Source organism: Streptomyces sp. NPDC058650, from assembly GCF_042717315.1.
In the GTDB taxonomy this organism is placed as follows: Bacteria; Actinomycetota; Actinomycetes; order Streptomycetales; family Streptomycetaceae; genus Streptomyces.
Map to the genome: position 1 here is coordinate 1 of NZ_JBHXRL010000018.1, position 55,499 is coordinate 55,499.

General features: G+C 72.6%; 54 protein-coding genes and 1 tRNA gene (1 of these 55 running past the window's edge). 37 read left to right on the top strand and 18 right to left on the bottom strand.

Going from position 1 to position 55,499, the window contains the following annotated elements; genetic code table 11:
- Positions 1-257 precede the first annotated feature (257 nt).
- Positions 258-331: transfer RNA gene (locus ACFWWU_RS27095), tRNA-Ala, on the top strand.
- A gap of 63 nt (positions 332-394) precedes the next feature.
- Here ACFWWU_RS27095 and ACFWWU_RS27100 read toward each other — a convergent pair.
- Positions 395-874 (bottom strand): GNAT family N-acetyltransferase, encoded by a 480-nt coding sequence (locus tag ACFWWU_RS27100; RefSeq protein ID WP_384148660.1) that lies wholly within the window; start codon positions 872-874, stop codon positions 395-397.
- Between the two features lie 50 nt (positions 875-924).
- Here ACFWWU_RS27100 and ACFWWU_RS27105 point away from each other — a divergent pair, with 50 nt between their 5' ends.
- Positions 925-1,728, top strand: a complete 804-nt coding sequence (locus ACFWWU_RS27105; protein WP_384148661.1) for an exodeoxyribonuclease III — start codon at positions 925-927, stop codon at positions 1,726-1,728.
- A gap of 25 nt (positions 1,729-1,753) precedes the next feature.
- Here ACFWWU_RS27105 and ACFWWU_RS27110 read toward each other — a convergent pair whose 3' ends face one another.
- Complete coding sequence (locus ACFWWU_RS27110) at positions 1,754-2,377, bottom strand: MerR family transcriptional regulator (RefSeq protein ID WP_384148952.1); 624 nt, start codon at positions 2,375-2,377, stop codon at positions 1,754-1,756.
- Between the two features lie 224 nt (positions 2,378-2,601).
- On the opposite strand from ACFWWU_RS27110, the gene ACFWWU_RS27115 reads away from it, so the two are divergent.
- From ACFWWU_RS27115 to ACFWWU_RS27130, 4 genes are all read left to right on the top strand, one after another.
- On the top strand, positions 2,602-4,146 hold the full coding sequence (locus ACFWWU_RS27115) for a flavin-containing monooxygenase (RefSeq protein WP_384148662.1): 1,545 nt from the start codon (positions 2,602-2,604) through the stop codon (positions 4,144-4,146).
- On the top strand, positions 4,143-5,060 hold the full coding sequence (locus ACFWWU_RS27120) for an alpha/beta fold hydrolase (protein WP_384148664.1): 918 nt from the start codon (positions 4,143-4,145) through the stop codon (positions 5,058-5,060). Before ACFWWU_RS27115 ends, ACFWWU_RS27120 begins: the two co-directional genes overlap by 4 nt.
- Positions 5,057-5,947 (top strand): SDR family oxidoreductase, encoded by an 891-nt coding sequence (locus ACFWWU_RS27125; RefSeq protein ID WP_384148666.1) that lies wholly within the window; start codon positions 5,057-5,059, stop codon positions 5,945-5,947. Before ACFWWU_RS27120 ends, ACFWWU_RS27125 begins: the two co-directional genes overlap by 4 nt.
- Before the next feature lie 121 nt (positions 5,948-6,068).
- The gene (locus ACFWWU_RS27130) at positions 6,069-6,254 is read left to right on the top strand and encodes a hypothetical protein (protein ID WP_384148668.1); all 186 of its coding nucleotides are present in this window, start codon (positions 6,069-6,071) and stop codon (positions 6,252-6,254) included.
- 65 nt (positions 6,255-6,319) lie between these two features.
- Here the strand turns inward: ACFWWU_RS27130 and ACFWWU_RS27135 are convergent, their stop codons facing one another.
- Positions 6,320-7,111, bottom strand: coding sequence for an IclR family transcriptional regulator (locus ACFWWU_RS27135; protein ID WP_384148670.1), 792 nt, complete (start codon positions 7,109-7,111; stop codon positions 6,320-6,322).
- Positions 7,112-7,237: 126 nt separating this feature from the next.
- Here ACFWWU_RS27135 and ACFWWU_RS27140 point away from each other — a divergent pair, with 126 nt between their 5' ends.
- The gene (locus ACFWWU_RS27140; protein ID WP_384148672.1) at positions 7,238-7,750 is read left to right on the top strand and encodes a GNAT family N-acetyltransferase; all 513 of its coding nucleotides are present in this window, start codon (positions 7,238-7,240) and stop codon (positions 7,748-7,750) included.
- Positions 7,751-7,789: 39 nt separating this feature from the next.
- Here the strand turns inward: ACFWWU_RS27140 and ACFWWU_RS27145 are convergent, their stop codons facing one another.
- The gene (locus tag ACFWWU_RS27145; RefSeq protein ID WP_384148674.1) at positions 7,790-11,242 is read right to left on the bottom strand and encodes a S41 family peptidase; all 3,453 of its coding nucleotides are present in this window, start codon (positions 11,240-11,242) and stop codon (positions 7,790-7,792) included.
- A 207-nt stretch (positions 11,243-11,449) separates the two neighbouring features.
- Here ACFWWU_RS27145 and ACFWWU_RS27150 point away from each other — a divergent pair, with 207 nt between their 5' ends.
- Positions 11,450-12,022 carry a TetR/AcrR family transcriptional regulator gene (locus ACFWWU_RS27150; protein ID WP_384148676.1) on the top strand — a complete coding sequence of 191 codons (573 nt, stop codon included), beginning with the start codon at positions 11,450-11,452 and terminating at the stop codon, positions 12,020-12,022.
- A gap of 95 nt (positions 12,023-12,117) precedes the next feature.
- Complete coding sequence (locus ACFWWU_RS27155) at positions 12,118-14,277, top strand: MMPL family transporter (protein WP_384148678.1); 2,160 nt, start codon at positions 12,118-12,120, stop codon at positions 14,275-14,277.
- A gap of 24 nt (positions 14,278-14,301) precedes the next feature.
- On the opposite strand, the gene ACFWWU_RS27160 is transcribed toward ACFWWU_RS27155, so the two are convergent.
- On the bottom strand, positions 14,302-14,661 hold the full coding sequence (locus tag ACFWWU_RS27160; RefSeq protein ID WP_384148680.1) for an SsgA family sporulation/cell division regulator: 360 nt from the start codon (positions 14,659-14,661) through the stop codon (positions 14,302-14,304).
- 142 nt (positions 14,662-14,803) lie between these two features.
- Between ACFWWU_RS27160 and ACFWWU_RS27165 the strand changes: the two genes are divergently transcribed.
- The 6 genes from ACFWWU_RS27165 (at position 14,804) to ACFWWU_RS27190 (ending at position 20,349) form a co-directional block, all read left to right on the top strand.
- Positions 14,804-15,841: an energy-coupling factor ABC transporter permease gene (locus tag ACFWWU_RS27165; protein WP_384148681.1), complete on the top strand. Its 1,038-nt coding sequence runs from the start codon at positions 14,804-14,806 to the stop codon at positions 15,839-15,841.
- Position 15,842: 1 nt separating this feature from the next.
- Positions 15,843-16,631 carry a cobalt ECF transporter T component CbiQ gene (gene cbiQ, locus ACFWWU_RS27170; RefSeq protein ID WP_384148683.1) on the top strand — a complete coding sequence of 263 codons (789 nt, stop codon included), beginning with the start codon at positions 15,843-15,845 and terminating at the stop codon, positions 16,629-16,631.
- Positions 16,619-17,374, top strand: coding sequence for an energy-coupling factor ABC transporter ATP-binding protein (locus ACFWWU_RS27175; protein WP_384148685.1), 756 nt, complete (start codon positions 16,619-16,621; stop codon positions 17,372-17,374). Before cbiQ ends, ACFWWU_RS27175 begins: the two co-directional genes overlap by 13 nt.
- 48 nt (positions 17,375-17,422) lie before the next feature.
- Positions 17,423-18,649, top strand: a complete 1,227-nt coding sequence (locus ACFWWU_RS27180; protein ID WP_384148687.1) for a serine hydrolase domain-containing protein — start codon at positions 17,423-17,425, stop codon at positions 18,647-18,649.
- Between the two features lie 81 nt (positions 18,650-18,730).
- Positions 18,731-19,789: a helix-turn-helix domain-containing protein gene (locus ACFWWU_RS27185; protein WP_384148689.1), complete on the top strand. Its 1,059-nt coding sequence runs from the start codon at positions 18,731-18,733 to the stop codon at positions 19,787-19,789.
- Between the two features lie 74 nt (positions 19,790-19,863).
- On the top strand, positions 19,864-20,349 hold the full coding sequence (locus ACFWWU_RS27190) for a YbaK/EbsC family protein (RefSeq protein WP_384148692.1): 486 nt from the start codon (positions 19,864-19,866) through the stop codon (positions 20,347-20,349).
- 22 nt (positions 20,350-20,371) lie between these two features.
- Here the strand turns inward: ACFWWU_RS27190 and ACFWWU_RS27195 are convergent, their stop codons facing one another.
- Together ACFWWU_RS27195 and ACFWWU_RS27200 are read right to left on the bottom strand one after the other, a co-directional pair.
- Positions 20,372-20,989: a LysE family translocator gene (locus ACFWWU_RS27195; RefSeq protein WP_384148694.1), complete on the bottom strand. Its 618-nt coding sequence runs from the start codon at positions 20,987-20,989 to the stop codon at positions 20,372-20,374.
- A 91-nt stretch (positions 20,990-21,080) separates the two neighbouring features.
- Positions 21,081-21,821 (bottom strand): 2OG-Fe dioxygenase family protein, encoded by a 741-nt coding sequence (locus tag ACFWWU_RS27200; RefSeq protein WP_384148696.1) that lies wholly within the window; start codon positions 21,819-21,821, stop codon positions 21,081-21,083.
- A 179-nt stretch (positions 21,822-22,000) separates the two neighbouring features.
- On the opposite strand from ACFWWU_RS27200, the gene ACFWWU_RS27205 reads away from it, so the two are divergent.
- The 6 genes from ACFWWU_RS27205 (at position 22,001) to ACFWWU_RS27230 (ending at position 25,282) form a co-directional block, all read left to right on the top strand.
- Positions 22,001-22,819, top strand: a complete 819-nt coding sequence (locus ACFWWU_RS27205) for an SDR family NAD(P)-dependent oxidoreductase (RefSeq protein WP_384148698.1) — start codon at positions 22,001-22,003, stop codon at positions 22,817-22,819.
- 119 nt (positions 22,820-22,938) lie between these two features.
- Positions 22,939-23,313 (top strand): hypothetical protein, encoded by a 375-nt coding sequence (locus ACFWWU_RS27210; RefSeq protein WP_384148700.1) that lies wholly within the window; start codon positions 22,939-22,941, stop codon positions 23,311-23,313.
- A 76-nt stretch (positions 23,314-23,389) separates the two neighbouring features.
- Complete coding sequence (locus ACFWWU_RS27215; RefSeq protein ID WP_384148702.1) at positions 23,390-24,004, top strand: RNA polymerase sigma factor; 615 nt, start codon at positions 23,390-23,392, stop codon at positions 24,002-24,004.
- Positions 24,001-24,381, top strand: a complete 381-nt coding sequence (locus ACFWWU_RS27220) for a hypothetical protein (RefSeq protein WP_384148704.1) — start codon at positions 24,001-24,003, stop codon at positions 24,379-24,381. Before ACFWWU_RS27215 ends, ACFWWU_RS27220 begins: the two co-directional genes overlap by 4 nt.
- Before the next feature lie 297 nt (positions 24,382-24,678).
- Complete coding sequence (locus ACFWWU_RS27225; protein ID WP_384148706.1) at positions 24,679-25,023, top strand: ATP-binding protein; 345 nt, start codon at positions 24,679-24,681, stop codon at positions 25,021-25,023.
- On the top strand, positions 25,013-25,282 hold the full coding sequence (locus tag ACFWWU_RS27230) for a hypothetical protein (protein ID WP_384148708.1): 270 nt from the start codon (positions 25,013-25,015) through the stop codon (positions 25,280-25,282). Before ACFWWU_RS27225 ends, ACFWWU_RS27230 begins: the two co-directional genes overlap by 11 nt.
- A gap of 12 nt (positions 25,283-25,294) precedes the next feature.
- On the opposite strand, the gene ACFWWU_RS27235 is transcribed toward ACFWWU_RS27230, so the two are convergent.
- From ACFWWU_RS27235 to ACFWWU_RS27255, 5 genes are all read right to left on the bottom strand, one after another.
- A complete protein-coding gene (locus ACFWWU_RS27235; protein ID WP_384148710.1) occupies positions 25,295-26,146 on the bottom strand; it encodes an EamA family transporter in 852 nt (283 codons plus the stop codon).
- Complete coding sequence (locus tag ACFWWU_RS27240) at positions 26,143-26,637, bottom strand: YbaK/EbsC family protein (RefSeq protein ID WP_384148712.1); 495 nt, start codon at positions 26,635-26,637, stop codon at positions 26,143-26,145. The genes ACFWWU_RS27235 and ACFWWU_RS27240 overlap by 4 nt, the downstream gene beginning before the upstream one ends.
- 73 nt (positions 26,638-26,710) lie before the next feature.
- On the bottom strand, positions 26,711-28,351 hold the full coding sequence (locus ACFWWU_RS27245) for a penicillin-binding transpeptidase domain-containing protein (protein ID WP_384148714.1): 1,641 nt from the start codon (positions 28,349-28,351) through the stop codon (positions 26,711-26,713).
- Positions 28,352-28,467: 116 nt separating this feature from the next.
- A complete protein-coding gene (locus ACFWWU_RS27250; protein WP_384148716.1) occupies positions 28,468-28,779 on the bottom strand; it encodes a hypothetical protein in 312 nt (103 codons plus the stop codon).
- Between the two features lie 207 nt (positions 28,780-28,986).
- On the bottom strand, positions 28,987-30,735 hold the full coding sequence (locus ACFWWU_RS27255) for a dolichyl-phosphate-mannose--protein mannosyltransferase (RefSeq protein WP_384148718.1): 1,749 nt from the start codon (positions 30,733-30,735) through the stop codon (positions 28,987-28,989).
- A 52-nt stretch (positions 30,736-30,787) separates the two neighbouring features.
- On the opposite strand from ACFWWU_RS27255, the gene rsmI reads away from it, so the two are divergent.
- The 6 genes from rsmI to ACFWWU_RS27285 all read left to right on the top strand — a co-directional run bounded on the left by rsmI (position 30,788) and on the right by ACFWWU_RS27285 (position 36,485).
- Complete coding sequence (rsmI, locus tag ACFWWU_RS27260; protein WP_384148720.1) at positions 30,788-31,648, top strand: 16S rRNA (cytidine(1402)-2'-O)-methyltransferase; 861 nt, start codon at positions 30,788-30,790, stop codon at positions 31,646-31,648.
- Between the two features lie 175 nt (positions 31,649-31,823).
- Complete coding sequence (locus tag ACFWWU_RS27265; protein WP_384148722.1) at positions 31,824-32,369, top strand: hypothetical protein; 546 nt, start codon at positions 31,824-31,826, stop codon at positions 32,367-32,369.
- Positions 32,370-32,422: 53 nt separating this feature from the next.
- Positions 32,423-33,292, top strand: coding sequence for a TatD family hydrolase (locus ACFWWU_RS27270; RefSeq protein WP_384148724.1), 870 nt, complete (start codon positions 32,423-32,425; stop codon positions 33,290-33,292).
- A 72-nt stretch (positions 33,293-33,364) separates the two neighbouring features.
- Complete coding sequence (locus tag ACFWWU_RS27275; protein ID WP_384148726.1) at positions 33,365-34,666, top strand: ubiquitin-like domain-containing protein; 1,302 nt, start codon at positions 33,365-33,367, stop codon at positions 34,664-34,666.
- Between the two features lie 50 nt (positions 34,667-34,716).
- A complete protein-coding gene (gene rsmA / locus ACFWWU_RS27280) occupies positions 34,717-35,589 on the top strand; it encodes a 16S rRNA (adenine(1518)-N(6)/adenine(1519)-N(6))-dimethyltransferase RsmA (RefSeq protein ID WP_384148728.1) in 873 nt (290 codons plus the stop codon).
- Positions 35,586-36,485, top strand: coding sequence for a 4-(cytidine 5'-diphospho)-2-C-methyl-D-erythritol kinase (locus tag ACFWWU_RS27285; RefSeq protein WP_384148730.1), 900 nt, complete (start codon positions 35,586-35,588; stop codon positions 36,483-36,485). The genes rsmA and ACFWWU_RS27285 overlap by 4 nt, the downstream gene beginning before the upstream one ends.
- Before the next feature lie 8 nt (positions 36,486-36,493).
- Here ACFWWU_RS27285 and ACFWWU_RS27290 read toward each other — a convergent pair whose 3' ends face one another.
- Positions 36,494-37,468, bottom strand: a complete 975-nt coding sequence (locus ACFWWU_RS27290) for a hypothetical protein (protein ID WP_384148732.1) — start codon at positions 37,466-37,468, stop codon at positions 36,494-36,496.
- 201 nt (positions 37,469-37,669) lie between these two features.
- Here ACFWWU_RS27290 and ACFWWU_RS27295 point away from each other — a divergent pair, with 201 nt between their 5' ends.
- A complete protein-coding gene (locus ACFWWU_RS27295; RefSeq protein WP_384148734.1) occupies positions 37,670-38,965 on the top strand; it encodes an acyltransferase in 1,296 nt (431 codons plus the stop codon).
- Between the two features lie 8 nt (positions 38,966-38,973).
- Here the strand turns inward: ACFWWU_RS27295 and ACFWWU_RS27300 are convergent, their stop codons facing one another.
- Together ACFWWU_RS27300 and ACFWWU_RS27305 are read right to left on the bottom strand one after the other, a co-directional pair.
- Complete coding sequence (locus tag ACFWWU_RS27300) at positions 38,974-39,366, bottom strand: hypothetical protein (protein ID WP_384148736.1); 393 nt, start codon at positions 39,364-39,366, stop codon at positions 38,974-38,976.
- Positions 39,363-39,650 carry a hypothetical protein gene (locus ACFWWU_RS27305; RefSeq protein ID WP_384148738.1) on the bottom strand — a complete coding sequence of 96 codons (288 nt, stop codon included), beginning with the start codon at positions 39,648-39,650 and terminating at the stop codon, positions 39,363-39,365. The genes ACFWWU_RS27300 and ACFWWU_RS27305 overlap by 4 nt, the downstream gene beginning before the upstream one ends.
- Before the next feature lie 93 nt (positions 39,651-39,743).
- On the opposite strand from ACFWWU_RS27305, the gene ACFWWU_RS27310 reads away from it, so the two are divergent.
- The 8 genes from ACFWWU_RS27310 to ACFWWU_RS27345 all read left to right on the top strand — a co-directional run bounded on the left by ACFWWU_RS27310 (position 39,744) and on the right by ACFWWU_RS27345 (position 50,819).
- On the top strand, positions 39,744-41,549 hold the full coding sequence (locus ACFWWU_RS27310) for an ABC-F family ATP-binding cassette domain-containing protein (protein ID WP_384148740.1): 1,806 nt from the start codon (positions 39,744-39,746) through the stop codon (positions 41,547-41,549).
- 136 nt (positions 41,550-41,685) lie between these two features.
- A complete protein-coding gene (locus tag ACFWWU_RS27315) occupies positions 41,686-43,659 on the top strand; it encodes a hypothetical protein (protein WP_384148742.1) in 1,974 nt (657 codons plus the stop codon).
- A gap of 13 nt (positions 43,660-43,672) precedes the next feature.
- Positions 43,673-45,532 carry a PQQ-binding-like beta-propeller repeat protein gene (locus ACFWWU_RS27320; RefSeq protein ID WP_384148744.1) on the top strand — a complete coding sequence of 620 codons (1,860 nt, stop codon included), beginning with the start codon at positions 43,673-43,675 and terminating at the stop codon, positions 45,530-45,532.
- A 234-nt stretch (positions 45,533-45,766) separates the two neighbouring features.
- Positions 45,767-46,453: a response regulator transcription factor gene (locus ACFWWU_RS27325; protein ID WP_384148954.1), complete on the top strand. Its 687-nt coding sequence runs from the start codon at positions 45,767-45,769 to the stop codon at positions 46,451-46,453.
- 120 nt (positions 46,454-46,573) lie between these two features.
- Complete coding sequence (galT, locus tag ACFWWU_RS27330; protein ID WP_384148746.1) at positions 46,574-47,620, top strand: galactose-1-phosphate uridylyltransferase; 1,047 nt, start codon at positions 46,574-46,576, stop codon at positions 47,618-47,620.
- Entirely contained in the window at positions 47,617-48,615 is a 999-nt protein-coding gene (gene galE / locus ACFWWU_RS27335) for a UDP-glucose 4-epimerase GalE (RefSeq protein ID WP_384148748.1), read from the top strand. The genes galT and galE overlap by 4 nt, the downstream gene beginning before the upstream one ends.
- Positions 48,612-49,751: a galactokinase gene (gene galK, locus ACFWWU_RS27340; RefSeq protein WP_384148750.1), complete on the top strand. Its 1,140-nt coding sequence runs from the start codon at positions 48,612-48,614 to the stop codon at positions 49,749-49,751. Before galE ends, galK begins: the two co-directional genes overlap by 4 nt.
- 258 nt (positions 49,752-50,009) lie before the next feature.
- Positions 50,010-50,819 (top strand): LuxR C-terminal-related transcriptional regulator, encoded by an 810-nt coding sequence (locus ACFWWU_RS27345; RefSeq protein ID WP_384148752.1) that lies wholly within the window; start codon positions 50,010-50,012, stop codon positions 50,817-50,819.
- Here ACFWWU_RS27345 and ACFWWU_RS27350 read toward each other — a convergent pair.
- Entirely contained in the window at positions 50,778-51,275 is a 498-nt protein-coding gene (locus ACFWWU_RS27350) for a MarR family winged helix-turn-helix transcriptional regulator (RefSeq protein ID WP_024754861.1), read from the bottom strand. The two genes, ACFWWU_RS27345 and ACFWWU_RS27350, sit on opposite strands and share 42 nt — an antisense overlap.
- 162 nt (positions 51,276-51,437) lie before the next feature.
- Here ACFWWU_RS27350 and ACFWWU_RS27355 point away from each other — a divergent pair, with 162 nt between their 5' ends.
- Positions 51,438-52,271, top strand: coding sequence for a trans-aconitate 2-methyltransferase (locus ACFWWU_RS27355; protein WP_384148754.1), 834 nt, complete (start codon positions 51,438-51,440; stop codon positions 52,269-52,271).
- Positions 52,272-52,359: 88 nt separating this feature from the next.
- Here ACFWWU_RS27355 and ACFWWU_RS27360 read toward each other — a convergent pair whose 3' ends face one another.
- A complete protein-coding gene (locus tag ACFWWU_RS27360) occupies positions 52,360-54,072 on the bottom strand; it encodes an FG-GAP-like repeat-containing protein (RefSeq protein ID WP_384148756.1) in 1,713 nt (570 codons plus the stop codon).
- A gap of 69 nt (positions 54,073-54,141) precedes the next feature.
- Positions 54,142-55,499, bottom strand: partial view of an FG-GAP repeat domain-containing protein gene (locus ACFWWU_RS27365; RefSeq protein WP_384148758.1) — the 3' portion only. Its footprint extends 328 nt past the window's final position; only the last 1,358 of its 1,686 coding nucleotides appear in the window; its start codon lies beyond the right edge, outside the window; its stop codon occupies positions 54,142-54,144.

Genomic DNA, 55,499 nt, shown 5'->3' on the forward strand with positions numbered 1-55,499 from the left:
GGGGGCGGCGCCCGTCTCCCCTTGGCGCTGCACCCCCCCCCTGCCCGCGCCCGCGCCGCCGCGCCCCGCGGCGCCCCGGCCCGCCCCCCCCGCCCCCCCCCCCCCCACCCCCCTCTTCGACCAGTACGCGGAGGACGACCGCCCCCGGGCGGCCAACGAATGACCCCCGCCGGCGGCCCGCGACGGCCCCCGGTGACCTGCGGCGGAACGGATTTTTGCGTGAGCCGGTAGGGATGCTAATGTTTCACACGTCGCAAGGGCCTGTGGCGCAGTCTGGTAGCGCACCTCGTTCGCATCGAGGGGGTCTGGGGTTCAAATCCCCACAGGTCCACAGACACCGGGAATCCCGTCCGATCGAAAGATCGGGCGGGATTTCTGCTTTTCGCGTGCCGGCTCAGGCCAGCGGCTTCGCGAAGCAGCGGCTGGTGGAGTAGGTGCGGTAGTGGCCGAACTTGGTGCAGGGTTCGTAGCCGCTGGACGTGTAGAGGGCTATGACCTCCGGCTGGGCCGTGCCCGTTTCCAGGACCATGCGGGTGCGGCCGGCCGTGCGGGCGTCGGCTTCGAGGGCGGCGAGGATGTGGCGGGCCAGGCCCAGGCCGCGGGCTTCGGGGACCACGTACATGCGCTTCAGCTCGGCGTCGCCGTCCGCGTAGCCCTCGTCGTTCGTGTCCTGGGCGCGCCAGCCGCCGGTGGCGACGGGGCGGCCCTCGGCGTCGTAGGCGAGGAGGTAGAGGCCGCGCGGGGGTGCGAACATCGCCGGGTCCAGCGGTGTGGCGTCGCCCTCGCTGTCGTAGCGGGCGGCGTATTCCAGCTGTACCGCGTCGTTGAGTTTGACGGCGTCGGGGTGGTCGAAGGGGGTGGGGTGAATGTTCATGCGGTGGATCGTACATGTATGCGGAAGCTGAGTGTCGGTATTCTCCCGGGATGCTCACTGTCACCACCGTCAATGTCAACGGTCTCCGCGCCGCCGCCAAGAAGGGCTTCGTCGAGTGGCTGGCCGGCACCTCCGCCGACGCCGTCTGCCTGCAGGAAGTCCGCGCCGAGGAGGCCCAGCTGCCCGCCGAGGTCCGGGCGCCCGAGGGCTGGTTCACGGCCCACGCGCCCGCCGCCGCCAAGGGCCGCGCCGGCGTCTCCCTCTACACGCGCCGCGAGCCCGACGCGGTGCGCGTCGGCTTCGGGTCGAGTGAGTTCGACGACAGCGGGCGGTACATCGAGGCCGACCTGCCCGGTGTGACCGTCGCCAGCCTCTACCTGCCCTCCGGCGAGGTCGGCACCGAGCGCCAGGACGAGAAGCTGCGGTTCATGGGCGAGTTCCTGCCGTACCTGAAGGAGCTCAGGGGCCGGGCCGCCGCCGATGGGCGCGAGGTCGTCGTCTGCGGCGACTGGAACATCGCCCACCGCGAGGCCGACCTCAAGAACTGGAAGGCCAACAAGAAGAACGCCGGCTTCCTGCCGGAGGAGCGGGAGTGGCTCGGGCGGGTCCTCGACGAGGGCGACGGCGCGTACGTCGATGTCGTGCGGGCCCTCCACCCCGAGCAGGAAGGGCCCTACTCCTGGTGGTCCTACCGCGGCCGCGCCTTCGACAACGACAGCGGCTGGCGCATCGACTACCAGGTCGCCACCCCCGGCCTCGCCGCCAAGGCCGTCAAGGCCTACGTCGAGCGCGCCGCCACGCATGCCGAGCGGTGGAGCGATCACGCCCCCGTGACCGCCGTCTACGAGCTGTAGCCCCCGCTGCCGTTCGTCGGCGGACTCAGGTGTTCTCGGGGCGCAGGCGTCGGTCGAGTGCCATCGACAGCTCCGCCTCGACGACGCTCTTCGCGAGCGGGCGCAGCCTCCCCAGGTCGTCCTCGGCCGCGTGGGCGCGGAGCAGGTCGGTGAAGAGCTCCGCGAGGGCGTCGGCGTGTTCGCGGACGCGGGCGCCCGCCTTGAGGACCTCGGCGAGCGGGACGCCCTCCCGGACGAGCGCGGCGGAGACGTCGAGCAGGCGGCGGCTGATGTGGATGATCTCCTCGCCGTCGGTGACGAGGTAGCCGAGGTCGAGGGCGGCCGCGAGGTTCTCGGGGGTGACCTCGCCGGCGAAGTGGTCGGCGAGCTCCTCGGGGGTGAGGCGGACCGGCTCCTCCTCGGTGGGGGAGCCGAGGGCGAGGACCTCGCGGACGTTCCGGCCGCTCTCGAAGGCGGTGGTGAGGTCGGCGATGCCGTTGAGGGTGTGGCCGCGCTCCAGGAGGGCGGCTATGGTGCGCAGCCGGGCGAGGTGGTGCTCGTCGTACCAGGCGATCCGGCCCTCGCGGCGGGGCGGCGGGATCAGTCCGCGCTCGCGGTAGAAGCGCAGGGTGCGCACGGTGATGCCGGCGGCCGTCGCGAGCTCCTCCATGCGGTACTCGCGTACGCCGTCGGGCACGGCTTCGTGCACGGCTTCGTGTGTGCCCGTGTCGGGTCCCGGTCCTTCGCCTGATCCTTCTGCCACGCACGCCAGCCTATGTTGTACCGCCGGTAACTTTCCCTCGCCGTACCCCTACCGCTCGGTATGGAGCTGCTCTACAGTCCCGACTGTGCCAGTGATTGCTGGCGTGATCTGCCGGGCGTTCGGGAGGCGGCATGGCGAAGCACGAGCACGTACGGGTGGCGGTGATCGGATCGGGATTCGGTGGCCTGGGGGCCGCCGTCCGGATGCGCCGCGAGGGAATCACCGACTTCGTCGTCCTGGAGCGGGCCGACTCCGTGGGCGGCACATGGCGCGACAACAGCTACCCCGGCTGTGCCTGCGACGTGCCCTCGCACCTCTACTCCTTCTCCTTCGCGCCCAACCCCGACTGGCCGCGGACCTTCTCCGGACAGCGCCACATCCGCGCGTACCTGGAGCATGTCACGGACACCTTCGGGATCCGCCCCCACCTGCGGCTGAACCACGAGGTGCGGCGGATGGCCTGGGACCCGGAGGCGCTCCGCTGGGAGATCGAGACGAGCCAGGGGTCCTTCAGCGCCGAGGTCGTCGTCTCCGCGACGGGGCCGCTCTCCGACCCCAAGATCCCCGACATCCCGGGGCTCGCCGACTTCCCCGGCAAGGTCTTCCACTCCGCCCGCTGGGACCACGACTACGACCTCACCGGCAAGCGCGTCGCCATGATCGGCACCGGCGCCTCCGCCATCCAGATCGTGCCCGCGATCCAGCCCCTGGTCGGGAAGCTGACGCTCTTCCAGCGCACGCCCCCGTGGGTCATGCGCCGCATGGACCGCGCCATCAGCGGCCCCGAGCGCTGGCTCCACCGCGCCGTGCCCGCCACCGGCACCCTGCGCCGCGGCCTGCTCTGGGGCATCCGCGAACTCCAGGTCGGCGCCTTCACCAAGCACCCGGGCGAACTCGGGCTCATCGAGAAGCTCGCCAAGGCCAACATCGCCAAGGCGATCAAGGACCCGGCGCTGCGGGCCAAGCTGACGCCCTCGTACCGGATCGGTTGCAAGCGCATCCTGCTCTCCAGCACCTACTACCCGGCGGTCGCCCAGCCGAACGTCGACGTCGTCGCCTCCGGGCTGCGTGAGGTCCGCGGCTCGACCGTCGTCGCCGCCGACGGCACCGAGACCGAGGTCGACGCCATCGTCTTCGGCACCGGTTTCCACGTCACCGACATGCCGATCGCCGAGCGGGTCGTCGGCGCCGGGGGGCAGACGCTCGCCGAGGCCTGGAAGGACGGCATGGAGGCGCTGCGCGGCGCCACCGCCGCGGGCTTCCCCAACTTCATGACGGTCATCGGCCCCAACACCGGCCTCGGGAACTCCTCGATGATCCTGATGATCGAGTCCCAGCTGAACTACCTGGCCGACTACCTGCGTCAGCTCGACATGCTCGGGGGGCGCGCCGCGCTCGCCGTCCGCCCCTCCGCCGTCGGCGCCTGGAACCGCAAGGTGCAGACCCGGATGGAGCGGACCGTCTGGAAGGCCGGCGGCTGCGAGAGCTGGTACCTCGACGCCAACGGCCGCAACACCACCCTGTGGCCGGGGACGACGGGCGAGTTCCGCAAGGAGACCCGGCAGGTCGACCTCTCCGAGTACGAGGTGCTGCGCGCGCCCAAGACGTCCACGACGGCCCCGACTGCCCCGGCGGCGAAGACCCGCCCCTCCCGCACGAAGGAGGCCGCCCAGTGAGCCGCCACCTGACCTCGCTGCCCGCGTCCCGGGAGCTGACCGCCGTCTCCGCCGACGGCTCCCGGATCCACGTCGAGGTGTACGGCCCCGAGGGCGCCCCCGTCGTCGTCCTCGCCCACGGCTGGACCTGCTCGATCGGCTTCTGGGCCGAGCAGATACGGGCCCTCGCCGCCGACCACCGGGTCGTCGCCTACGACCAGCGCGGCCACGGCCGCTCCCCGGTCCCCGCCGGGCCCTCCGGATACTCGGTCCGGGCGCTCGCCGACGACCTCGAAGCCGTCCTCGCGGCCACCCTCGCCCCCGGCGAGAAGGCCGTCGTCGCCGGGCACTCCATGGGCGGCATGACCGTGATGGCGGCGGCCTCCCGCCCCGGCTTCCGGGAGCACGCGGGGGCCGTACTGCTCTGCTCCACCGGGCCCTCGCGGCTGATCGCCGAGGCCACCGTCGTACCGCTGCGTCCGAGCGGCCGGCGCACCCGGCTGACCCGGAGCGTCATCGGCGCGAAGGCCCCCCTCGGGCCGGTCACGCCCGTCTCGAAGAAGATCCTCAAGTACGCGACGATGGGACCGGGTTCCGCTCCGGAGCGGGTCGACGCCTGCGCCCGGATCGTGCACGCCTGTCCGCGCGGGGTCCGTGTCGGATGGTCCCGCGTCCTCTCCGAACTCGACGTCGAAGAGGGCGTACGGGAGCTGGACCTGCCGGTGGCCGTCCTCGTCGGCACCGCCGACCGGCTCACCCCGCCCGTCCACTCCCGGGCCATGGCGGAGGCGCTCCCGCAGTGCGTGGGGCTCCTCGAAGTCACCGGCGCCGGCCACATGACGCCGGTGGAGGCCCCCGAGGCCGTCACCGCCCGGATCCGCGAACTGACGGACGCGTACCTGGGCACGTCCCTCGAAGTGAAGGAGAAGGCATGAGCCGGGTCAGCCTGGAAGGACAGGTCGCGGTCGTCACCGGAGGAGCCCGCGGCGTCGGCGAACTCCTCGCCCGCAAGCTCTCCGCGCGCGGCGCGAAGATCGCGCTCGTCGGCCTGGAGCCCGAGCAGCTCAAGGAGGTCGCCGGGCGGCTGCACACCGAGGCCGATTGGTGGCACGCCGACGTCACCGACCACAAGGCCATGGCGAAGGTCGCGGCCGAGGTCAAGGAGCGGTTCGGGAAGGTCGACATCGTCGTCGCCAATGCCGGGGTCGCGGCCGGCGGCCCGTTCGCCGAGTCCGACCCCGACGCCTGGCGGCGGGTCATCGAGGTCAACCTGATCGGCGGAGCCGTGACCGGCCGGGCGTTCCTGCCCGTCCTCATGGAGTCCCGGGGGTACTTCCTCCAGATCGCCTCGCTCGCGGCGATCACCCCGGCCCCGATGATGACGGCGTACTGCGCCTCGAAGTCGGGCGTCGAGGCCTTCGCGCACAGCCTGCGCGCCGAGGTCGCGTACAAGGGCGTGAAGGTCGGCGTCGGCTATCTGTCCTGGACCGACACCGACATGGTCCGGGGCGCCGACCAGGACGACGTGATGCGCGAGCTCCGTTCCCGGCTGCCATGGCCCGCGAACCGCACGTACCCCCTCGGCCCGGCCGTCGACCGGATCGTCGCCGGCATCGAGCGGCGTTCCTCCCACGTGTACGCGCAGTGGTGGCTGCGCGGGATGCAGTCGGTCCGGGGCTATCTGCCCGGGGTGATCGCGGCGGTCGGACAGCGCGAGATGCGGCGCTTCGAGCCGCGCCTCGGCTCCGTCTCCAAGGGGCTCGTGGGCGCGGGCGGCGCGGCCGACGAGCAGGCGCGCGCGGGGGACGCGGCCCGTCGGTGACGGTGAGTGAGGGGGAGTGGCTGATCGAAATGCGCGGGATGTGGGCCCGTGCAAGGCTGGTCGAGCCCGATGGGGCACGACGCCCCGTCCCCACCTCACACCCTTCTAGGAGTGAATCTTCATGGGCATGAAGGACCAGTTCAGCGACAAGGCGGACGAGCTCAAGGAGCGGGCCAAGCAGGCCGCGGGCAAGGCGAAGGACGAGGCGTCCGAGCGTGCTTCCCAGGGCCGTGACCGTCCCGAAGGCGAGACGCGCAAGGCCCAGCAGGAGGCCCAGGACCGTTTCGACCAGGACTACGACGCCTGAATCCGGCCGGCCCACGGCCGGCTGAGGGGAGGCGCACCCGGGACGCCGGGTGCGCCTTCGCGTGTTCAAGGCTCCGGCGGGCGGGGAGCACGGGGCGTGATCGAGAAGGTCCGGTCGAGGAGGACGACGCTCTCCGCGCGGTCCTGGAGGCGGCGCGTGAGCGGCTGGAGGTCGGCGGCCCGGGCGGTCGGGAGCGATATCGCGAGGGCCGCCGCGGAGGAACCGACCGAGATGGGGACGGCGGCGCAGACGGTGCCGAGGACGTACTCCTCGTATTCGAGGAGGGGCAGCCCGCGCCGCTGGGAGGCGAGGCGACGCTCGATGGCGGTGCGGCCCGCCACGGTGTGCCGGGTCAGCGGTGTCGCGGGGTGCCGGTCGAGGTGGTCGGCGCGCTCTTCGTCGCCGAGCTGGGCGAGGAGCGACTGACCGGCGGCGTGCGCGTGGCCGGTGAGGCCGAACTCGGCCCATTCGGTGACGGGTGGGCAGCCGGGGTTCCGGGAGACGGCCGTGACCCGTATCTCGCCCTCGCGGTAGATGACGAAGTAGACGGCGGCTTCGAGTTCCAGACTGAGGGCGTCCGTCCACTCCTGGGTGGGGAGCCCCTTGGGCGGGGAAGTCTGTGGGACGGCGAGGCCGGCCGGGTCCGCGAGGGCGTATCCGTGGCGGTCCTTGCTCACCAGTCCCTCGTGGCAGAGGGTGCGCAGCAGGTGGTACGCGGTGGGAAGTGGCAGGTCCGTGTCGCGCGCGAGCTGCTTGGCGCTCGCGCTGCCGCCCCGGTGATTCAGCGCGCGCAGCAGATGGACGGCGCGCTGTACCGACTGGATGAGGGTCTGGCCGGTCGGTGGTCGATCGGGCATGCGTGTTCCTGTTCTGCATTTCTGCATCCTGGACGGGTGCTCCGTCCAGCGGGATCCCGCCGTGACCGGCCCCTGGCCGCAGGATATTAGGGCGCCCTTTGCCGGGCGAGCGCATACCGTGCCCCCATGCCTGAACTGCAGCGACTGCGCCCCGACCACGCGCCCGCCCTGCTCGCGTTCGAGCGGGACAACAGGGCCTACTTCGCCGCCTCCGTGCCGGACCGGGGCGACGCGTTCTTCGAGGAGTTCGAGGACCGGCACCGGGCGCTCCTGGCGGAGCAGGAGACCGGTGCGATCCACTTCCACGTCCTGGTGGGGGAGGGCGGGGAGATACTCGGCCGGTTCAACCTCGTGGACGCCGTCGACGGGGCCGCCGAGCTCGGCTACCGGGTCGCCGAGAAGGCGACCGGGCGGGGCGTGGCGACGGCCGGGGTGCGCGAGGTGTGCCGGCTGGCGCGGGAGGAGTACGGGCTGACGCGGCTGACCGCCGCCACGACCCTCGACAACGCGGGGTCGAGGGCCGTGCTCGGGCGGGTCGGGTTCGGCGCCGTCGGGAGCGTGACGCTGGACGGAGAGCCCGGCACCTCCTACGAGCTGGACCTCGGCGGTGCGTACGGGGCGGACGCCTGCGTGTCCTGAGCCGGGCTTCGGCGGCGCGTACGCGTGGTTCCCCGACCTCTACGGGGCGGACCTCGGCGGCAGTTTCGGGCGGGAGCGGTCGGGGACCGCCTCGTAGCCCGGGGGGCTGGCCGGCGGGGTCTCCGAGAGGAGCGAGAGGGCGACGTGCACGGCGTCGTCGAGCTGCGCGTGCCGGCCCTCGGCCCAGTCGAGGGGGGTGCGCAGGACCGCGAGGTCGGGTTCGACGCCGTGGTTCTCCAGGGACCAGCCGTACTCGGGGAACCAGGCCGCGTTCATCGGGACCGTGATCTGGGTGCCGTCGCCGAGCCGGTGGCGGCCGGTCATGCCGACGACCCCGCCCCAGGTGCGCTGGCCGACGACGGGCCCGAGGCCGAGGAGCTTGAAGGCGGCGGTGATCATGTCGCCGTCGGAGGAGGTGGCCTCGTCGGCGAGGGCGACGACGGGGCCGCGCGGGGCGTTGGAGGCGTACGAGACGGCCTGGGCGTTCCGGGTCAGGTCCCAGCCGAGGATCTTGCGGGTGAGCTTCTCTATGACGAGCTCGCTGATGTTGCCGCCAGCGTTGCCGCGTACGTCGACGATGAGCGCGGGCCGGGAGACCTCCATGCGCAGGTCGCGGTTGAACTGGGCCCAGCCGGAGCCGCCCATGTCGGGGATGTGGAGGTAGCCGCAGCGGCCGCCGCTGAGCTCCCGGACCACGGCCCGGCGTTTGGCGACCCAGTCCTGGTAGCGCAGCGGTCGTTCGTCGACGAGCGGGACGACGGCGACGCGGCGGGAGCGGCCCTCGCCCTCGGCGGAGGTGAAGGTGAGCTCGACGGTGGTGCCGCCGGTGCCGGAGAACAGGGGGTACGGGCCCGTGACCGGGTCGACGGGCCGGCCGTCGACGTGGGTGAGGACGGCGCCCTCGCGGATGCCGGTGCCGGCGAGCGGGGAGCGGGCCTTGGAGTCGGAGGACTCGCCGGGCAGGATCCGCTTCACCGTCCAGCCGGACTCCCGGCGCACGAGGTTGGCGCCGAGGAGACCCATGGCGCGCTGGTAGTGCGGCGGGCCCTCGTTGCGGCGGGCGGGGGTGACGTACGCGTGCGAGGTGCCCAGTTCGCCGACGACCTCGCGGAGCAGGTCGGCGAACTCGTCGGGGGACGCGACCCGTTCGACGAGCGGCCGGTACTGGTCGAGGACCGCCGACCAGTCGACGCCGCCCATGCCGGGCTCCCAGAAGTAGGCGCGGACGATCCGGCCGGCCTCGTCGAAGGCCTGGCGCCATTCGGCGCCGGGGTCGACCTCGTGGAGGATGCGCCGCAGGTCCAGGTAGACGGTGGAGTCGCCGTCGCCGGACTCGGTGGCGGGCACGGCCCGCAGTTCGCCCTCGTCGGCGATGACGAGCCGGGTGCCGTCGCCGCTCACCGCGAACCAGTCGAGGTCCTTGGCGAGTTCGGTCTTGCGGGCCTTGGTGATGGCGAAGTGTTCGAGGGAGGGGCGGCCGGAGGTGTCGGCCGGGTTGGCGAAGGTCTCGCCGAGCGCGCCCGAGATGGGCCAGCGCAGCCAGACCAGCCCGCCGCCGCTGACGGGGTGCAGCGCGGAGTACTTGGAGGCGGTGACCGGGATGGGGGTGACCCGGTCGGGGAGCCCCTCGATCTCGACCGTGACGGTGCCGTCGCCGGTGTCCGTGTCGTCGTCGGCGGGGTCGAGGCCGCCGGCCGCCGGGCGCCCGTCGGGGAGCAGCGCGAAGGGGGAGGGCGTGGCGGAGGAGAGCGGTACGAGGTAGGGGCGGCAGCCGAGCGGGAAGGAGAGGTCGCCGGTGTGGACGTCGTACACCGGGTCGAAGCCGCGCCAGGAGAGGAAGGCGAGGTAGCGGCCGTCCCGCGTGAAGACCGGGTTCTCGTCCTCGAAGCGGCCGTTGGTGACGTCGACGACGGTCCGGGCGCCGGGGCCGGAGATGCGGGCCATCTTGATGGAGCGGAGGGAGCGGCCGATCCCCGGGTGGGACCAGGTGAGCCAGGCGCCGTCGGGGGAGAACGCGAGGTCGCGGACGGGCCCGTTGAGGGACCGGATGAGCTCGGTGACTTTCCCTCCCCCAGAGCCTCCGGCCTGGGAGGTGTCCCCGGAGCCTCCGGCCTGGGAGGTGTCCCCGGAGCCTCCGGCCGGGGAGGTACCTCCGGAGCCTCCGGCCGGGGAGGTGTCCCCGGAGTCCTCGGTCTGGGAGGCATCCCCCGAGTCCTCGGTCGCGTCGAGGAGGAGGAGCCGCCCGTCGTGGGTGGCGATGGCGAGCCGTTCGCCTTCCGGGTCGGCGATCAGCTCCTCGACCCGGCCGAGGCCGCCCGAGGCGAGCCGGCGCGGCGGCCGGGCGCCGCTGGCGCGCGGCAGGTAGGCGACCTCGACGGCGTCCTCGCCCTCGGCGTCGGTGACGTACGCGACCTGTCCGCCGCTGCCGAGCATCTCGGGCAGCCGGACGCGGACGCCCGGCGAGTCGACGATCGTGCGGGCCGGGCCGTCGCGGTGCGTGAGCCAGTACAGGCTGCCGCGTACGGTGACGGCGCTGGCCCGGCCGGTCTCGTCGACGGAGACCGCGTCGACGTGGTGGGCGGCGGGCACCTGGTAGGGGCGTCGGCCGACGCGCTGCCCGCCGAGCCGGACCTCCAGCTTCCGGGGGCGGGAGTCGGGGGTGAGCGCGTCGACGATCCACAGCTCGCCCGCGCACTGGTACACGACCCGCCGCCCGTCGCTCGACGCGTGCCGGGCGTAGAAGGCGTCGTGGTCGGTGTGGCGGCGCAGGTCGGTGCCGTCGGGCAGGCAGGAGTAGAGGTTGCCGATGCCCTCGTGGTCGGAGAGGAAGGCGATCCGGCCGTCGACGGCCATGGCGCAGTCCAGGTGGCCGCCGATGTCGGGCAGCAGCCGTTCGCCGTGCAGCCAGAGCCGTCCGGTGGCGCCGCCGAGGTACCGCTTCCAGGCGGCCGGCTCGTGCGGCGGCTTCCCGGTGAGGAGGAGGGTCCGGTGGTTGTTGGCGGGTTGCTCGCCGTGGCGGGTGGTGGCTGAGGCCGTGGTGACAGTGATGTCGGAGACCGGGCCCCAGGGGAGGCGGCGACCGGGGGAGCCGTCGGTGGGGACGGAGTATGCCCAGGAGTAGTACGAGAAGGGCTGCCCGTGCGAGGAGACGGCGAGGATGTCGGAGCGGCCGTCCCGGTCGGGGGGCGTCCAGCCGCAGACCCGGGTGTCGGTGGAGCCCCAGTAGGTGAGGCGCCGGGCGGAGCCGCCGTCGATGGGGACGAGATGGATCTCCGGGTCGAGGCTGCGCCAGTTCGTGTACGCGATGTGGCGGCCGTCCGGCGAGAAGCGCGGGTGGCCGACCCTGGTCCGGTCGACGGTCAGCCGCCAGGCCCGGCCGGGGCGGTGGCCCTCGGGGACGAGGGGGGCGATCCAGAGATCGTCCTCGGCCGCGAAGCACAGCAGGTCGTCGTGGAGGTGCGGAAACCGGAGATACGCGACGTCGTCACTCACCTGTACATGCTTTCCGCGCGGAGGGGGTGCGGCAACTCGTACGTGTGTATCGGTTCGTGCGGGCGGGCGCTGTGGGCGCGTGTGGGTGCGGTGCGGGTGCGGTGTGGGCCAGCACACGTACGAAACGGTTTCGTTTCGCTGGGGGCCTGGGTATCTTCGTACTGTACGAAACCGTTTCGTTCGCGTTGTCGATCGGAGGGGCCGTTCATGGCTCGCAGCAGGCTCACTCCCGAGCGGGAGTCCGAGCTGTACACAGCCGTGCTCGATCTCCTTCGCGAGGTCGGCTACGACGCCCTCACCATGGACGCCGTCGCCGCCCGCACCCACTCCAGCAAGGCCACCCTCTACCGCCAGTGGGGGAGCAAGCCCGAACTGGTCGCCCGGGCGCTGCGCGCCAACAAGCCCGCCGATCTCGCCGAGATCGACACCGGCTCGCTGCGCGGCGACTTCCACGTGCTCCTGGAGCGGACCGACGACTGCCAGATGGAGAAGGACTCCGCGCTGATGCGGGGTCTGGCCCATGCCGTCCACACCAACCCCGAACTGCACCGGGCGCTGCGCGAGCTGCTCATCGAACCCGAGATGAACGGCCTCGACGAACTGCTGCGCCGAGCGGTCCGCAGGGGAGAGGTCGCCGCCGACAACCCGGCGCTGAAGCTCCTTCCCCACATGCTGATCGGTGCGTTCGTCGCCCGGCCGCTGATCGAGGATCAGCCGGTCGACCGCGCCTTCCTCAGTGCCTACGTCGACGCCGTCGTGCTCCCCTCACTCGGCGTCTGACCCCGATCTCACCCGCACCAACCGACCGCGCACCGCTCACGCCGTCGGGCCGGCTCCCCATGTCCTGTCCCGCCCCACAATGGGAGTACGCCCCCGTGGCCACGTTCCTCTACAAGCTGGGCCGTTCCGCCTTCCGGCGCCGACGGCTCGTCGCCCTCCTCTGGGTGGCGCTCCTGGCGGTCGCCGGTATCGGCGCCGCCACCGCGCCCGCCCCCACCTCCGGTTCCTTCTCGATCCCGGGCACCGAGGCCCAGCGCGCCTTCGACCTGCTCGAAGAGCGCTTCCCCGGTGCCGGTGCCGACGGGGCCACCGCCCGTGTCGTCTTCAAGGCCCCCGAGGGCCGGAAGGTGACCGACGCGGCCCACAAGGCCGTCGTCGAGGAGACCGTCGCCGCGCTGAAGTCCGGCTCGGACCAGATCGTCTCGGTCGCCGACCCGTACACCGCGCACGCCGTCTCGCAGGACGGCTCCACGGCCTACGTCTCCGTCGCCTACAAGGTCAACGCGATGGAACTGACCGACGAGACCCGCGAGGCGCTCACCCAGGCGGGTCACAACGCGCAGGGCAAGGGGCTGACCGTCGAGGTCGGCGGTGACGCCCTCCAGACCATGCCCGCGACCGGCGCCGGCGAGATCGTCGGCGTGATCATCGCCGGCATCGTGCTCGTCATCACCTTCGGCTCGCTCGTCGCTGCGGGGCTCCCGCTGCTCACCGCGATCATCGGCGTCGGCATCGGCGTCTCCTCGATCGCGGCCCTCGCGAACGTCCTCGACCTGGGCTCCACCACCTCCACCCTCGCGATGATGATCGGCCTCGCGGTCGGCATCGACTACGCCCTCTTCATCGTCTCCCGCTACCGCGCGGAGCTCACCGACGGGCGCGAGAAGGAGGAGGCCGCGGGCCGCGCGGTCGGCACGGCGGGCTCGGCGGTCGTCTTCGCCGGACTCACCGTCGTCATCGCCCTGGTCGGCCTGGCCGTCGTCAACATCCCGATGCTGACGAAGATGGGCTTCGCCGCCGCCGGCACGGTCGTCATCGCCGTACTGATCGCCCTCACCCTCATCCCGGCGCTGCTGGGCTTCGCGGGGGACAAGGTCGTCGGCCGCAAGCAGCGCAAGGGCACGGCGAAGGCGAGTGACAAGCCGAACGGCGGTACCCGCTGGGCCCGGTTCGTCATCCGCCGCCCCGTGATGGTGCTGCTCATCGGCGTCCTCGGTCTCGGCGCGATCGCCCTGCCCGCCGCCTCCCTGGAGATGGGCCTGCCCGACGACGGCGTCAAGCCGACCTCCACCACCGAGCGCCGGGCGTACGACACGCTGTCGGACGGCTTCGGCCCCGGCTTCAACGGCCCGCTGCTCGTCGTCGTCGACGGCGACAAGGCCACCGCGGACAAGACGGTCTCCACGATCAAGGGCCTCGAAGGCTGGGCGGCGGTGACCCCGGCGACCCCGAACAAGGCCGGCGACGCCGCGATGATCACGGTGGTCCCGAAGGACCGCCCGTCCTCCGTCGCCACCGAGGACCTGGTCCACGACATCCGGGACGCCACCGGCGACGAGGTCCTGGTCACCGGCGCCACCGCGATGAACATCGACTTCTCGCAGAAGATGAACGACGCGCTCGTGCCCTACCTGGCACTCGTCGTCGGCCTCGCCTTCCTGCTCCTGACGGTGGTCTTCCGGTCGATCCTGGTCCCGCTCAAGGCGGCCCTCGGCTTCCTGCTCTCGGTCGTCGCGGCCCTCGGCGCGGTCGTCGCGGTCTTCCAGTGGGGCTGGCTCGGCAGCCTCTTCGGGGTCGAGCAGACCGGCCCGATCATGTCGATGATGCCGATCTTCATGGTGGGTGTCGTCTTCGGTCTCGCGATGGACTACGAGGTGTTCCTCGTGACCCGGATGCGCGAGGCGTACGTGCACGGGGAGCGGCCCGGCGAGGCGATCGTGACCGGCTTCCGGCACAGCGCCCGGGTGGTCGTCGCCGCGGCGGTCATCATGATCGCGGTCTTCTCCGGCTTCATCGGCATGACGGACCAGATGATCAAGATGATCGGCTTCGGTCTCGCCGTCGCGGTCCTCTTCGACGCCTTCGTGGTCCGGATGGCGATCGTCCCGGCCGTGCTCGCGCTCCTCGGCCACAAGGCCTGGTGGCTGCCGAAGTGGCTGGACCGGATCCTGCCGAACGTGGACGTGGAGGGCGAGAGCCTCGCCGCGTCGACGGGTGAGGGCGCGCCGGCGAAGCCGGACCTCGTCAAGGCCTGATCCCCGGCTCCACTCGATACGCCGTCAGTGTGTCGTCATCGACGTACTGGCGGCGTACGTGTGCCGGAGGAAGCGGAGCAGGGCGGCGGTGTCGAACTGGACGACCTCGACCCCGTCGTCCTTGTGGAACTCGACGACCGTCTGGACCCGGCCGCAGGGCCACACCTCGATGTCGCCGCGGCGGGTCGGGGTGCGCAGGCCCGTTTCGAGGAGCGCGCGCGGGAAGGACCACTCGACGTCGCCGGGGAAGACGAAGCGGACGGTCGCGGGGGAGTAGTCGGCGTCGTAGCGAAGGGTCACGGGGACAGGCCGGGAGAGCGGGGCGTCGCTGATGATCCGCCCCTTGGCGTGGTCGTCGACTGCGTGATCCTCTACGGCGGTCATCGCGCGCTCCTCACGTTTTGTCCTGCTTTTAGTCAATGTGTCACTTCTTCCCGCCTTCAGCTCGGTCATGCGCCGTCCGCCCTGTGATCTGTGACCCATGCGCTCTTGCAAGTAGTTCGCAAGAAGGCTCATCATTCGGGACGTGCATGTACCTGACGGATTCATCAACGCCCCCGTATCGGCCGTGGCCGGTGTCGTCGCCGCCGGCGCCGTCGCTGTCAGCCTGCGGGGGGCCCGCCGCGAACTGGACGAGCGGACGGCTCCCTTGGCCGGGCTCGTCGCGGCCTTCATCTTCGCCGTGCAGATGCTGAACTTCCCGGTCGCCGCCGGGACCAGCGGACACCTGCTCGGCGGCGCGCTCGCCGCGATACTCGTCGGCCCGTGGACCGGCGTCCTGTGCATCGCCGTCGTCCTGCTGATGCAGGGCATCCTCTTCGCCGACGGAGGCCTCACCGCCCTCGGCGTGAACATCACCGTCATGGGCGTCGTCACGGTCGTCGTCTCGTACGCGCTCTTCCGCGGCCTCGTCCTCGTGCTGCCGCGCACCCGCCGCTCGGTGACCGTGGCCTCGTTCGCCGCCGCGCTCGTCTCCGTACCGGCCTCGGCCGCCGCCTTCACCCTGATCTACGCGATCGGCGGCACCACCGACGTGCCGATCGGCAAGGTCCTCACCGCCATGGTCGGCGTGCACGTCCTCATCGGCATCGGCGAGGCCGTCATCACCATGCTGACCGTCGGCGCGGTCGTCGCCGTCCGCCCCGACCTGGTCTACGGCGCCCGCGGCCTGACCGCCCCGCTCAAGCTCCGCGTCGACGGCGAGCTGGTCGACGCGGCTACACCCGCTCCGGTGGCCGCCGGATCCCCGGCCGGATCCCCGAGGAAGCTCTGGATCGGCGGTGTCGTCACCGCGCTCGTCCTCGCCGGCTTCGTCTCCTTCTACGCCTCCGCCAGCCCCGACGGTCTGGAGAAGGTCGCCGCCGACAAGGGCTTCGACGCCAAGGTCGAGGAGCACGCCGCCGCCGACTCGCCGCTCGCCGACTACGGCGTCAAGGACGTCGACAACGCCCGCCTCTCCGGCGGCCTGGCCGGCACGATCGGCGTGGGCGTGACCCTCGCCGTCGGCACGGGCGCCTTCTGGGTGGTGCGCCGTCGCCGTACGGCAGTACCGGAAGCCGTCTGACATGGGAGCCGGTGGGACCTCCCGTACCGGAGGCCACGGGGGAGCCCACAAGCTCTACCGGCACGCGCACTCGCCGGTCCACGCGCTGCCCCCGCACACCAAGCTCGCCGCCGTCCTCGGCTTCGTGGTGGTCGTCGTCTCGACGCCCCGCGAAGCCGTCTGGGCCTTCGCCCTCTACGCGCTGCTCCTCGCGGTCGTGGCGGCGACGGCCCGCGTCCCGGCCGGATTCCTGCTGAAGCGGCTGCTCATCGAGGTGCCGTTCGTCGCGTTCGCGCTGCTCATGCCGTTCGTCGTGCCCGGCGAGCAGACGACCGTCCTCGGGGTGTCGCTGAGCGTCCCCGGCCTGTGGGGTGCCTGGAACGTGCTCGCCAAGGGCACCCTCGGCGTCGCCGCCTCGGTGATCCTCGCCTCCACGACCGAGCTGCGCGCCCTGCTCCTCGGCCTCCAGCGGCTCAAGTTGCCCCCGCTGCTCGTCCAGATCGCCTCGTTCATGATCCGGTACGGCGACGTCATCACCGACGAGATGCGCCGCATGTCCGTCGCCCGCCGCTCGCGCGGCTTCGAGGCGAGCGGCGTCCGCCACTGGGGCGTCCTCGCGAAGTCCGCCGGCGCGCTCTTCATCCGCTCGTACGAGCGCGGGGAACGGGTCCACCTGGCCATGGTGAGCCGCGGCTACACGGGCACCATGCCGGTCATCGACGAGGTGACCGCCACCCGCGCCCAGTGGACGTACGCCGCCGCCCTGCCGCTCACCGCACTGCTGATCTGCCTCCTCGGATGGACGCTATGACGACTCCCCCCTCGCTCGAGGTCCGTGGCCTCGCGTACGCCTACCCCGACGGCCACCAGGCCCTCTTCGGTGTGGACCTGACCGTCGGGCGCGGCGAGCGGGTCGCTCTCCTCGGCCCCAACGGCGCCGGCAAGACCACCCTCGTCCTCCATCTCAACGGCATCCTCACCGGCGGCGCGGGCACGGTCACCGTCGCCGGGCTCCCGGTCGGCAGGAAGCACCTCGCCGAGATCAGGCGGAAGGTCGGGATCGTCTTCCAGGACCCCGACGACCAGCTGTTCATGCCGACCGTCCGCGAGGACGTGGCCTTCGGCCCGGCCGCGGCGGGCCTCCGGGGCGCGGAACTCGATGCCGTGGTCGCGCGCGCCCTGGAGCGCGTCGGCATGGCGGAGTACGCGGACCGGCCGCCGCACCACCTCTCCTTCGGGCAGCGCCGCCGGGTCGCCGTGGCCACCGTCCTCGTCATGGAGCCGGAGATCCTCGTCCTCGACGAGCCGTCGTCCAACCTGGACCCGGCCTCGCGCCGCGAGCTCGCCGACATCCTCCGCTCCCTCGACGTCACCGTCCTCATGGTCACCCACGACCTGCCGTACGCCCTGGAGCTCTGCCCGCGCGCGGTCATCCTCAGCGGGGGCGTCATCGCCGCCGACGGGCGGACCGGCGACGTCCTCGCCGACGAGGAGCTCATGGCCCGGCACCGCCTGGAGCTGCCTTTCGGCTTCGTGCCGAGCTCCGTGGCCTGACCCCGTCTCCTGACCCCGGAATCCGTCCTTCGCGGCCCGCGTTGCACCATGGGAGCCGGTCGTACAAAAGGGAGAGTGGGTCGGGTGGACGTCCAGGGCACGGTGGCGGCGGGCTGGGAGCCGGTCAGGGACGCGTTCCTGCGCAACTTCGAGCAGCGCGGCGAGCGCGGGGCGGCCGTCGCCGTCCACCGCGACGGCGAGCGGGTCGTCGACCTGTGGGCGGGCAGGAAGGACGCCGACGGCGGGGCGGAAGCCGGGACGGACCCGTGGACGGCCGACACCGCCCAGGTCGTCCGCTCCGCCACGAAGGGCGTCGCCGCCGCCGTCCCGCTGCTCCTGCACCAGCGCGGGCTGCTCGACCTGGACGCCCCCGTCGCCACGTACTGGCCGGAGTTCAAGGCCGCCGGCAAGGACCGCGTGACCGTACGGCAGCTCCTCGCGCACCGGGCCGGGGTCCCCGTCCTGGACCGGCCGCTCACCCTCGCCGAGGCGATCGACCTGCCGACGGCGACCCGCGCGATAGCCGCCCAGGCCCCCGTCTGGGAGCCCGGCACCGCCCACGGCTACCACGCCCACACCTTCAGCTGGCTGCTCTCCGGCCTCGTCCACCGCGTCACCGGCCGCACCATCGGCCGCTGGGTCGCCGAGGAGATCACCGGCCCGCTCGGCCTCGACCTGTGGATCGGGCTCCCGGCGGCGGAGGCCCACCGGGTCGGCCGCCTCGGCCGCGTCGAGGAGATCGACCCGCCCGGCGGCGGCGCCCTCAAGCTCCGCCCCAAGCGCTCCGTCAGCGAGGCCTACAAGGACCCGGACTCCCTCACCCGGCGCGCCTTCGGTGTCATCGAGCCCAAGCCCGACGAGAACGACCCCGACTACCGGGCCGCCGAACTGCCCGGCTCGGCGGGTGTCGCCACCGCCCGCGCGCTCGCCCGCTTCTACGCCGCGACCCTCGGCCCCGTCGACGGAGCCGAGCGACTCTTCGCCCCGGCGACGCTCACCCTGGCCCGTACGGAGGAGTCGGCGGGACCGGACAAGGTGCTGCTCGTCGGCACCCGCTTCGGGCTCGGCCACATGCTGCACGGACCGGCCTCCCCGCTCCTCGGCCCGTCGTCCTTCGGCCACCCCGGCCGCGGCGGCTCCCTCGGCTTCGCCGACCCCGAGTCCGGGATCGCCTTCGGGTACGTCACCAACGGCATGCGGAAGACGGTCACGGCCGATCCCCGCGCGCAGGCCCTGGTCCGGGCGGTTCGGTCGGTCGTGGACCTGACATTCTGAGCCGTCGCCCGGCGGGTGCGGGGGCGCGTGGCCAGTACCGTGTGCGGGCCCACTGACCGGTGGGCAGGCACGGGGGTGCAGGTGAGCGAGATTCCGTCGCGACCGTCCGACTGCGCGACGAACGGCGTCACGAACAGTGTCACGAACAGCGTGACGGTGCGGATCGCGAGCAGTCGGCTCTGGGAGATCTACGGCAGCATCGCGCTGCTCTCGGCGCACCGGGGCCTGGTCCCCTGGCCGTACGCGAACTGGGCCAAGACCACCCGCCGTTCGCTGAGCCGCTCCGACGTGACCATCCCGGGCTGGCTCGTCCACCTCTTCCGGACCGGCGGTGGGGCCCTTCCGCCGTTCCTCCTCGCCGTCCCGCCCCCGGACGGACCGGACCTGAGCGAGGAGCTCGCGCACCTCGCGACGGTCTGCCCGTCCCGGGTCCGCGCGGAGCTCGAACAGCGCTACCCGCAGGGCGTGCCCGCCGAGGTGCGCCCCCTGTACGCGGACCCGGCGGCCCGCGTCGCCGAACTCCGCGCCTTCTTCCCGCGGTACTGGTGGGCCGCGCTCGCCCCGTACGCGTCGACCCTGCGGGCGGCGACGGAGGAGGACATCCTGCGCCGCGCCCGCACGCTGGCCACCCAGGGCCCGGAGGCCCTCCTGGACGCGGTGGGCGGGATCGCGGTGCCCGGCGGGGTCGCGGTGCCCGGCGTGATGGCGGTGTCGGGCGTCTCCCGACTCGTCCTCGTCCCCCTGCTGTTCGGCCGCGGCACGCCCTTCTGCGCCTCGGCCCCGGACGGCTCCGAGGCCGCCCTCTCCTACCCGGTCGAAGGGGCCGCCGACCTCGTCGGGGAGGCGCCGACCGAGTGGCGTGCCGACGCGCCCGTGCACGGCGACCGGCTGGAGATCCTGATCGGCCGCAGCCGGGCCGGCGTCGTCCGGGCCCTCGTGGCGCCCACGACGACATCGGACCTGGCGGCGGCGCTCGGCCTCGCCCCGAGCACGGTCTCCCAGCACCTCACGGCGCTGGTCGCCGCGGGCGTGGTGCGGCGGCGCAGGGCGGGCGTGCGCGTGCTCTACGAGCTGGACCGCCCCGGTGTCGTGTTGCTCAGGCACGTGGACCACGCGCGCGGGCTGCCGACGACCCGCTGACCGGCCAGTAGGGTCGACTCGCCGTACAACTCGCCGTACCCGTACATCGGTTGTCACAGGAAAGAAGAGAACGCATGTCCCAGGAAACGTACGAGAAGCTGGTCGCCCTGCTCGACGAGCGCGGTGCCGCCTACCGGGTGATCGAGCACGCGCCCGAGGGTGCCACCGAGGCGGTCAGCGCCCTGCGGGGACACGCACTCGCCCAGGCGGCCAAGTGCATCATCGCGATGGTCAAGATCGGCAAGAAGGAGAAGCGGTTCGCGCTGGTCGTCGTCCCCGGTGACAAGCGGATCGACCTCGCGGCGGTGAAGGCGCTGTACGGCGGCACCTACGTCTCCTTCGCGTCCCCGGAGATCGCCGAGGAGCTCGCGGGCTCGGAGAGCGGCACCATCCTGCCGTTCTCCTTCGACGAGCGCCTCGAACTCCTCGTCGACCCGGACCTGCTGACGCACGAGGAGTTCTACTTCAACGCGGCGCGCCTCGACCGCTCGATCGCGCTCTCCGCCGCGGACTACCGGTCGATCGCGGAGCCGCGCGTCGAGCGGGTGTCGAGCGACTGACAGAAGTCAGGCCATGGAGGGGTCAGGCCATGGACGGGGTCAGCGCGAGGACCATCCCGAGCCCGACGAGCACCGTCCCGATCACCTTGTTCAGCACGGTCTGCCGCTGGAGCAGCCGGGTGCGCAGGCTCTGCTGGGAGAAGAGGAGCGCGGCGAGCGCGAACCAGACCAGGTGGGCGAAGGACATGAAGAGGCCGTAGCCGACCTGCTGGAAGACGGGGGTGTCGGCGCTGACGACCTGCGTGTACGTGCTCAGCACGAAGAGCATCGTCTTCGGGTTGAGCGCGTTCGTCAGGAAGCCGGTGCGCAGCGCGCCCGCCTTCGAAAGGCCGCCGTCGTCCGACAGGTCGACGTCCACCTGGGTCTTGGCGACGAACGTCTTGTACCCGATGTACACCAGATAGGCGGCGCCGATCAGTTTCATCGCCGTGAAAAGCATCGGGGACCTGGAAACCAGAAGTCCCACGCCCAGCATGGTGTAGGTGACGTGGACGAGAACGCCCAGGGCAATTCCGACGGCGGCGAGAACGCCGGCGGCCCGCCCGTACAGATAACTGTTGCGGACGGTCATCGCGAAATCCGCGCCGGGGCTGATGACAGCCAGAATCGTGATGACCGCCACGGCGATGAGCTGACCCATGTACCCGTCTTCCGTCTTCTCACTCAAGGGGTGCGCGGGTGGGGGGCGGCGCGCCTTCGCGGACGCCGGCCCCCCGCACCCGCGTCTGACATCAGGGCTTGTGACGGTAGGTCACGACCAGCACGTCGCGCGAGGCGGGGGCGGCGGGATCGATCTGCTCGATCGGCGTGACGCCGTGGTAGACCCGCTCGTCGTTGACGAGTGCCAGGTCGAGGGGGTCGGCCAGGGCGAACTTCTCCACCGGCTGCTTGTCCAGGTTGAAGACGGTGCTCTCGCCGCCGGTGGCGTTGGAGCGGCCGATCATCGCCATCAGGACGAAGGTGACGCCGTCGCGGTGGACGCCCTCGGGCGTGGGCAGGCCGACCTCTTCGCCGTCGACCTCGATGCGGAACTGGTGGGCCTCGATGTGCCACGCGGAGTACGGGGCGAGCCGGCCGAAGATGTCGCAGCCGAGCGTGACCAGGCTGTTCATCGTCGCGCCGCGCAGGATCCGGTCCTCGAACGGCTCGTAGTGCCGGGCCACGCCGCCGTTGAGGGTGTTGTAGTCGAGCCCCTGGTAGTGCGGCTGGTGGGCCTCGACGCGGTAGTCGGCGCTCGCCCGGGGCGCGCTGAGCGTGGCGTGCCGGCGGCGGCGGTAGCGCCCGCCGTCCGCCATGTAGCTGTCGAGCGGCATCTCGCCCCAGCTGTCGCGGAAGGGCTCCAGGTCGTCGAGCGCGCTTTCGGATCGCTGGAGGAGAAGCTGCCTGACCTTCTCGCCGGAGCGAAGATCAAAGCTCCGGGCGGAAAGGGACTCGCATATTTCCTCTACTCCGGATTCGTACGTCGAAGACATTGTTCCCCCTGTGTCCACATGGTCAATCGGCGGTATCGATCGTGGTATTCGGGGAGGGGGCATGTCAAAGCCTTTCGGTCATGGCCGAATTGTCAGGACTTCCTTTTCTCCGCTTTCCTCCCGCGCCCTTTGTTAACGGGATGTTGCGGCCGGGTGGAGGGATGGGTAGGGGCAGGCCCATGGATCTCAGCGAACGACTGGAACGTCCGGAACACCTGGAACCCCTGGCACGCTTCGACGGGTACGCCGCCCTGATCACGGGCGCGGCGCGCGGCATCGGCGCGGCCACCGCGCGGCGCCTCGCGGCGGAGGGCGCGCGGGTGCTGGTCACGGACATCGACGAGGAGGAGGCGCTACGGACCGCCGCCGAGCTGCCCGGGGCGGTGGCCCTGCGCTGCGACGTCGGGGACCGGGACTCGGTGGAGGCGGCCGTCGCGTACGCGGTGGAGACCTTCGGCGGCCTCGACGTCCTCGTCAACAACGCCCTCGCCCCCGTCGCCCCCGACCGGGACCGCTTCGAGGACGAACCGGACGGGGGCTGGGCGGGCCAGCTCGACGTGACGCTGATGGGCGCGGTCCGCTGCTCCCGGGCGGCGCTGCCGCACCTCGCGGCGGCGGGCGGGCGCGGGGCGATCGTCACGATCGGCTCGGTCAACGCCGAGGTGGACTTCGGCAACCACGCCTACAGCGCGGCCAAGGCGGGTCTCGCCTCGCTCACCCGGACGCTGGCGGGTGACGCGGCGCCGCGCGGCGTCCGCGTCAACCAGATCAACCCGGGGACGATCGCCACGACGGCGTGGGCGGGCAAGGAGGCCGAACTCGCGGCCCTGGCGGACCGCGTCTACCCGCTGGGCCGGGTGGGCACCCCGGAGGACGTGGCCGCCGCCGTCGCGTTCCTCGCGTCGCGCGACGCGTCCTGGATCACGGGCACGGTCCTGCGGGTCGACGGCGGCCTGCTGGCGGTGAACACGCACTTCGCGGAGGTACTGGCGGACTGAGGGGGCCGGAGAAGTTCTTCGCCGGGGGACGCAACCTCGGGGGGTGCCACACGTCTGGTGGGTTGAAGGCGCCCTTCACGTCAGTTCCCCACATCCCACCTCCTCACCTGGAGAGCCTCATGAACCGCAACCCCCGCCGCATCCTGGGTGCCGTCGCCGGTGCCGCGCTGCTCCTGGGCGGTGTCTTCACCGCGCAGGCCGTCGCCGACTCCGGCGCGAAGCCGGCGCCGAAGGCCGTCACGCCCGCCGAGTCGGCCCCGAAGGCCGTCACGCCGGGTGAGCCGGCCCCGAAGGCCGTCACGCCTGCCGAGTCGGCCCCGAGGGTCGTCACGCCGGGTGCGCCGGCCCCGAAGCCGGCCCCGAAGCCGGCGTCGAAGCCCGCCGTGGTGAAGCCGGGCGCGGACCGGTCCGACGCCGCCGGCACGAAGGGCGTCCCGGCCCCGACGCCGGCCCCCGCGGAGAACGCGCCCCGCGTGATCGCCCCGGGCAAGTAACCCCGGAACAAGAGCGGGCCGGCCCACCAAAGGGCCGGCCCGCGCCCTCCCCACCCCGCAACGGATCGAGCGACACATGCAGTACGCGATGGCCGCGGCGCCGCCCTGGTGGTCCCGGCTGCTCGCCCGCCTGTCCGGCACGGAGGGCATGGCGGTGGTACGGGAACTCCGCCCGCGCGCGACGGGCACGCCGTACGACGAGCGGCCGCCCACCCTGACCGACCTGTACCGGGCACGCCGGCTCGACATGGTGAGACTGGCGCTCTTCCTCGTCGACGACCTGCACACCGCCGAGGACGTCGTCCAGGACGCGTTCGCGGCCGTGTGCAGGACGTACGGCACGTCGCTCGACGGCCTCCAGGACCCGGGGGCGTACCTGCACACGGCCGTGGTCAACGCGGCCCGCTCCGTACTGCGCCGCCGTCGCACGGCCCGCGGCTACACCCCGCCCCACCAGCCGGCGAGCGCCCCGGTGGACGAAGGCCTCCTCCTGGCGGAGGAACACCGCACGGTCCTCGACGCACTGGCCCGACTCACCGCCCGTCAGCGCGAGGTCCTGGTCCTGCGCTACTGGTCGGAACTGACCGAGGCGCAGATCGCCCAGACCCTCAACCTCTCCCGTGGCACGGTGAAGTCCACGGCGAGCAGGGCCCTGGACGCCCTGGAGAAGAACCTGGAGGCGTCCCGATGACCACCACCCCGCCCTCGACACCGCCCACACCCCCGCCCTCCGCCGAGGACCGCCACGCCGCGACGGAGACCCGCCTCCGCGCCGCCCTGACGGCCCGCGCGGCCCAGATCACCCACCGGGACCTCCGCCGCGAGGACCCCCCGAGTGGCCGCGCCTGGTCGGTCCGCGCCCTGCGCGGCCCCGGCCTCGCCGCACTGGCCGCGGCGGCCACGGTGGCGGCCGTCTGCCTCCTCTACCTGCTCCCGGGCAGGCCCTTGTCCCCGGCCCCGGTCCAGCCGGCCCGCTCCCCGGGCATCAGCGACCCGGCACCGCCCACACCGGCCCTGACGACCCCGTCGTCCGCCGGGACACCCAGAGTCGTGCGGCCCTCGGACTGACGGGGTCAGCCGGAGCCGGGGGAGCCGGTCTCCCCGGCGCCGGTCTGATGGTCGGCCCAGAAGCCGGGTTCCCCTCCTCCGAGGGGAGGACAGTCGACTCGTACGTCCCTACCTGGACGTACACGAGACCGCGCGGATCCAGCGACAGCGCCGCCGGGCCCTGTGGCTGGCCACCACGGCGTCGACGTCGGGTCGAGGTTCATCCACGGTGTGGAGGTGGCCTGATGGGAGCCGCACCTGACGAGACCGTCGTCCTGCGCTGGCGCCACACCGCCCGCAGCGTGCCGCTCGCCCGCCGTGAGCTGCGCCGGGCTCGCCCGGTGGGAGTGGGAGGCCGTCGAGGACGCCGCCTCGCTCGTGCTCTCCGAGCTGCTGGCGAACGCCGTCCGGCACGCGCACGTGCCCGGCCGCGAGGTCGAGACCCGCTTCGCTCAAGTGTCGGGCGCGAGACTGCGCATCGAGGTCCATGACGCCTCCGAACGGCGGCCGTTGATGGCGCTGCCCGACACGGGAGGCGACGGCGGATGGGGGCTCCCGCTCGTCGACGTACTCGCCGCCAAGTGGGGTGTCTGCGACCGCCTCGGGCCGGGAAAGCTGGTGTGGGCGGAGCTTGCCGTGGAGGGGGAGTCTGATGCGTCGTGAGGGAATCGCGGTCGGTCGGGTGGCCGGGCCGTACCACCGGGGGGCGCGGCGGCCGAAGCTCTGGGCGTTACGGGCCGACCGCTCCGGGAGCGGGCTGATCACCGAGGCCGAGTGCACCACCTGCCTGGACGGTTCCGGCGCGGCGGACGACGGTCGCGGGCCCGCCGTCTGGTGTCTGGCCCACGCCGAGGAGACCGGGCACACCGGCTTCCGCCGCATTCGGACGGACTTCTTCCGCGCCTCCTGCGACGGCCCTTGAGCCGAGGGCGGTTCAGCCCGCCTGGAGCATCAGGCCGATGCCGATGACCATCAGGCCCGCCGCCGCGATCCGCGGGCCGCCGAAGCGTTCCTTGAAGAAGAGCGCGCCGATCGCCGCGCCCACGATGATCGAGGACTCCCGGAGCGCCGCGATCGGGGCCAGCGGCGCCTTCGTCTGGGCCCACAGGACGAGCGCGTACGCCGAGATGGAGAGGACCGCGCCGAAGGCGCCCCGGGCCGCGTACGGGCGGAGTTGGGGGACGAGGGCCGCGCGGCGCCGCCACAGGGCGTACGCCGGGATCACGAGGCCCTGGAGGATCATCAGCCACGCGATGTAGCCGAGCGAGGTACCGGACGCGCGGACGCCGACACCGTCGACGACCGTGTAGAGGGCGATGGACAGACCCGTCGCGCCCGCCGCGAGCAGCGCCGGCCAGTGCGGGCGGGTGTCCTTGCCCCGGATGCCCCACAGCGCGAGGCCCGTCAGGCCCGCGCACGCCACCGCCACCCCGAGCAACTGCCAGCCGCCCGGCACCTCGTCGAGGAACACCGCCGCGAGGACGGTCACGACGAGCGGGGCCGTCCCGCGCGCGATCGGGTACATCTGCCCGAAGTCGCCCAGCGTGAACGAGCGCATGAGCAGGGCGTAGTAGCCGATGTGGAGGAGCGCCGAGGCGATCAGGTACGGCCAGGCGCCGGCCGCGGGGAGTGGCACGAAGACGGCCGTGACCATGCCGAGCAGCGCCCCGCCGCCGGAGATCAGCGTGAAGGAGAGCAGCTGGTCCTTGATGTGGTGCGCGATGGCGTTCCAGCTCGCGTGCGTGACGGCGGCGACGATCACCGCGAGGGTGACGAGCGGGGTCACGCCGAGGGCTCGCGGACGTCCACCAGGGTGGCGCCGGCGTGGGCGACCAGCGTCTTCGGGTCCAGCGCGAAGACGGTGTGCGGGGTGCCCGCCGCCGCCCACACCACGTCGTGGTCGAGGATGCCCCGGTCGGCGAGGACCCGGGTCCGGGTGCGGTGCCCGAAGGGCGGGACGCCCCCGATCGCGTACCCGGTGGTCTCCCGGACCACCTTCGCGTCGGCCCGGGTGACCTTCCCGGCGCACAGCTCCTGCCGTACCCGCTCGACGTCCACTCGCGAGGCGCCGTCCATCAGGACGAGGACCGGCACCCCGTCGGCGGCGAAGATCAGCGACTTCACGATCTCGGCGACCTCACAGCCGATGGCGTCGGCGGCCTGCTGAGCGGTGCGGGTCTCGTCCGGGAAGCGGCGGACCTCGACGTCGAGGCCCAACTCCTGGAGGGCGGCGGCGAACTGGGGATGCGCGGGGGAGGTCTCGTCAGCGGTGGTCATGGCCCGCACGCTAGCGGTAGCTGTACGGGCCATGCGACCGCGTTCCGAGGGTCGGTCGGCCGAAGCGGACCGGTCAGCCGGCCTTCAGGACCTGCGCGACCACCGGGCCCCCCGCGTCGCCGCCGTGGCCGCCCGACTGGACGACCGCCGCTGCGGCGAGGTCGCCGGAGTAGCCGGTGAACCAGCTGTTGGAGTCGTCCTGGTCGTCGACCTCGGCGGAGCCGGTCTTCGCGCCCTTGGGCGACGGGACACCGGCCATCGCGTCCGCCGCGGTGCCGCTCGTCGCCGCCGCCTTCATCATCAGGCGCAGCCCCCTGGCGACCTCGGGGGAGAGCGGCTCGGCCTTGGCGAACTCCCGGTCGCCGAGCTCCGCCGACACCAGGTACGGCTGGCGGAACCGGCCGTCCTTCGCGGTCGCGGAGAGCGAGGCGACGTTCAGGGCGCTCATCGTGATCCTGCCCTGGCCGATGTACGAGGCGGCCGTCTCGGGCCCCTCCGACTCGGGGACGCTGCCGTCGGCCACGGGGACGCCGACCTGCCAGTTGAGGCCGATGCCGAAGGACCGGCGGGCGGTCTCGCCGAGGGCGGTGTCCGCGATGCCCTTGTCGTCGAGGGGCTTGACCGGCTTGATGAACGTGGTGTTGCAGGAGAGCAGGAAGGCGTTGGTGAGGTCGCCGTTCGACGAGAAGCCCTTGAGGTTCTCGAAGGTGCGGCCCTTCCAGACGACGGTGGCAGGACACTGGACCGGGCTGCTCGGCTTCGCCAGACCCTGCTGCATCATCATCGCCGCCGTGACGATCTTCATCGTGGAACCGGGCGCCTGCTTGCCGAGGAAGGCCGTGTTGAACCCCCCGGCCGGGCTGTTGGCGACCGCCCGTATCGCGCCCGTGGACGGCTCTATCGCCGTCACCGCGGCCTTGCCGTACGCCTTGACCGCCTTCTCGGCCGCCGCCTGGACCTTCGGGTCGATGGTCGTCTTCAGCGTGCCCGCCTTGCCCTTCGACAGGACGAGGAGGGTGGAGTCGGGGACGGTCGCGCTGCCCGAGTCGATCCACGTCTCGACCCCGGTCTCACCGCCCACCTCCGCTCCGTACCGTGTGCGCAGCTCGTCGATGATCGGGCCGAGCGAGGGGTACTTCTCCGCCGTCAGCTCGTCGCCGTTCCGGTCGACGGCCTTCACGGAGGCCGTCTTCGCGACGCCCGTCCGCAGCGTGGCGTCGGCCGTGAGCAGCCTCGGGTGCAGCACGGACGGTGCCCACTTCACCAGCGGCCGGCCGGTGCTCTCCCCCCGGACGACGGTCAGTTCGGAGGCGTACGACCAGGGCTTCGACACGCCCTTGTACGTGATCGTGGCCTTCACGGTGAACGGCACCTTCGGCCCGACGGGCGCCCCGGGCGTGATCTCGGCCTCCGAGACGCTCGCGCCCTCCCGGTAGGCGGCCACGGCGGGCCCCGCCGTCACCGGGTCGTTCGTCAGCTGCCCGGCCTTCTCCGGCTCACCGGCGGCCCAGGCCGCGAGGAAGTCCCGCGCGGTCGTCGTCACCTCGTCGCCGGTGACGGGCCCGGTCTTCCGCCCCTCGTCGGAGGAACGGGCCCCCACGGACGAACCGCCGCCCGTGATCCCGTTGTAGAGGTTGAATCCTCCGTATCCGACACCGCCTGCCACGACGAGGAACACGCCCCCGACGATCGCGGTCTTGGCTCCGCTGCGCATGGCTGCGCTCCCCTCCCCAGGTGGCCGTCCAGTCAAGCAGCGTCCCTTCGGTGTGTCTAGCAACTACCGCCCCGTCCGTCACTTACCCGCGTGGGGTACCGCGGGGGGACGCCGCGTCAGCTCGTGGCCGAGGGTGGGCTCGTCGTTGTCGCCGTCGCCGATGACGACGTGGTTGCCGGAGGCGTGGGCGCGGGCTGCTCGTGCTGCCCGTGGCCGCAGCCGGCGTCGTGCTGGTGCAGTTCCTGGGCCCAGGGGTGGCCGGCCTGGCGGAGCAGTTGGATGGCCGCCGCGTTGCCCGCGCCGGGCCGCGGCCCGGCCGGTCCCGGTGGTGAGGAGGACTCCGCCTCCCGGCGCGCCGCCCCTTGGCCGGCCGGTGTCCGGTCCGGCTCTCCGCCGTTGCTGGTTCCGCCGTCGCTCGGGGTCCGCACGGGTACCTCACTCCTGGTCGCTCCTGGGCTTCCTGGATACACGGAGGCGAGGCGCCGGCCCGCGGCGCACGGGGCAGAGGCGGGGGCAGAACCGGGGGACCGATCGGGCAGCCTCGTACGGCGGCGACGCGGGCGGCCCCGGACATGCGGGAGGGGCGCGACCGGACCGGTCGCGCCCCTCCCGCATGCTTGCGTGCCGTTACGCGGCTAGATCCACGTGTCGAGCCACATCCGGCCCCGCCATTGGTCTATCGGAATCGGCGTGCCCGTGTAGATCGGCCAGAAATAGATGAAGTTCCAGACGATCAGCAGCACCAGACATCCGGCCGCCACCGCGCCGAATGTGCGGCGCCTTTCCGAGGAGCCGCGCGGGCCGATGATCGCGCCCAGCATCATGGCCACCGCCAGACACAGGAAAGGCACGAAGACGACCGCGTAGAAAAGGAAGATCGTACGTTCCTGGTAGAGGAACCAGGGGACCCAGCCCGCCGCGATGGCGCAGGCGATCGCGCCCGCGCGCCAGTCGCGGCGGAAGGCCCAGCGCCACAGGACGTACAGGATGGCGAAGCAGGCGGCCCACCACAGGAGCGGGGTGCCGAGGGCCAGGACCTCCTGGGCGCACTTCCCCTTGGCGGTGGCCGGGCAGCCGCCGGTGCCGGGGGCCGGGGACTCGTAGAAGTACGAGACGGGGCGGCCGAGGACGATCCAGGACCAGGGGTTCGACTCGTAGGTGTGCGGCGAGGTCAGGCCCACGTGGAACGAGTAGACCTCGGACTCGTAGTGCCAGAGGCTGCGCAGCCACTCCGGCAGCCAGCCCCAGAAGCTGTCCCCGCCGCCCGGGAGCTTGTCCTGGTCGGCGGCCCAGTGCCGGAAGTACCCCTTGTCGGAGACGATCCAGCCGGTCCAGGTCACCAGGTACGTGGCGATCGCCACCGGCACCACCGACACGAACGCCGGGACCAGGTCCTTCTTGATCACCGAGAGGTACGGGCGGACGGCGCCGCCCGTGCGGCGGCCCGCCACGTCCCACAGGACCGTCATCAGGCCGAACGCCACCATGACGTACAGGCCGTTCCACTTGGTCGCCGCCGCGAGGCCCAGCATCACGCCGGCCGCGATCCGCCACGGCCGCCACCCCATGCGCAGGGTCTCCGCGATCTCCCCGTCGGGCCGCAGCACCCCCTCCTCGTCCTCGGGGAGCGCCGCCGCGAGCCGTTTCCGGTTGCGGTCGCGGTCGACGACGAGGCAGCCGAAGGAGGCGAGCACGAAGAACATCAGCACCTGGTCGAGGAGCGCCGTGCGGCTCATCACGAAGTGCAGTCCGTCGACGGCGAGCAGCAGGCCCGCCAGACAGCCGAGGAACGTCGAGCGGAAGAGCCGCCGGCCGATCCGGCACAGCAGCAGCACCGACAGCGTGCCGAGCAGCGCCACCATGAAGCGCCAGCCGAAGGGCTCGAAGCCGAAGATCCTCTCGCCGAGGCCGATGACCCACTTGCCCATCGGGGGATGGACGACGTAGCCGGGGTCGGTCGGGACGAGCACCGCGCCCGGGTCGTTCAGGATCGTCTTGTCGATGTCCTTCGGCCAGGCCCCCTCGTACCCCTGGTTGATCAGGGCCCAGGAGTCCTTGGCGTAGTACGTCTCGTCGAATATCACCGCGTGCGGCTTGCCCAGGTTCCAGAACCTCAGCAGGCCCGCGACCGCCGTGACCAGGAGCGGACCGCCCCAGGCCATCAGCCGCCACAGCCGATCGGCCCGGACGGGGCCGATGCCGAGGAGCGACCACACGCGCGCCGAAGGACGGGCGTACGGGGGGTCGAGCCGCTCCCGCAGCCCGATGGGAGCGGGGTTCTCGGCGCGGGGCGCGTAGCCGAAGCGCCGCAGCCTCTGCTGCCACGAAGAGGGCTCTGCCACGGCGTGCCGGCCCTCCAGGGTCTCGGGTGCGGTACTGGTCACCGCGCCATCGTAGGGAACGCGCCTGTGCGCGTCGCCTGTCCGGGCTGGGAGGATGTCCCTTGTGACAGGAACGCTGGTACTCGCAGGGACCCCCATCGGTGACATCGCGGACGCTCCGCCCCGACTCGCCACCGAACTGGAGAACGCGGACATCGTGGCCGCCGAGGACACCCGGAGGCTGCGCGGCCTGACCCGGGCCCTCGGCATCCACACCTCGGGACGGGTCGTCTCGTACTTCGAGGGCAACGAGTCCGCCCGTACGCCCGAGCTGGTCGAGGCGCTCGTGGGCGGCGCCCGTGTGCTGCTCGTCACCGACGCGGGCATGCCGTCCGTCTCGGACCCCGGCTACCGCCTGGTCGCGGCCGCCGTCGAGCAGGACATCAAGGTCACGGCCGTCCCCGGCCCGTCCGCCGTGCTCACCGCGCTCGCCCTCTCCGGGCTGCCCGTGGACCGGTTCTGCTTCGAGGGCTTCCTGCCGCGCAAGGCGGGAGAGCGGCTCGGAAAGCTCCGCGAGGTCGCCGACGAGCGCCGCACCCTCGTCTACTTCGAGGCCCCGCACCGGCTCGACGACACGCTCGCCGCGATGGCCGAGGTCTTCGGCGCCGAGCGCCGCGCCGCCGTCTGCCGCGAGCTGACCAAGACGTACGAGGAGGTCAAGCGCGGCCCGCTCGCCGAGCTCGCGGCCTGGGCCGCCGAGGGCGTACGGGGCGAGATCACCGTCGTCGTCGAGGGCGCCCCGGAGACCGGGCCCGGCGAGCTCGACGCCGCCGAGCTGGTGCGCAGGGTGCAGGTGCGCGAGGAGGCGGGGGAGCGGCGCAAGGAGGCGATCGTCGCCGTCGCGGCCGAGGCGGGGCTGCCCAAGCGCGAGGTGTTCGATGCGGTCGTGGCGGCAAAGAACGCGGCAAAGGCCTGACTGGAAGGGTCCTCGTAAACGTAAAGGACTAATCTGAAAGGCAAAGCCGAACCCGGCGCCGGGACTCTTCGCAGGGCGCTTGGCAAGGGAAGAGCCAAAAGCCTTCCATGGTTCGTCTCCTGCTGATGCGCTCCGGCCCGAAAAGGCGTCCACTGATCAGTGGAGAGGAGCTGGCATGAGCGAGATCACCGGCACCGGCATATCCGTCGCCCATGAGGCGTACGCCTTCGCCTGCATGCGCTGTGGATACGGCTGGGAGCAGGCGTACGACATCGAGCACCACGTCGACGCCGCCGGCCAGGAATTCGTCGTCTACAAGGCCGACGGGGAGCGGGTCCCTTCCCCGCTGTCCAGCCCCACCTGCATGAACTGCGGCGGTCACGTCGTCCGGATCATGCGCGCGGGGCAGGTGTCGTCGGTGCTCGACCTGATCGCCGCGACGGAGAAGCACCAGCACGGGGCGAAGGCGACCAAGCCCGTCTCGATGGCCGGGCCGATCGGACAGGAACTGACCGTGGACCCCGGGGACGCCATGGCCACCGCGGGCACCTCGGCCGCGTCGGCCACCGCGGGCACCTCGGCCGCGTCGGGTACCTCGGGCACCCCGGCCGCGTCGGGTACCCCGGACATCGCGGGACCGGAGACACCGCCGGTGCCGCACCACTGGCATCTCTCCGACCTCCTGCATCCCTTCCGTAACCGCGAAAACCGCGAAGGGTAAGCGCGGGGGTGACCCCGCGCGCCGGCGCTCGTGGCCCTCGTACGATCGGGGCCATGAGTGCCAAGGACTCCCCGCCGCCACTGCCCGAACCCCTGCTCGTGGAGGTCGCGGACTCGCACACCCACCTGGACATGCAGTCCGGGACCGTCGAGGAGGCCCTGGTCAAGGCCGCCGCCGTCGGCGTGACCACGGTCGTCCAGGTCGGCTGCGACGTGAAGGGCTCGCAGTGGGCCGCCGAGACCGCCGCCGCCCACACGAACGTCCACGCGGCCGTCGCCCTGCATCCGAACGAGGCCCCGCGGATCGTGCTCGGCGACCCCGACGGCTGGTCGCGTCAGGGTGCCCGCCCCGGCGGCGGGGACGCCGCCCTCGACGACGCGCTCGCCGAGATCGACCGGCTCGCCGCCCTGCCGCACGTCCTCGGGGTCGGCGAGACCGGCCTCGACTTCTTCCGTACGGGCCCCGAGGGCATGGCCGCGCAGGAGCGTTCCTTCCGCGCCCACATCGAGATCGCCAAGCGGCACGGCAAGGCGCTCGTCATCCACGACCGCGAGGCGCACGCCGACGTGCTGCGCGTTCTCGACGAGGAGGGCGCCCCCGAGCGGACCGTCTTCCACTGCTACTCCGGCGACGCCGCCATGGCCGAGATCTGCGCCGCCAAGGGCTACTACATGTCCTTCGCCGGCAACGTCACCTTCAAGAACGCCCAGCCGCTGCGGGACGCCCTCGCCGTCGCCCCGCTGGAGCTCGTCCTCGTCGAGACCGACGCGCCCTTCCTCACTCCGGGGCCCTACCGGGGCCGCCCCAACGCCCCGTACCTCATCCCGGTCACCGTCCGGGCGATGGCGGCCGTGCGCGGGATCGGGGAGAACGACCTCGCCGAGGCGATCGCCGTGAACACGGCCCGCGCCTTCGATTACTGATCCATAACGGTTACGTGTCGTAGTCGGAGAGTTCGGGAGAGTGACCGCGGCCGGGGCTAATGTCCCGGCCTCGTGAGTACTTCCCAGGGCAGTCACCGAGCCGGACGGCGAGCGGCGACCCTGCCCGTCCACGAGCAGCCGACCCAAGCCGCGCCGCTCGTCGCCCCCGACGGCCTGGAAACGAAGGCCCCCGGCGTCGTCCCCGGCGTGTTCCCCGGCCAGGTGGGCTCCCGTGCCGGATCCCGGCGCGCCGCCCGCCGCCGCAAGGCCTCCGGCTCCCCCGGGGACGGCCTGCGGCGGCTCGTCCCGCAGGCCCTCGTCGTCGCCTTCCTCGCCGGCGGCACCAGCGCCTTCGTCGCCAACGACAAGGCGGTCCGGCTCTCCGTCGACGGCGTCCCGCGCAGCCTCCACACCTTCGCCGACGACGTCGACGAACTCCTCGCCCACGAGGGCCTGACCGTCGGCCCCCACGACATCGTCGCCCCCGCCCCCGGCGAGGCCCTCGCCAACGGCGACGAGATCGTCGTCCGGTACGGGCGGCCGGTCGCCCTCACCCTCGACGGGCGGCGCCACACGATCTGGACCACCGCCAGGACCGTCGAGGGGGCGCTGCGCCAGCTCGGGGTCCGCGCGGAGGGCGCGTACCTCTCGGTCTCCCGCGCGGCCCCGATCACCCGCCAGGGCCTCGCCCTCGACGTCCGCACCGAGCGGACGGTCACCTTCCTCGCCGACGGTCGCGAGCGCGTCGTCCGCACCAACGCCGCCACCATCCGCGAGGCCCTCGCCGAGGCCGGGATCACCCTCTCCGGCCAGGACACCGCCTCCGTCGCGGCCGGCTCCTACCCCCGCGACGGCCAGACGGTCACCGTGCTGCGCATCACCGGCTCCCGGCAGGTCCGGGAGGAGGTGATCCCGTACGCCGTCGAGAGGGTCCGCGACCCCGAGCTCTTCGCGGGCACCGAGGTCGTCGAACGCCAGGGCGTCGCGGGCGTCCGCCGCGTCACGTACGCCCTGCGCACGGTCAACGGCGTCCGGCAGAAGCCCCGCAGGACCGGCGAGGAGATCGTCCGCGAACCCGTCAGCCGCAAGGTGCGGATCGGCACCCGGGCCCTGCCCACCTCCGTCGCCGGCGCCGACGGCCTCGACTGGGGAGCCCTCGCCGCCTGCGAGTCCGGCGGCCGCCCGAACGCCGTCGACCCCTCGGGGACGTACGGCGGGCTCTACCAGTTCGACCCCGGCACCTGGCGCTCCCTCGGCGGCAAGGGCACCGCCCAGAACGCGCCCGCGGCCGAGCAGACGTTCCGGGCCAAGAAGCTCTACGTGCAGCGGGGGGCGAGTCCGTGGCCCCATTGCGGCAGGCGGCTGCACGGGTGAGACGGGGTGAGTCGTAGGGCCGCCCCGCCGGTGCCCCGTAGGCTGTACCGGTGAGCACCACCACCGGCCCCGAAAGCCCCGACGCCCTCCTCGGCCCCGCCGACATCCGTGAGCTGGCCGCCGCCCTCGGCGTGCGCCCCACGAAGCAGAAGGGCCAGAACTTCGTCATCGACGCGAACACCGTCCGGCGGATCGTCCGCACGGCCGAGGTGCGGCCCGACGACGTCGTCGTGGAGGTGGGGCCCGGACTCGGCTCCCTCACCCTGGCCCTCCTGGAGGCCGCGGACCGGGTGACGGCCGTCGAGATCGACGACGTGCTCGCCGCCGCGCTGCCCGCGACGATCACCGCCCGCATGCCCGCGCGCGCCGACCGCTTCGCGCTCGTCCACTCCGACGCCATGCAGGTGCAGGAGCTCCCGGGCCCGCCGCCGACCGCGCTCGTCGCCAACCTGCCGTACAACGTCGCCGTGCCGGTCCTGCTCCACATGCTGGAGCGGTTCCCGACCATCGAGCGGACCCTCGTCATGGTCCAGGCCGAGGTCGCCGACCGGCTCGCCGCCAAGCCCGGCAACAAGGTCTACGGCGTCCCGTCGGTCAAGGCGAACTGGTACGCGCAGGTCAAGCGGGCCGGCTCCATCGGCCGCAACGTCTTCTGGCCCGCGCCGAACGTCGACTCGGGCCTCGTCTCCCTCGTCCGCCGCACCGAGCCGCTCGCGACCACCGCCTCCCGCAAGGAGGTCTTCGCGGTCGTCGACGCGGCCTTCGCGCAGCGCCGCAAGACCCTGCGCGCGGCCCTCGCGACCTGGGCGGGCTCGCCCGCCGCGGCGGAGGAGGCCCTGGTCAAGGCCGGGATCTCGCCGCAGGCGCGCGGCGAGGCGCTGACGGTCGAGGAGTTCGCGAGGATCGCGGAGGCGAAGCAGTGACGGTGACCGTACGGGTCCCCGCCAAGGTCAACGTCCAGCTGGCCGTCGGCGCGGCCCGCCCCGACGGCTTCCACGACCTGGCCAACGTCTTCCTCGCCGTCTCCCTGTACGACCAGGTGACCGCCACCCCGACCGCCGAGCTGACGATCACCTGCGACGGCCCGGACGCCGACAAGGTGCCGCTGGACCGCACGAACCTCGCCGCGCGCGCCGCCGAACTGCTCGCCGCCCGGCACGGCATCTCCCCGGACGTGCACCTGCACATCGCCAAGGACATCCCCGTCGCCGGCGGGATGGCCGGCGGCAGCGCGGACGGCGCGGGCGCGCTGCTCGCCTGCGATGCGCTGTGGGGCCTGAACACCCCGCGCGCCGAGCTCCTGGAGATCTGCGCCGAACTCGGCTCCGACGTGCCGTTCAGTCTCGTCGGCGGGGCGGCGCTCGGCACCGGCCGCGGCGAGAAGCTCACGGAGCTGCCGGTCGGCGGGGCCTTCCACTGGGTGTTCGCCGTCGCCGACGGCGGGCTCTCGACCCCGGCGGTGTACGGCGAGTTCGACCGCCTCACCGAGGGCGTCGACGTCCCCGCCCCGGCCGCGTCCCCCGTCCTCCTGGACGCCCTCCGCACCGGCGACACCACCGCCCTCGCGGGCGCCCTCGCCAACGACCTCCAGGCGGCGGCGCTCTCCCTGCGCCCGTCGCTCGCGGCGACCCTGACGGCCGGCACGGACGCGGGCGCGCTGGCCGCGCTGGTCTCCGGCTCGGGCCCGACGACGGCGTTCCTGGTGAAGGACGCGGAGGCGGCCGCGACCGTCGCCGCCGCCCTGATCGCCTCGGGCACCTGCCGGTCGGCCCGCCCGGCGACCTCCCCGGCCCCGGGCGCGACCGTCCTGCCGGCCTGACGCCGTCCTCAGTGCTTGTTCTTGGAGATCCGGGCCAGGAGCAGGTTCGGGTCCGGGTCCTCGGTGTTGAAGAAGGCCGCGCTGTTCACGTAGACGGTCTTGGCGCGCACCGCCACTGAGGTCGGGTTGTCGAGGCCGTCCGCCCCGGTGAGCACGGTCTTGTGGGTGCCGTCGGGCCGTACGAGCTCCAGCTTGTGGTCCATGTGCAGCGCGGCGAGGACCGTGTCACCGTGTCCGGTGAAGGCGAAGTCGTCGATGAAATCGAGCCCGGTCGCCCGGGTCTCGATCGGGCCGGCGGCGTGGTCGGGACCGGGACCGATCGGGATGCGCAGCAGGGTCGCCCGGGCGGTGTTGGACACCCAGACGGCACCGTGGTGGACCTTGAGGCCGTTGGAGCCGAAGGGGATCTGCTCGGTGGGTTCGAGTGCGGCCCCGGTGGCCCAGACCGTGGGCGTGCCGCCGGTGACCGGGAGGCTCCACACCCTGCCGAGCTGCGAGTCGGCGGTGTAGAGGGTGCCGCACTTCTCGTCGAGGGCGAGCCCGTTGGGGAAGGCGTCCGCCGGGAAGAACCCGATCTGCTCCGGCTCGCCACCGCCGGGTGCGATGCGCCAGATGCCGGTCTCCTCCGTGCCGGTGGCGTAGGTGACGTACAGGGTGCCGTCGTGGGCGCGGGCGATGCCCAGGGCGACGGCCCCGCCGACGGGCGTCTGCGCGTCCGGCACGTCGGGCAGGGTGGCGAGGATGGTCGTGTCGCCGTCCTTGGTGACGCGGGCGACCTGATGGGCGAAGGCGAAGGTGATGTCGGCGGAGCCATCGGGTTCGAGGGCGATGTTCTCCGCGTTCTGTCCGGCGGCGAAGTCGAAGTGGGCGACGACGCGGGGGTCGGACACGGTCGGGTCGCCGCCCGCCGCGGGACCCGCCGCGATCAGGGCGAGGGCGGCGGTGGCGGTGGCGACGGCGACCAGTCGTGGGTGTCTCGGCACGTGCTTCTCCTCGGGTGGGGGTGTGAGAAGAACATGACGGTCCGTCGGTCCGAGGCGCGGGTCGCCAGGCCGGGGGGTCGCCCGCGCGGTCGACGGCAAGGGGCCGGTTGGCACTGCGCCCGGCGCCGGTGCCCGTACTCAGCGGCCGGTTGAGTATCCGCGCCCTGTCGGCCACCGGCCCCCGCGCGGGACCGTACGAGCATGGGAATCAGCGCTCGTGAACTCGCCGCCGCGACACCCGCGACCCGGGACCGGTACGTCGACCTGCTGCGGGTCGCCTCGCTCGCCGTCGTCGTCCTCGGACACTGGCTCATGGCGGCCGTCACCGAGGACGGGCAGATCGGGAATCTGCTCGCCGTCGTCCCCGAGCTCCAGCTCGTGACCTGGGTCTTCCAGGTCATGCCGGTGTTCTTCTTCGTCGGCGGCTTCTCGCACGCCCTCGCCCACCGTTCCCGTCCCGCGTACGCGTCGTTCCTGCGGGCCCGGCTCCAGCGGCTGCTGCGGCCGACGATGGTCTTCGTCGCGGTGTGGGGCGCCGCCGCGCTCGTCCTCCAACTGGCCGGGGCCGACGGCGGGCTCACCGGGGTCGCGCTGCGGCTTGTCACCCAGCCGCTGTGGTTCATCGGGATCTATCTCGCGATGGTCGCCTTCACCCCGCCGCTGCTGCGGCTGCACGAGCGGTGGGGCTGGGGCGCGTTCGCCGCGCTCGCGGGCGGGGCGGTCGCGGTGGACGTGCTGCGGTTCGCCGCCGGGGTGCCGTTCGTCGAGTTCCTGAACTTCGCGTTCGTGTGGCTGGCGGTCCACCAGCTCGGCTTCCTGCGCGCCGACGGCATGATCCGCCGCCCGGCGCTGCTCGCCGGCGCCGGGCTCCTCGGCGCGACCGCGCTCGTGGCCGTCGGCCCGTATCCGCTCTCGATGGTGGGAATGCCCGGCGAGAAGGTCTCGAACATGGCGCCGCCGACCCTCGCCCTGCTCTGCCACGGCCTGTGGCTGGTCGGCGCGGTCGAGCTGCTGCGGGGGCCGGGGGCGCGGTTCGTCGCGCGGGCCGGGGTGTGGCGGGCGGTGGTCGCCGCCAACGGGATCGCGATGACCGCGTTCCTCTGGCACCTGACGGCGATGCTCGGGGTGTACGGGGCGATGCTCGGGTTCGGCGTCACGCTGCCCGAGCCGGCGTCCGGCGCCTGGTGGGCGCAGGTGCCGCTGCGGATGGGGGTGGCGGTCGTCCTCACCGCCGGGCTCGTCGCCGTGTTCCGCCGCTTCGAGGCCCCGGTCCCGGCCGCGCCGGCGACCGGTGAGGGCGGCCCCGTCGCGGCCCTCGGCATCACCCTGGCCCTGCTGGGCGTGCTCGGCCTCTCGATGACGGGCTTCGCGGGGCTGCTGACCGGCCACTCGGCGACCCTGATCGCCGTCCCGGTTACGGCCCCGGCCGCCGTCGGCCTCGCCCTCGCGGGCTGGCTGCTGGTGGAGCGGGCGGGGCGGCGCGGGGAGGACGGTTGACGGTGGAGTCAGTCGTCGAGACGCTCGTCGTCGATGTTCACGGTCACGGTGCCCGGGGGATAGAGATCCTCCCGGGCCGTCAGGATCAGGTCCATGGTGGGACGCTGCGGTGCGGGCAGCGCCGTGTAGAGGGCGTGGCAGACGTCGGGTCCGCCGAAGCCGCCGCGCACCATCCGCGCGACGGTCACGGACGCCACCATGTCGAGAGGGACGACGTCGATGCCGGGGAGCGCCAGGGCCGCGTCACCCGCACCTTCGTCCTCCGTCTCGGCCTGGAGAAGGCACAGGGCAGGCACCTGGAGGTGTCGGAACGGCGATGCCGCCGCGTTGTCGGCGACGCGCTGGAGCTTGCGATGGCCGCGGGCGAGGGCGAGCACCGCGGAGGTGTCGAGAATGATCACGCCGCCGCGTCTCCCAGGGCACGGCGGGCGTTCTCGGCGGCGATCTCGTAGACCTTGTCGAGGGCGTTCGGCGTCGCGTCGAACTCTTCGTCGGTGAGCGTGGAGTGCATGCGCTCGCGCATGATCCGCCGGCTCTCGGCAACCTTCTCCCGCGCCTGCGCGGCCGTGAGCTGGGACGCGGCCAGTTCGGTGACCAGCGCTCCTATCGTGGTGCCCCGCTCGCGGGCCAGCGAGGCGAGGTGGTCGCGGGTGGTGTCCGGCACCTTGATGGTGGAGTCAGCCATGCGGCCACGGTACACCGCTGGTGTACCGGAGGTGTACTCGCGGCGGCAACGTACCCTGGGACGTCGATCGATCCCCGTACAGGAAGAGTCAACGTGGCCGTCAACCTGGTCAATGTCGAGTCCGTCAGCAAGGTGTACGGCACCCGTGCCCTGCTCGACGGGGTCTCGCTCGGCGTCTCCGAAGGGGAGCGGATCGGGGTCGTCGGGCGCAACGGCGACGGCAAGACCACCCTCATCCGGATGCTCGCCAAGCTGGAGGAGGCCGACACCGGCCGCGTCACGCACAGCGGCGGGCTGCGGCTCGGCGTGCTCACGCAGCACGACTCGCTCGACCCGAAGGCCACCATCCGGCACGAGGTCATCGGCGTCATGGCCGACCACGAGTGGGCCGGCAGCGCCAAGATCCGCGACGTGCTCACCGGGCTCTTCGGCGGGCTCGACCTGGCCGGCTTCGAGCAGGGCCTCGACACCGTCATCGGCCCGCTCTCCGGTGGCGAGCGGCGCCGGATCGCGCTCGCCAAGCTCCTCATCGACGACCAGGACCTGCTCGTCCTCGACGAGCCCACCAACCACCTCGACGTCGAGGGCATCGCCTGGCTCGCCAATCACCTCCAGGAGCGCCGCTCGGCGCTCGTCTGCGTCACCCACGACCGCTGGTTCCTCGACCAGGTCTGCACCCGCATGTGGGACGTGCAGCGCGGTGACGTGCACGAGTACGAGGGCGGCTACTCCGACTACGTCTTCGCCCGCGCCGAGCGCGAGCGCATCGCGGCCACGGAGGAGACGAAGCGGCAGAACCTGATGCGCAAGGAGTTGGCCTGGCTGCGGCGCGGCGCCCCCGCCCGTACGTCCAAGCCCCGCTACCGCATCGAGGCCGCGAACGAGCTCATCGCCGACGTGCCGCCGCCGCGCGACACCAGCGAGCTGATGAAGTTCGCCAACGCCCGCCTCGGCAAGACGGTCTTCGACCTGGAGGACGTGACCGTCACCGCCGGTCCCAAGACGCTGCTCCAGCACCTCACCTGGCAGCTGGGCCCCGGCGACCGCATCGGTCTCGTCGGCGTCAACGGCGCGGGCAAGACCTCACTCCTGCGCGCGCTCGCCGACGCCGCCGTCTCCGGCGGCGAGCAGCAGCCCGCCGCGGGCAAGGTCGCCGTCGGCAAGACCGTCCGCCTCGCCTACCTCTCGCAGGACGTCACCGAACTCCCCGGCACGCTGCGCGTCCTGGAGGCCGTCCAGCAGATCCGCGACCGCGTCGACCTCGGCAAGGGCCGCGAGATGACGGCCGGCCAGCTCTGCGAGCAGTTCGGCTTCACCAAGGAGAAGCAGTGGACGCCGGTCGGCGACCTCTCCGGCGGTGAGCGCCGCCGCCTCCAGCTGCTGCGCCTGCTGATGGACGAGCCCAACGTCCTCTTCCTCGACGAGCCCACCAACGACCTCGACATCGAGACCCTGACGCAGCTGGAGGACCTCCTCGACGGCTGGCCGGGCTCCATGGTCGTCATCTCCCACGACCGGTTCTTCATCGAGCGCACCACCGACAAGACGCTCGCGCTGCTCGGCGACCAGACCCTGCGGATGCTGCCGCGCGGCATCGACGAGTACCTGGAGCGCCGCCGGAAGATGATCGAGGCGGCCGTCCCGACGCCCGCCGCCGCGGCCGCGCCGCAGAAGGCCGGCGTCTCCGCGGCCGACGCGCGCGCCGCGAAGAAGGAGCTCCAGAAGGTCGAGCGACAGCTCGACAAGGTCTCCCAGAAGGAGGCGAAGCTGCACGCGCAGATCGCCGACAACGCCACCGATTTCGAGAAGGTGGCGAAGCTCGACGCGGAGCTCCGGGAACTCGTCGGGGAGCGCGAGGAGTTGGAGATGCGCTGGCTCGAACTGGCCGAGGACGCGTAACCGGTCGCGTGACGGCACGCATAACAAGGGCATCACGGGCCGGTCCTCCCTTGGGTACAAGGGGCGGACCGGTCGCTTTTGCGCCGGCGCGTGAGTGGTAGAAAGAAAACCCGCTCACGTCAAGGGGGAACCGCTGATGACCCAGCCGCCCAGCAACCAGCCGCCGGGGGGCTTCGGAGCCCCTCAGGACCCGAGCCAGGTCCCGGGCCAGGGCATGCCGCCCGCCCCGCCGCAGGCACCGCCGGTGCCGCCGCAGGCCCCGCAGGCCGGCGCGCCCGGTCAGCCGGCCCAGCCCGGTCCGTACGGCCAGCCGCAGCAGCCGCCGCAGCAGCCCGGATACGGATATCCGCTGGGGGCACCTCCCGGGCCGCAGGGCCCAGGGGGACAGCCCGGCCAGCCGGCCCAGCCCGGCCCGTACGGGCAGCCGACGCCGCCGCCCTACGGCTACCCGCTGGGGGCACCTACCGGGCCGCAGGGCCCGGGGGGACAGCAGCCGGGCCCGTACGGCCAGCAGCCGCAGCAGCCCGGTCCGTACGGCCAGCAGCCGCAGCAGCCGGGCCCGTACGGCCAGCAGCCCGGCCCGTACGGCGGCGGCGGTTACCCCACGCAGCCCATGTACCCGGGCGCCCCCACCCCGCCGCCCGCCTCCGGCGGTGGCCTCAAGGGCCGGACCGGTGTCGTCGCGGCCGTGGCCGCCGGAGCCGTCCTGATCGCCGCCGTCACGACCTGGGCGGTCGTCGGCGGCGGGGACGACGAGAAGGACCCGATCGCCGGGCCGACCGCGACCGCGAGCGCCTCCACCTCGGCCACCGGAGCCCCCAAGCCGACCGAGTCGGTGGACCAGGGCGACGGTTCGGGCGACGGCCGGGGCGGTGACGACGACCTCAACGCCGGCCGCAAGCCCGGCGAGGCGAAGGTGAACTGGCTGCTGAAGAACAACGTCGACCTGCCGCGCAACGGCGCCGACGTCATGGGCCCGTGGATCGTCGGCGACGTCGTCGTCAAGGCGATGTACAAGAGCATCGACGGCTACAGCCTGAGCGACGGCTCCCTGAAGTGGCACGTCGACGTGCCGTTCGAGCTGTGCGCGGCCCCGCCGCAGCCCTCCACCGGCGGCTTCATGGTCTTCGGGCACAACGACAGCGCCAAGGACGGCGCCAAGTGCCTCGGGCTCCAGCAGGTGAACCTCAAGACCGGCAAGGTGGGCTGGAAGAAGTCCGTCCCCAAGGCGACCGGGCTCTTCGCCTTCTCCGACAACACCCTGTCCATCAGCGGCAACACCGTCACGGCGGCCGGCTCCAGCACCGCCTACGGCTTCTCCCTCACCGACGGGAAGCAGCTCTTCAAGGGCGCCACCACCGGCTGCAAGCCCTTCGCCTACGCGGGCGGCAGCAAGCTGATCGCCGCCATGGACTGCCCCTCGGGCAGCACGACCAAGAAGATCCAGGCGGTCGGCGAGGTCAACCCCGCCACCGGCAAGCCCAAGTACACCTTCCAGCTGGAGGCGAACTGGGAGGTCGACAAGGTCTACTCGGTCGACCCGCTGGTCGTCTCCGCCACCCAGCGCGAGCAGAAGAAGTGGACCATCTTCGCGCTCGACGCCAAGGGCAAGCTCCGCTCGCAGATCCAGGGCGGCAAGGACAAGTTCGCCCCGTCCTGCGGCGGCAGCTTCGTCGTCTTCGGCAAGAACCTCCAGGGCTGCACCGGTGTCGCCGCCGACGCGAACACCTTCTACATGGCCACCGAGACCTCGTACGGCAAGTCCAACGAGGTCGTGGCCTTCGACCTGAAGACCGGGAAGCCCAAGTGGCGTTCCAAGGCGCCGGACGAGCAGCAGATGATCCCGCTGCGCATGGACGGCGGCCAGGTCCTGGTCTACGTCGACCCGTCGTACGACAAGGGCGGCGCCGTCGCGACCATCGCCCCGACCGGCGGTGCGCCGAAGATCGTGCTCCAGCACCCGGCCTCGACGTCCGAGGTCGAGAACAGCTTCTACGACCCGGGGTTCGCCTACGGCAGCGGCACCTTCGTCGTGACGAGCGGACGTGTCTCCGCGTCGAACGACAAGGAAGAGAAGCAGGTCAAGACGATGATGGCGTTCAGCAAGTGAGGGATTCGGACCGATGACGCAGCCACCCCCGCCCCCGCCGAACCAGCCCCCGGATCCCCAGGGCGGCTTCGGCGCCCCCACGCCCCCGCAGCAGCCGCCGGGTTACGGCTACCCCCTGGGGACACCTCCCGGGTCACAGGGCCCAGGGGGACAGCCGCCGGCCCCGCAGCCGGAGCCCGGCTACGGCTATCCGCAGCAGCCGGAGCCCGGTTACGGGTACCCGCAGCAGCAGCCGCCGACGGCTCCGCAGCAGTCCCCGTACGGCTACCCGACGCCCCCGCAGCAGCCGGGCCAGCAGCCGGTCCCGCCCCCGTACGGCTACCCGGCCCAGCCGCAGCAGCCCTACGGCGGCTACCCGCAGACCGCCCCGGTCCCGGCCGTGGCGCCCGGCGGCAGGAAGCTGTCGGCGCAGCTCCAGATCGTGATCGCGGCGGCCGTCGCCGTCGTCCTGATCGTCGGTGTCGGCATCTGGTACGCCAACTCCGGGAGCGGCGACGACAAGAACCCCGTCAGCTCGGCCGGCACCTCGCAGGGCTCCGGCGGACAGACCGGCGGGTCCGACGCCTCGAACGGTCTGGGGGGCGACGGCAAGGAGAAGGCCCCGGCGGTCACCCAGTCGCGGGAAGTCTTCCGCATCGGTCTGCCGAAGGTCCCCGACACCACCGACGTCTCCGGTTCCTGGACCACCGACAAGGCGTTCGTGAAGACCGGCGTGAACTCCGTCGTCGGCTACGACCGCGACAAGGGCACGGTCCTGTGGACGCTTCCGCTGACCGGACAGGTCTGCGGCGCGTCCCGGCACATGACCGCCGACCACAAGGTGGCCATCCTCTTCGAGTCCACCAAGCGGGTGGCGCCGCGCTACTACCAGCCCTGCACCGAGGTCGGCATGGTCGACCTCGGCACCGGGAAGCTGCTGTGGTCGAGCTCCGTCACCGGCGGTTCCGCGGGTGACGCGAAGGCCCGGTTCAGCGAGGTCACGCTCAGCGGGCAGACGGTCGCGGCCGGCGGCACCGACGGAGGCGCGGCCTTCGACGCCGCCAACGGCAACCCGCGCTGGAAGCCGCAGGCCAACGACCAGGACTGCTTCGACCTGGGCTACGGCGGCGGCGCGGGCCTCGTCGCGGTCCGCAAGTGCGGTCCGTACGAGAGCCAGTACGTGCTGATCCAGAACCTCAACCCGACCACGGGCGCCCCGCTCTCGCAGTACAAGATGCCGACCGGTGTGAAGTACGCGTCGGTCGTCTCCACCAAGCCGCTGGTCGTCGCGGCCGACGTCGGCGACAGCGCCGGTGACGGCAGCGGCATCTCGGACTTCTTCTCCATCGACGAGAAGACCGGCAAGCTGAAGGCGAAGATCACGGCGGACGCCGACCAGTACGGGGCCCGCTGCCGTTCGACCAAGGTCGAGTCCTGCACGCAGGCACTCGTCGGCAACGGCCGGCTCTACGTACCGACCGAGGAGCACGAGGGCTCCACCGGCGAGTACGGGGACGAGACGAACGAGATCATCGCCTTCGACCTGGCCACGGGCAGGACGGTGCCGGAGAAGGCGGACGCGGGCGACACGTACACGCTGGTCCCGCTGCGCATGGACGGCGGCGACCTGATCGCGTACAAGGTTCCCCCGTACGACAAGGGCGGCCGGGTCGTGTCCATCAACGGCGGCACGATGAAGGAGACCATCCTCCTGGAGAACCCGTCGGAGAAGTCGACGCGGGAGACGGAGCGGAGCTTCGGCGTGACCGGCAGCGAGTACCTCTACGCCGACGGCCGCTTCTTCGTCTCGAAGACGTACGTCAGCAAGACCCGTGACGGCGGCTCCTCGGCCACCGGGGAGTACCTCGCCGTCTCGTACGGCACCAAGGGCTGACAGTCGCGGACAGATACGGGAACGGGCCCCTCCGGTACGCCGGAGGGGCCCGTTTCGTCGGTCGGCCCGAGACCGAGGAGTCGTCGATCGGGTGGTGACGGCCCGTCGACAGCGCGAGGTGACGGCCCGTCGACCGGCGAAACGGGGTTGGGTCGACATGGGGTGGGGAGCGTGTACCTTGCCGGGTCTGGCCTGCCGGGTGACGGTGGGCCCGGAGGATGGGGGATGACCGGGATGGGCGTACGCCTCGTGGTGGTCGACGACCACCGACTGCTCGCCGAGGCGTTGGCCTCGGCGCTGAAGCTGCGCGGGCACCGGGTGCTCGCGGCGGCGGCGCCGGTGGCCGGGGCGGCGGAGCTCGTGGTGGCCCGGGCGCCGGAGGTGTGCCTGCTGGGCACCGCCGCCCCGGCCGAGCCGGGCGCCTTCGACGTGATCGCCCGGATCAAGCGGGAGCGGCCGCAGGTGGCCGTGGTGGTGCTGGGTCCCGTGCCGTCGCCGCGCGGGATCGCGGCGGCCTTCGCGGCCGGGGCCTCGGGGTACGTCCGGCACGACGAGCGCATCGAGGGCGTCGAGCGCGCGCTCGTGAAGGCCCGGGCGGGGGAGACGGCGGTGGCGCCGCAGCTGCTCCAGGCGGCCTTCGCGGAGCTGCTCAACCCGGCGGTGCGGCAGGACGACGAGGGGCAGCGGCTGCTGCGGCTGCTCACCCAGCGGGAGGTGGAGGTCCTCGTCCGGGTCGCGGAGGGGGAGGACACCCGGCTGATCGCGGCGGGGATGCGGATCGCGCCGAGCACGGCGCGGACGCATGTGCAGCGGGTCCTGATGAAGCTGGGCGTGGGTTCGCGTCTGGAGGCGGCGGCGCTCGCGGCCCGCACGGGACTCCTCGACCGGGCGGTGCCGGTCCAGCGGGGCACCTCTTCGTAATCCTTCGAGCAGTCGTCCGTCGGTGCCTGTGCGCGGGCGGCGGGCTTCGGCATTGACGGTGATGTGCGAATGTGATTCTTTGTGCGTGGTTCTGTTTGATCCCGCCCGGAGGGCACCCCCGTGAAGAAGACCGTCACCACGCTCGCCGACGGGCGCGAGCTCATCTACTACGACGCGCGCGACGACGCCGCCCGCGACGCCGTCGACCCGCGCCCCCTCACCCCCGTCGTCTCCCGCTCCGAGATCCGGTACGACGAGCTCACCGGCGACCCCGTCGCCATCGCCTCGCACCGCCAGGCCCGCACCTACCAGCCGCCGGCCGACGCCTGCCCGCTCTGCCCCGGCGGGGACGGGCACGAGAGCGAGATCCCCGCCGCGGGTTACGAGGTGGCGGTCTTCGAGAACCGCTTCCCCTCCCTCTCCGGCGGCTTCGGCCGCTGCGAGGTCGTCTGCTTCACCGACGACCACACCGCCTCCTTCGCCGACCTCACCGAGGAGCAGGCCCGGCTCGTCCTCGACGCCTGGACCGACCGGACCGCCGAGCTCTCCGCGCTGCCCGGCATCAAGCAGGTCTACTGCTTCGAGAACCGCGGCCAGGAGATCGGCGTCACCCTGCCCCACTCGCACGGCCAGATCTACGCCTTCCCGTACGTCACGCCCCGCACGGCCCGGATGCGGAGCCGGCTCGACGAGCACCGGGCGGCGACCGGACGGAACCTCTTCGACGACGTCGTCGCCCGCGAGCGGACCGACGGCGAGCGGGTCGTCCTGGAGACCGAGCACTGGATCGCCTTCGTGCCGTACGCGGCCCACTGGCCGTACGAGGTGCACCTGTACCCCACGCGCCGGGTGCCCGACCTGCTCGCCCTCGACGAGGCCGCCCGCACAGAGTTCGCACAGGTCTACCTGGAACTCTTGAGGCGCTTCGACCGGCTCTTCGGCCCGGACGAGCCGCCGACGCCCTACATCGCCGCCTGGCACCAGGCGCCGTTCACGGACGAGCGGCGCGAGGACTTCGGACTGCACCTGGAGCTTTTCAGCGTCCGACGGGCCTCTGGCAAGCTGAAGTTCCTCGCGGGCACCGAGTCCGGCATGGGCGCGTTCATGAACGACGTACGGCCGGAGGACGCGGCCCGACGCATCCGAGAGGTGGCGACCAACAGGTGAGCACGGAAACGAAGAAGTACCTGGTGACGGGCGGGGCCGGGTACGTGGGCAGCGTCGTCGCCGCCCACCTCCTGGAGCGGGGCCACCGGGTCACCGTCCTCGACGACCTCTCCACCGGCTTCGCCGAAGGCGTCCCGGAGGGCGCCGAGTTCATCGAGGGCCGGATCCAGGACGCCGCGAAGTGGCTGGACTCCGGCTACGACGGCGTCCTGCACTTCGCCGCCTTCTCCCAGGTCGGCGAGTCCGTAGCCAAGCCCGAGAAGTACTGGGAGAACAACGTCGGCGGCACCATGGCCCTGCTCGCCGCCATGCGCGCGGCCGGGGTCCGCAAGCTCGTCTTCTCCTCCACCGCCGCGACCTACGGCGAGCCCGAGTCCGTCCCGATCACCGAGTCCGCGCCGACCGCGCCCACCAGCCCGTACGGGGCGAGCAAGCTGGCCGTCGACCACATGATCGGCGGAGAGTGCGCCGCGCACGCCCTGGCCGCCGTCTCGCTGCGCTACTTCAACGTGGCCGGGGCGTACGGAGCGCTCGGCGAGCGCCACGCGCCCGAGTCGCACCTGATCCCGCTCGTCCTCCAGGTCGCCCTGGGCGAGCGCGAGGCCATCTCCGTGTACGGCGAGGACTACCCGACCGCGGACGGCACCTGCGTCCGCGACTACATCCACGTCGCCGACCTCGCCGAGGCCCACGTCCTGGCGCTCGACGCCATGACGGCGGGCGCCGTGCCGACGGGCGAGCATCTCGTCTGCAACCTCGGCAACGGCAACGGCTTCTCCGTCCGCGAGGTCGTCGAGACCGTACGGAAGGTCACCGGCCACCCGATCCCCGAGGTCACCGCCGCCCGCCGTCCCGGCGACCCGGCCGCCCTGGTCGCCTCCGCCGCGGCCGCGCGCGACCGGCTCGGCTGGACGCCGTCCCGCCCGGACCTGGCGGACGTCGTCGCCGACGCCTGGGCCTTCGCCCGGCACCGCGCGGGGGAGGGGCGTTCATGAGCGTCGCCGCCGGCTTCGAGGCGCTGTACGGCGCCGCCCCCGACGGAGTGTGGGCCGCCCCGGGGCGGGTCAACCTCATCGGTGAGTACACCGACTTCAACGACGGCTTCGTGCTGCCGCTCGCGCTGCCGCACACCGCCGTCGCCGCCGTCTCCCGCCGGGACGACGGCATCCTCCGCCTGCACTCCGCCGACATCGACGGCGGGATCGTCCAGCTGGCGGTCGAGGACCTGGAGCCGCTCTCCGGCGGCGGCTGGGCGGCCTACCCGGCCGGTGTCGTCTGGGCGCTGCGGGAGGCCGGGCACCCGGTGACGGGCGCGGACGTCCACCTCGCCTCGACCGTGCCGACGGGCGCGGGGCTCTCCTCCTCGGCGGCCCTGGAGGTCGTCACGGCGCTCGCCCTGAACGACCTCTTCGGCCTCGGGCTCTCCCGGCCCGAGCTCGCACGGCTCGCCCAGCGCGCGGAGAACGCCTTCGTCGGCGTCCCCTGCGGCGTCATGGACCAGATGGCCTCCGCCTGCGCGGAGGAGGGGCACGCCCTCCATCTGGACACCCGTGACCTCTCGTACCGTCAGGTCCCCTTCGACCTGGCTCGCGAGGGGCTGCGGCTGCTCGTCGTCGACACCCGCGTGAAGCACGCGCTCGGGGACGGCGCGTACGCGGAGCGGCGCGCCGGTTGCGAAGCGGGTGCGCGGGCGCTCGGCGTGCGGGCCCTGCGCGATGTGCGCGCCGCGCACCTACCCGAATCCCTCGCACTCCTGAGCGACGAGACGGTTCTGCGCTATGTCCGGCACGTCGTCACGGACAACGCCCGGGTGGAGCGCGTGATCGCGTACCTCGACGCCGGGGACCCCCGGGCCGTCGGACCGGTCCTCACCGAGGGGCACGCCTCCCTCCGGGACGACCTGCGCGTCTCCTGCCCCGAGCTGGACCTCGTCGTCGTGGCGGCGAACGCGGCCGGGGCACTCGGTGCCCGCATGACCGGCGGCGGCTTCGGCGGATCGGCCGTCGTCCTCGTCGAGTCCGACCGGGCGGAGGCCGTCTCCGCCGCCGTCGAGAAGGCCTTCGCCGAGGCCGGGTACGCGGCTCCCGGGATCTTCCCGGCCGTCCCCGCGGAGGGCGCGCGCCGCCTCTGAACCCGGCCGTGTGTACGGGCGATCCGGCCATACGTACGGACGACTTCGCACAGTTCCGCCAAACGGCCCCCACCGCGACGCCCCGCCCCTACCCTGAGGGGCAGCGCCGGTGGGGGCCGGTGCTGTTCAGGGGTCGAGACCTGCCGGGTACGGCGCCGCTAGCGGGGTAGTCAACGCACGGCGGCGGCCGAGCGACGGACGGACCCGCCTCCGGCGCCGTGCCCGCGCCGGTCCGTTCCTCGACACTTGGGGGTGTCCGTGGCACGTATCCGGGTCCTGGTGGTGGACGACCACCGCATCTTCGCCGAGTCGCTCGCCGCCGCTCTCGCGGCGGAGCCCGACGTCGACGTCTCCGCCGCGGGCAGCGGCCCGGCCGCCTTGCGCTGTCTGGACCGCGGGATCGCGGAGGGGCGCAGGTTCGACGTTCTGCTCGTCGACGCCGAGCTGGGAGCGGGTCCCGCGGCGGCGGCCGCCGCGCGCGCGGTGCCGGACCACGCGGAGCCGGTCGTCGACGGGATCTCCCTGGTCGCGGGCGTGCGCCGGGCCCAGCCCGCCGTCCGTACCGTCGTCCTCGCCGAGAAGGACGACCCGCGCAGGGCGGCGCTCGCGCTCCAGGCAGGGGCTTCGGGTTGGGTGGCGAAGGACTGCTCGCTCCAGCGTCTCCTCGCGGTGGTCCGGGGGGTGTTGCGGGACGAGACGCATCTGCCGCCCGCGCTGCTCACGGGGGTCCTGCGGGAGCTGACGGCGGCCCGCAAGCACCGTTCGGACAGCGAGCGGCTCGTGGAGTCGCTGACGCCGCGCGAGCGCGAGGTGCTGCGCTGCATGGTCGCGGGCCTGGGCCGCAAGGCGGTCGCCGAGCGGCTCTTCCTCTCCCCGCACACCGTCCGTACGCACATGCAGAACGTGCTGGGGAAGCTGGGCGTGCACTCGACCCTGGCGGCGGTGGCGCTGGCCCGCCGCGCGGGCGTCGGCCCGGCGCCGCTGGACGCGGAGGGGCTACCCGCCCAGGCCCTGCCGGCTCAGGCGCTACCCGGGGACGTTGTCGAACGGGGCGGTCAGCCGGCGTAGCAGCGCGGCCAGTTCGCCGCGCTGGGCGCGGGAGAGCTGGGCCAGGATGGCGCGCTCCTGGGCGAGGAGCCCGGCGAGCGCCTCGTCGGCGCGGTCGCGGCCCTCGGGGGTGAGCCGGACGAGGACGCCGCGCCGGTCGCTGGGGTCGGGGAGCCGCTCGACCAGGCCCTTCTTGGTGAGCCGGTCGATGCGGTTGGTCATGGTGCCCGAGGTGACCAGAGTCTGTGTCAGGAGCTGGCCGGGGGAGAGCTGGTAGGGCGCGCCGGCCCGGCGGAGCGAGGTGAGGACGTCGAACTCCCAGGGCTCCAGCTGGTGCTCGGAGAAGGCGAGCCGACGGGCGCGGTCGAGGTGCCGGGCGAGCCGCGAGACGCGGCTGAGCACCTCGAGCGGTTCCACGTCGAGGTCGGGGCGCTCGCGGCGCCATGCTGCGACCAGTCGGTCGACCTCGTCCTCCATGGCGATCAGTGTAGAGGGTCTGTTGACATAAAGTCTCTTGTATTCGAGTTTCTCGATATCAAGAATCTTGGTTACGAGATATATTTCACTGGAGTGTGGGGAAGGGACCGGCCGGAACACCATTCCGTTTCGGTCACTCGTTCCAGCAAGGGGGCTTCGAACATGCATTCCGTGGAATCCGCCGCACCAACTTGGGATCCGCAGCAGTACCTCCGTCACTCCGGCCACCGCACCCGGCCCTTTCTCGACATGCTCGCCCGAATACCACGCCTCCCGGCCCAGGGCCGGCCGGCCCGCATCGCCGACCTCGGCTGCGGCCCCGGGAACATGACGGCGCTCCTCGCCGACCACTGGGCAGACGCCCACATCACCGGCTTCGACCTCTCACCCGACATGCTGGAGCGCGCCGAGAAGGACTGGTCCGGCACCACCCGGGGCGGCGGCTGGCTCGACTTCCGGCCCGCCGACGCCGCGCACTGGACCCCCGCCGAGCCGTACGACCTGATCGTCTCCAGCGCGGCCCTCCAGTGGGTGCCCAACCACCCCGAGTCCTTCGCCGCGTGGATCGACGGCCTCCGCCCCGGCGGCACCCTCGCCTTCCAGGTGCCCGCCAACTTCACCTCGCCCAGCCACGCCCTGCTCGGCGAACTCTGCGACACCCCCGAGTGGCGCTCCCGCCTCGGCGACCAGGGCCGCCGCTTCGTCCACATCCTCGACGCGGCCGAGTACCTCACCCGGCTCACCGACCTCGGCTGCGAGACCGACGTCTGGGAGACCACCTACTCCCGGCTCCTCCAGGGCGAGGACCCCGTCCTCGACTGGGTGATGGGCACGGCGCTGCGGCCCGTCCTCACGACCCTGGGCGACGACCAGCAGGCGGTCGACGCGTTCCTCGCGCAGTACCGCGCCCGGCTCCGGCAGGCCTACCCGCCGGGCCCGCACGGCACGGTCTTCCCGTTCCGCCGCGTCTTCGCCGTCGCACGCAAGCCGGCGTGAGTGCCGTGACGCACGGGCGCTTAACCACGGGCGCCCCGCACCGGAGAGCCGGTGCGGGGCGCCCGTGTCCTACGGACGGACCACCGGCCTAGTACAGGCCGTCGTACGTCTGGTAGCCGTGGCCGATCTCCACCCGGGGGGTGAGGGTGGCACGGGTGCCCGTGCCCAGGTACCGGTAGAGGTCACCCGCGGAGTTCACCGCCAGCAGGTCGGCCTTGCCGTCGCCGCTCATGTCGCCGGGCGCCACCAGCTTGTTGTACGTGCCCCAGCCCCCGCCGAGGCTCACGCGCCCGGCGAACGGCGTGGTCGCGGAGCCTGTGCCCCGGTACAGCCAGAGGGTGCCGGCGCCGTCGCGGGCCAGCAGGTCCGCCCGGCCGTCGCCGGAGAAGTCGCCCGCGCCCAGGACGCGGTTGTAACCGCTCCAGCCGTCACCGACCCGGATCCGGGAGCCCACGGCCGTGCCCTTGCCGTTGCCGGGGTACAGGTAGAGGACACCGGAACGGTCCCGGGCGACCAGGTCGCCCTTGCCGTCGCCGGTCAGGTCACCGGGGCCGGCGATGAGGTTGTAGATCTGCCAGCCGCCGCCGAGGTCGGTCTCGTTGTTGCTGACCAGGCGGCCTTGGTAGACCTCCAGGAAGTCGGCGAGCGGGCCGGGGTCCAGCGCGGAGACGAACGAGAGGTTCGCCCCGGCGAAGGCGCCGGTGTTGCTCGCCTGCCGGCGGGCGTCGAGCCTGCCGCTGTTCCGGTGGCGGTACTCGAAGAGCGTCCCGGCCTTGTCACGGGCGAGGAACCCGCGCTTGCCGTTCGTGGGGATGTTGCCCGCCGCGCCGAACTGGTCGACGTCGAGCCAGCTGCCGGAGAGCTTCGCCGGCGCCGAGTACGAGCCGTTGCCGAGGCCGCTGTAGGCCCAGAGGGCGCCGGCGCCGTCCCGGGCGAGCAGGTCGGCCTTGCCGTCGCCGTTGCGGTCGTCGGGGGCGAGGAGCTGGTTGTACGTGTTCCAGCCCTTGCCGAGCTCCCTGCGGGGCTTGAACGGCGACCTCGGGTCGCCGGTGCTCCCGTAGAAGTACAGCCGGCCGTCCGTGGTGCGGGCCACGACGTCGCCGCGGCCGTCGCCGCTGTTGTCGCCGATGCCCACGAGCTGGTCGTAGACGCCCCAGCCGGGGCCGATCTTCACCCGCCCGGCGAACGGCGCCGTCGCCGTGCCGGTCCAGCGGTAGTAGTAGAGGTCGCCGTTGTGCTGGCGGGCCAGCAGGTCGGCCTTGCCGTCGCCGCTGATGTCACCGGGCGAGAAGACCTTGTTGTAGAGGGTCCAGCCCTTGCCCGACCAGGTGATCGAGCCGCCGGTCGCGGTCGACTCCGAGTACAGCCGGAGCACGCCGTCCTCGGAGAGCGAGAGCAGCTCGGGCTTGCCCGTGCCGTTCTGGTCGCCGAGCGGAACGAGGTCGAAGCCCAGTGAGGAGCCTGCGGTCTCGAACACGGTGGCGGCCGAGCCGTTGGACGGCGCGACGAACGTCCAGCCGGTCCACCTGCGGTGGACCAGATCGGTCTTGCCGTCCCCGGTCACGTCGAAGCGGGGCCGCACGACGGCCGTCGCCGCGGCGGCGCGGGCCGTGCCCGACTCGACGGCCGGCTGCGTCATGTCCAGCTTCGGGGTCGACGTGTCAGCGGTCTGCGGCCGCTCCACGACGGGCCGGGAGCCGGTCTCGGCCACGGCGGGCGTGGCCAGCACCATGCCGGCGGACAGGGCGAGCGCCGTGCACGTGGTGACACGACGGGCACGCCCGAAGAATGCGGAACGCAAGAATCCCCCTGGGATCGAAACGGCCCGCACCAGAGCTCCGGTGCGGGCCGGTCACGAACGGCGAAGCCGTTACGACATGGTGTTGTAGGCCTGGAAGCCGTGGCCGATATTGGCGCGCGTCGAGAACTTCGACGGGCTGGTGTTCAGGTAGCGGTACAGGTCGCCGCCCGAGGTCACACCGAGCAGGTCGGCCTTGCCGTCGGCGTTCATGTCGCCGGGGGCGACCAGCTGCTTGTACGTGTTCCAGCCGCCGCCGATCTCCACGCGGGTCTTGAACGGCGTGGTGGCGTTGCCGGTGCCCGGGTACAGGTACAGGACGCCGCCCGTGGTGCGGGCCAGCAGGTCCGTCCGGCCGTCACCGGTGTAGTCGCCCGCCCCGAGGATCTTGTTGTACGCGCCCCAGCCGCTGCCGACCCGGACGCGGCCGGAGAAGGCGTCGCCCTTGCCGTTGCCGCGGTACAGGTAGAGGACACCGGAACGGTCCCGGGCGAGCAGGTCGGCCTTGCCGTCGCCGCTCAGGTCGCCGGGGCCCACGAGGGTGTTGTAGGCGCCCCAGCCGTAGCCGATGGGGTTGCCTTCGATCCAGAGCTCGCCGTCGTCGAAGACGATGGCGAGGTCGGAGAAGCCGTCCGAGTTCACCGAGGACAGGTGGGAGTAGTTCAGCCCGGCCCAGCTACCCGGCTCGTCGAGGATCTGGCGCGCCCCCAGCTTGCCGGTGGTGGTGTTGCCGTACCAGTACAGCGACCCGCCGGAGGTGCCCGCCATGACACCCTCCTTGCCCGTGTACGGGAGGCTGCCGGAGTTGGCGAACTGCGCGATGCCCGCCCAGGCGCCCACGGTGCCGAGCTGCTGGCGCCCGCCCAGGGTGCCGTTGCCGTTGGCGGGGTAGTAGAAGGCCGTGCCCGCGTTGTCCCGGGCCACCAGGTCGCCGCCGCCGACGGGCAGGATCTGGTTGTAGGCGTTCCAGCCGCCGCCGATGGCCTTGCGGACGCCGAACGGCTTGGTCTTGTCGCCCGTGCCGGCGTACCACCACAGCGTGCCGGAGGTGTCGCGGGCGTACAGGTCGGCGCGGCCGTCGCCGTTGCCGTCGCCGAGGCCCACGAGCTGGTCGTAGGCGTTCCAGCCGCCGCCGACGCTGATACGGCCGCCGAGCGGCGCGGCCAGGTTGCCGGTGGCCAGGTACAGGTAGAGCGCGCCGTCCTGGGTGCGGGCGACCACGTCGGCCCGGCCGTCGCCGTTCACGTCACCGGGCGAGACGATCTTGTTGTAGGTCTGCCAGCCGCCGCCCACGACGTGCTCGTACGGCGTGCCCGTCGCGTCGGCGTCCTTGTACAGGGTCAGGGTGCCGTTCTCGGAGAGGACGAGCACCTCGGGCTGGGTCTCGCCGCCCTGGTTGCCGATCGGGATGACGTCCTTCGCGACGTCGT

Bases quoted from the DNA above. Each gene is read 5' to 3' on its own strand.
- ACFWWU_RS27100 (WP_384148660.1), bottom strand. From the start codon at position 874: ATGAACATTCACCCCACCCCCTTCGACCACCCCGACGCCGTCAAACTC.
- ACFWWU_RS27105 (WP_384148661.1), top strand. From the start codon at position 925: ATGCTCACTGTCACCACCGTCAATGTCAACGGTCTCCGCGCCGCCGCC.
- ACFWWU_RS27110 (WP_384148952.1), bottom strand. From the start codon at position 2,377: ATGGAGGAGCTCGCGACGGCCGCCGGCATCACCGTGCGCACCCTGCGC.
- ACFWWU_RS27115 (WP_384148662.1), top strand. From the start codon at position 2,602: ATGGCGAAGCACGAGCACGTACGGGTGGCGGTGATCGGATCGGGATTC.
- ACFWWU_RS27125 (WP_384148666.1), top strand. From the start codon at position 5,057: ATGAGCCGGGTCAGCCTGGAAGGACAGGTCGCGGTCGTCACCGGAGGA.
- ACFWWU_RS27130 (WP_384148668.1), top strand. From the start codon at position 6,069: ATGGGCATGAAGGACCAGTTCAGCGACAAGGCGGACGAGCTCAAGGAG.
- ACFWWU_RS27135 (WP_384148670.1), bottom strand. From the start codon at position 7,111: ATGCCCGATCGACCACCGACCGGCCAGACCCTCATCCAGTCGGTACAG.
- ACFWWU_RS27140 (WP_384148672.1), top strand. From the start codon at position 7,238: ATGCCTGAACTGCAGCGACTGCGCCCCGACCACGCGCCCGCCCTGCTC.
- ACFWWU_RS27150 (WP_384148676.1), top strand. From the start codon at position 11,450: ATGGCTCGCAGCAGGCTCACTCCCGAGCGGGAGTCCGAGCTGTACACA.
- ACFWWU_RS27160 (WP_384148680.1), bottom strand. From the start codon at position 14,661: ATGACCGCCGTAGAGGATCACGCAGTCGACGACCACGCCAAGGGGCGG.
- cbiQ (WP_384148683.1), top strand. From the start codon at position 15,843: ATGGGAGCCGGTGGGACCTCCCGTACCGGAGGCCACGGGGGAGCCCAC.
- ACFWWU_RS27175 (WP_384148685.1), top strand. From the start codon at position 16,619: ATGGACGCTATGACGACTCCCCCCTCGCTCGAGGTCCGTGGCCTCGCG.
- ACFWWU_RS27180 (WP_384148687.1), top strand. From the start codon at position 17,423: ATGGGAGCCGGTCGTACAAAAGGGAGAGTGGGTCGGGTGGACGTCCAG.
- ACFWWU_RS27190 (WP_384148692.1), top strand. From the start codon at position 19,864: ATGTCCCAGGAAACGTACGAGAAGCTGGTCGCCCTGCTCGACGAGCGC.
- ACFWWU_RS27195 (WP_384148694.1), bottom strand. From the start codon at position 20,989: ATGGGTCAGCTCATCGCCGTGGCGGTCATCACGATTCTGGCTGTCATC.
- ACFWWU_RS27200 (WP_384148696.1), bottom strand. From the start codon at position 21,821: ATGTCTTCGACGTACGAATCCGGAGTAGAGGAAATATGCGAGTCCCTT.
- ACFWWU_RS27205 (WP_384148698.1), top strand. From the start codon at position 22,001: ATGGATCTCAGCGAACGACTGGAACGTCCGGAACACCTGGAACCCCTG.
- ACFWWU_RS27210 (WP_384148700.1), top strand. From the start codon at position 22,939: ATGAACCGCAACCCCCGCCGCATCCTGGGTGCCGTCGCCGGTGCCGCG.
- ACFWWU_RS27215 (WP_384148702.1), top strand. From the start codon at position 23,390: ATGCAGTACGCGATGGCCGCGGCGCCGCCCTGGTGGTCCCGGCTGCTC.
- ACFWWU_RS27220 (WP_384148704.1), top strand. From the start codon at position 24,001: ATGACCACCACCCCGCCCTCGACACCGCCCACACCCCCGCCCTCCGCC.
- ACFWWU_RS27230 (WP_384148708.1), top strand. From the start codon at position 25,013: ATGCGTCGTGAGGGAATCGCGGTCGGTCGGGTGGCCGGGCCGTACCAC.
- ACFWWU_RS27240 (WP_384148712.1), bottom strand. From the start codon at position 26,637: ATGACCACCGCTGACGAGACCTCCCCCGCGCATCCCCAGTTCGCCGCC.
- ACFWWU_RS27245 (WP_384148714.1), bottom strand. From the start codon at position 28,351: ATGCGCAGCGGAGCCAAGACCGCGATCGTCGGGGGCGTGTTCCTCGTC.
- rsmI (WP_384148720.1), top strand. From the start codon at position 30,788: ATGTCCCTTGTGACAGGAACGCTGGTACTCGCAGGGACCCCCATCGGT.
- ACFWWU_RS27265 (WP_384148722.1), top strand. From the start codon at position 31,824: ATGAGCGAGATCACCGGCACCGGCATATCCGTCGCCCATGAGGCGTAC.
- ACFWWU_RS27270 (WP_384148724.1), top strand. From the start codon at position 32,423: ATGAGTGCCAAGGACTCCCCGCCGCCACTGCCCGAACCCCTGCTCGTG.
- ACFWWU_RS27295 (WP_384148734.1), top strand. From the start codon at position 37,670: ATGGGAATCAGCGCTCGTGAACTCGCCGCCGCGACACCCGCGACCCGG.
- ACFWWU_RS27305 (WP_384148738.1), bottom strand. From the start codon at position 39,650: ATGGCTGACTCCACCATCAAGGTGCCGGACACCACCCGCGACCACCTC.
- ACFWWU_RS27315 (WP_384148742.1), top strand. From the start codon at position 41,686: ATGACCCAGCCGCCCAGCAACCAGCCGCCGGGGGGCTTCGGAGCCCCT.
- ACFWWU_RS27320 (WP_384148744.1), top strand. From the start codon at position 43,673: ATGACGCAGCCACCCCCGCCCCCGCCGAACCAGCCCCCGGATCCCCAG.
- ACFWWU_RS27325 (WP_384148954.1), top strand. From the start codon at position 45,767: ATGGGCGTACGCCTCGTGGTGGTCGACGACCACCGACTGCTCGCCGAG.
- galK (WP_384148750.1), top strand. From the start codon at position 48,612: ATGAGCGTCGCCGCCGGCTTCGAGGCGCTGTACGGCGCCGCCCCCGAC.
- ACFWWU_RS27350 (WP_024754861.1), bottom strand. From the start codon at position 51,275: ATGGAGGACGAGGTCGACCGACTGGTCGCAGCATGGCGCCGCGAGCGC.
- ACFWWU_RS27355 (WP_384148754.1), top strand. From the start codon at position 51,438: ATGCATTCCGTGGAATCCGCCGCACCAACTTGGGATCCGCAGCAGTAC.